This is a genomic window from Heyndrickxia coagulans DSM 1 = ATCC 7050 (genome assembly GCF_000290615.1).
Classification (GTDB): Bacteria; Bacillota; Bacilli; order Bacillales; family Bacillaceae_C; genus Weizmannia; species Weizmannia coagulans.
Window position 1 is genome coordinate 57,672 of record NZ_ALAS01000205.1, and the last position, 57,671, is coordinate 115,342.

Below are 57,671 nucleotides of genomic sequence, written 5' to 3' on the forward strand. Positions count from 1 at the left end.
CGAGCGGGCAAATACGCCCCGGTTTAAATAGAAATAATCAGCGCCTGACCAGATGGTAAAGATGAGCGCCACCCACAAAGCGACCAGATCCATGCGGAATGAGAGTGCCGAAAACGGGAAGTTATGCAACAGCAATAAAAGGATGGCAATGATTTGCGTCCATGTTTTGATTTTTCCAAGCATATTGGCTGCTGCAACTTCCCCGCCCTCTGCCAAAATTAGCCGCAAACCCGTCACGGCAAACTCGCGGGCAATGATCACGACAACAATCCATGCCGGCGCCAGCTTGAGCCCGACGAGCAAAATAAACGCCGTTGAAACAAGCAGTTTGTCCGCAAGCGGATCGAGGAATTTCCCGAAGTTGGTAACGAGATTGTATTTGCGGGCATAATGGCCGTCGATCCAGTCTGTCATGGATGCAACTGCAAAAATCACCGCACCGGCAAAATGGGTGACCGGAATTTCGGCTCCCAGCCATTCAAAGGTGCCCCAATCGAACGGCACCGCCATGATGAGTAAAAAAACAGGGATTAAACATACGCGTGATACAGTAATTTTATTCGGCAAATTCACTGGATTTTCCTCCAACTGTCCATATATTTTCCAAAGAAAAAGCCTTAAACAAGGCTTATTCCGTTTGTGGGCCGTTAAACTGGATGATCATATCCTGGCGTACTTCTTTGGATGCCGGAATATGGTATTTTAGTTCTTTGCCATTGATATACACTTCCGTATTGACGGTGTTTCCGATCGTAATCGTGACTTGTTTTTGATTTGACAGATCCGCTGTCCGGCTGTCCCCATCATTCAGCAATTGTTGAAAGTTGGTTGAACCGTCGCTGTTTTTCACCTGTACCCATGATCGGCCGCCGTTTGCTTTCAGTTCAAGTTTGAACTGGCTGGTGCCGGCCAGTTTATAGGTGGTCGTGTACCCGCTTGAAGACACGGTTTCCAGTTTTTGGGCTGTTTTCTTCGTTTCCGATGCCGGTTTTTTTGGCGTTTTCGCCGCATTTTTTTCGGAAGAGCTACCGGTATTTCTGCCGGATGACACCTTTTCAGCCGATTTTATGCTTTCTTTTTGCACGCTTACATTGCCGGAAGCCCCGCTGTTTAATTTTTCCTTCGTGTTGTGGCCGGCAAGCTTATATACAACAAACCAAAGCAAAAATAAAATCGCGATGATGGCGGCGACGACAAGAATCCTCGGCAGCACGTTCATCATCTTGACGGTATCCGGTGCAGCCCTTTTGTTGGACGTCTGCACCCGCGAAAGTTGCTCGGGAAATTCTTCCTGTTCCGTACGGGGGATGTCGCTTTCATACTCTTCAAATAAAGTTTCCGGGTCAAGCCCGACTGCCTCGGCATACTGCTTAATAAATGCCCGGACGTAAAATTTTCCAGGCATTGAATCATAATTTCCTTCTTCAATGTTTTTCAAATATCTTTTTTGGATCTTGGTCATCTCCTGCAAATCATCCAGGCTGATGCCCTTTTCTTTCCTCGCTTCTTTTAAACGATTCCCTAATTCCGTCATGGTAACACCTGCCAATCTAGTAATCAAATCCTCCAAATCCGCCTTGAAACATCCGGTTTTGCTGGAGCAAGTCGTATGTAATTTCCTGTGACGGGTCTTCTCTCAACTCAATAATGTAATCAAAATCATCGAGCGTGTATTCCGAACGCTGCACGAAAATATCCGGGTGTTCCACCACTTTTACAGCCGGGAGCCGCATGATTTCACGGATCATCTGCCAGTGCCGTTCGTTTCCCCTCTCAGCGGATACGATGCCATCCAGGATAAAAATATTGTTTGGATTATATTCATCCTCAATCAGGCTGCTTCTCACCGTCTGTTTGATCATCGTGGAGGAAAGAAAAATCCACTTTTTATTGGCACACACGCTTGCCGCCACAATTGACTCTGTTTTTCCGACGCGCGGCATCCCGCGAATGCCAATCAGCTTATGGCCTTCCTGTTTAAAATGCTCGGCCATAAAATCGACCAGAATCCCGAGATCATCGCGCACAAAGCGGAATGTTTTCCGGTCGTCATGATCGCGCTGGATATACCTTCCGTGCCGGACCGCAAGTCTGTCCCTGAGCTTGGATTCCCTGATTTTCGTTACTTTTATCGTTTCCACTGTTTGCAATATCGATTCGAGCCGGCCGATCTGTTCTTCATTTTTGACAAGCAGCAGCAAGCCCCGTTTTTTATGGTCAACGCCGTTAATGCTTCTGATATTGATCGCTAACATACCCAAGAGGGAGGAAACATCACCCAAAAGCCCCGGCCGGTTGATCGTGATTTCATATTCCAAGTACCACTCTTTCCTGTCATCCACTCAAACCCCCTCCCGAAATCCGGATTCCAACGAACATATCTAGGTTATATGATATATGATTTTTCAGCAATAAGGAAGTGAAAGCTCTAAAAATCGTGAATTTTGTCGGGACATGAAAAAAACCGGCGGCATCACCAAACAGCCGGCTTTTAAAAAGCCGCCAATTGTTATTGTGATGCGCCGGTATTTCTTTATGACTGGGTACCGTTATTTTGAACGAGTTTTACCATTACATTGGCAATGGCTTGCTGCTCTTCCTGCGATGCCACTGACCATAAATCGGCAAGAACGCGTTCCTGTTCATTTTTCGGATCTACTTGTGCGGCCAAATAATCGCCGACCTGCTCAGCAAGTTTGTTAATCGTTTCCTGGGGCATCCCCTGTTGCTTTGCCTGGTTGAGGCGGTCCCCCAAAAAGTTTTTCCATTGGTCCCAGTTTTCAAATACGTTCATGTCACAGCCTCCTTTCAAGTTGTTCAACCTTAGCTTGTGACCCGGCTTGGAAGGCTATGCATGGAAAATGGAACCCGTGCTTCTTTCAAGGCACCGGCCGGGCGGAACGGTGCTGCGGTTGGCAAATTTGCCCGTTTTTTGGTTAACCCGCGTGAAAAAACAATGCGGATTCCTTTGCATCTTTTGCCGGGCGGGGCTACATATACCAGCCCCCGTTGACGCCAATCGTCTGGCCGGTGATGTAAATGCTTTTTCCCGAGAGCAGGAAAGAAACTGCGCCGGCAATTTCTTCCGGTTTGGCAAGCCGGCCAAGCGGGATGTCCGCTTCGAGATCTGAAATTTCTTCCGGCGCAAACCTGGCAAGCATGTTGGTGCCAACCGCCCCGGGTGCGACTGCATTCACGCGTACGCCGCTTCTTGCCGTTTCTTTAGCGAGCGCTTTTACAAATGCGATCTGTGCGCCTTTCATCGCCGAATATACGGCCTCGCACGCCGCGCCTGCCTGCCCCCAGATTGAACTGACAAGCACAATGTGCGAAACCTCATTTTGCCGCAATTTGGGCAACAACTGCCTGATAATCAGAAGCGGCGCCTTTACATGAATCCGGTAAAGCTTGTCAATGGCTTCGTCATCGATATCTGAAAGTAGCCCGTAATGGGAAATGCCGGCCGCATGGATGATCGCATCGAGATGAAAAACATTTTCTGCTATCGTTTTCACGGTGCCGTCTGTTGTGAGGTCGGCGCGGATCGGGATCGCTTCCGCCCCGAATTGCCGGCAGATGGAAAGCAGTTCTTTGATCGCCGCTTCATTTTGGTGGTAATGCAAATACAGATTCCACCCTTCTTTTGCCAGCATTTCAGCTGTGGCCTTTCCGATTCCGCCGCTCGCACCCGTAATCAACGCAAACTTTTTCAATTTTCTCCCCCATTTAAAAACCCGGGGCTACCCCGGGTTATTTCGGTAAAACCTGGCAAACGGTAAACCGTTCTTCATCAAAAAAAGCTTCCGCCGTTTCCAGCACATCGCTGAACCGGATTTGTTCAAGCACAGGGACAACGTCAAATAAATTCATATCATTAAACGCGTATCTTGTAAACTGGTTGGCGATAAATTCAGGTGAATTCAGCTGGCGCAGAAATCCCCCGATCTTTTTCTTTTTCGTCCGTTCAAGCGCTTCTTCTGCCAACCCTTTTCCTTCTTTTGCCCCAACCATCACCTCTTTCAGCCGCTTTGCCAAAAGATCCGGATCTTTCGTATCCCCTCCGGCCATCGCAAATCCGAATCCCTGCTCCTGGGAATAGTCAAAAGAAAAACTGGTGTCGATCAGGCCGTCATTGTACAACGCATTGTACGCATCTGAACTGCGGCCGAACAGCATGTCAAGGAGAAGATTGACCACCAGTTCGTTCTTTTGCATTTCAGCGCCGCGCTGGCTCGTATGAAGCGCCTTTACGCCAACAAGGCATTTTGGTATCTGCACATTCATATGCAATTTTTGCTCTTTTTCGGCCGCCTGTGCCGGTTCTTCCGGAAAACGCCTTTTAATCTCCGGTGCTTTTTCGTACTTTTTCTTCGCCTGGTTTTCTCTCATAAAAGAAAGCACCTCATCCGGCGATACATTTCCGACGGCAAACAGCAGCATATTGCTCGGATGATAAAATGTATGGTAACACTCGTATAATTGCGCTGCGGTGATTTTTGCGATCGAGTCAACCGTGCCGGCAATGTCAATTTTTACCGGGTGGTGTGCATATAAATTTTCAATCAGGCCGTAATACAGCCGCCAGTCCGGGTTGTCATTGTACATCATGATTTCCTGGCCGATAATCCCCTTTTCTTTTTCAACCGTCTGTGCGGTAAAATACGGCGTTTGCACCATATCCACCAGCGTTTCCAGGTTTTTCATCACCTGATCGGTGCTTGAAAACAGGTAGGCCGTCCGGTTAAAACTCGTGAAAGCATTGGCCGATGCGCCCTGCCGGCTGAATTGCTGAAACACATCCCCGTCTTCTTTTTCAAACATTTTATGTTCAAGAAAATGGGCAATGCCATCCGGGACCCGCACAAAATCGCTTTTCCCAAGCGGGACAAACGTGTTGTCAACTGAACCGTATTTTGTCGTAAACGTAACAAATGTTTTGTTAAACCCGCGCTTCGGGAGCACATATACTTTTAATCCGTTATCAAGTGTTTCACCGTAAAGCGTTTCGCCAAGCTGACTGAATTGTTGGGTTTCCATTTATTTCCCCTCCATTCCGGACAAGAAGTAGATCGTATCGGGTTCAATTTTTGCGGCCACTTTCACAATTTCCCCTTTTTCGACTGCCTTGATTTCCCTTATCCAATCTTCCACGCCGGTTTCGGTGCCGGCAATGACGTTATGGTACAAAATTTCAACGAGGCCGCGGGATGTATCCGTTGACTCAAGCAGCTGGTTGCGGATAACGGCTTTCGTTTGCCCGATTTCCTGTTCGCTGAAATCCCCGTTTTTCATTGCTTCCAGCTGTTTTTCAATAATGGAGACGGCCTTGTCAAAATTCGCGGATTCGATGCCGCTCATCACCATCATCAGCCCTTTATGGCTCTCGATCTGGCTCGCGACATAATAGCAAAGGCTTTCTTTCTCCCGTACATTCAGGAAAAGCTTGGAGTGGGAAAAACCGCCGAAAATGCCGTTAAACATCTGAAGCGGAAAATAATCGCTGTCCCCGAACGTAATATTGGTGCGGTAGCCGATATTGAGCTTGCCCTGGCGGATATCCTGGGATTCCTTGATTTTTTTGACGCCGGAGACCTTTTGGAGCGTTCTTGAGGCAGCCCGTTTCGGCTCGCGGTCCGGAAAACGCAGGCATTCGCAAATGGCCGCAAGACGGTCTTCATCGACATCGCCCGTCACAAACAAGTCCAGTTCATCTTCCCGGATCGCTTTTTGATAATATTGATAAAGCGAAGCGGGCGTGATGGCGTCCACATCATCAAGAACGCCGTTTGCCTGCAGTGCGTACGGCTCTTCTTTGCACATTTCTTCAATCAGCCGCATGCTTGCATACCGCATTTTATCATCGTATACAGACTGGATCCGCTGTTTCAGCACCCGTTTTTCCTTCTCCACCGTTTGGCTGTCAAACTGCCCGCCGTCTGCATGCGGGTTCAGCAAAACTTCCGCCAAAAATTCAACTCCCCGTTGGAGCAGCGGTTCTGCATCCTGCAAAAATTTTTCGTTCGCAATTTCAATCGTAAAGGTCAGAATATGGTATTCCCCTTTTTTGGCCGTATCGACATAAAAATGAGCGCCGTACAAATCATCGAGATACGCCCTTAATTTTGCGGTCGTCTTCAATCGCCCCGTGCTGCTTTGAAGAACATTCGGGAGCAGAGCCCGCAGCGTAACCGTGTCTTTTTCAAGTGGCGCTTTCATTTTCCATACAAGCGTATTCGTTTTGTATTTGTCCGTTTTGATGGTATGTAGTGTGTACCCTTTCATTTTGCGAACCGTCTCTTTTGAAATGGCCATATGGATCCTCCTTTTTCAACGAGCTTCGTGCCAATAGTAAAAGTATGCCTGACTGCGGGGTTGTTTAACCTGTAAATGCATTAATTTTACTATACAGGGGAGACAGGTGTCCCGGCAAGTTTTACGGCACATAAAAAGAACCGGCACCAGACGGGGAAAGCAGCCTGATGCCGGATGGAATAAATTAGCGTTCACCCTTGATATAAGGGACACCGTCCGCTTTCGGGGCTTCCGCACGCCCGATGAACCCGGCAAGTGCCAGAATGGTCAGGACATACGGCGCAATGAGCAAATAAACGTTCGGAATTTCTTTCAAATACGGAATGCTGTTGCCGACGATGCTGAGGCTCTGCGCAAATCCGAAAAATAAAGCGGCCCCCATCGCGCCAAGCGGATTCCATTTGCCGAAAATCATCGCAGCGAGCGCCATATACCCTTGCCCTGAAATCGTCGAGGAACTGAAATTCAGGGTAATCGACTGCGCGTACACGGCCCCGCCGATCCCGCCGAATACACCGGATAAAAAGACGGCAAAGTAACGCATTTTTACAACATTGATGCCCATCGTATCGGCCGCCATCGGATGTTCTCCGACCGAGCGGAGGCGCAGGCCGAACGGCGTTTTATAAAGGATAAACCAGACGAGAATCGCAATCAGAATGGCGATGTACGAAGGGTATGTGATCCCCTGGAAAAACAGTTTGCCGATCCCGGGAATATGGCTGAGGCCGGGAACATCCACCTGTTGGAAATATTCGCTGATCGTATTGGTCTGGCCTTTTCCGTAAATGTTTTTGATGAGAAACATGGCGACGCCGAGCGCAAGAAAGTTGATCGCGACGCCGCTGACTGTCTGGTCGGCGCGGAAAGAAATGGATGCAGCCGCATGGATCAGGGCAAATAATCCGCCGACAAGCATCGCCACCAGCACCGCGATCCACGGCGTCCAGGCGCCCAGGGCATGCGAAAACGTTAAGTTAAAGACAATCGATATAAAAGCCCCCATGATCATTAGCCCTTCAAGGCCGATGTTCACCACGCCGGAACGTTCGGAGAAAACGCCTCCCAAAGCAGTAAAAATAAGTGGCGCTGCAGATAGTAAAGATGCCGAAATCATGATTTCCAAAGCGGTCATGAAATGCATTTTATTTCGCCTCCCTTTTCAAACGGGCCAGAGACCATTTGATGATATAGCCGGATGCGACAAAAAGAATAATCAAAGCAATGACAATGTTGACCAGCTCATTCGGCACATTGGCATCGACCGGCATGTTCAGCGAGCCGACTTTTAAAGCACCGAATAAAACAGCTGCGATCAAAACGCCGGGCGCCGTATTCCCGCCGAGCAGTGCCACCGCAATGCCGTCAAACCCGATGCCGGAGAAAGAAGATTGCAAAAAGGCAAAGCCGTAATTCCCGAGCCCCTCCATTGCGCCGCCGAGCCCGGCAAAAGCGCCGGAGATGACCATGGAAAGGATAATGCTGCGATTCACACTCATGCCGGCGTATTCGGATGCGCTCTGGTTAAACCCGACCGATTTCAGTTCAAAGCCGAGCGTGGTCTTTTCAATGATAAACCACATCACCACAACAGCAACCAAAGCAAGGTAAATGCCATTGTGCAAGGTGGAAAAGTCGGTAATCTTCTGAAAAAAAGGAGACGAAAGGGATGCCGAATGATGAATATGCGGTGTCGTATCCTGCTGCTTTGAAAGCACATTCCGGATTAAATAGTTGGATGTGTGCAGCGCAATATAATTCATCATAATGGTCACAATGACTTCGTGCACCCTGAGCCGCGCTTTCAAAAGGCCGGGAATGAATCCCCAAAATGCCCCGGCGCAGCAGGCGGCAAGTATTGCGAGCGGCAAGTGGATTACTTTTGGCAGATCAAAAGCAACGCCGACCCAGACAGCCGCAATCCATCCGACGATCAGCTGGCCTTCAGCCCCGATATTAAACAACCCGGTCCGGAATGCAAATGCAATCGCAAGCCCCGTAAAAATATAGGGCGTTGCAAGCCGCAGCGTTTCGCCGACGTAAAAAACCTGGCCGAAAGCGCCGTTCCAGAGTGCAATATATCCATTCACCGGGTTATAGCCGCTGACAAGCATAATCAATGCGCCTGCCAAAAGGCCGAGAATGACAGACACGACAGGGATCAGAAGGTTCAATGTTCGGTTAGACATTGGTTTGTTCACCTTCCCTTTCTTTTTTGGAACCGGCCATCAAGAGCCCAAGCTCCTGTTCTGTCGTCTGCTTCGGATCGACAATATCAATGATGGCCCCTTCGTAGATGACGGCAATCCGGTCACTTAAGTTCATAATTTCATCCAGTTCAAACGATACAAGCAGGACAGCCTTTCCGTGGTCCCGCTGTTCAATCAGCCGCCTGTGGATAAACTCAATTGCCCCGACATCAAGCCCGCGGGTCGGCTGTGCCGCAATCAAAAGATCCGGATCGCGGTCCACTTCACGCCCGATGATCGCTTTCTGCTGGTTTCCCCCTGAGAGCGCCCGCGCTTTTGTAAATTCGCTCGGGGTGCGCACATCGAATTCTGCAATGATCGATTTTGCCTTTTTATAAATTTCTTTGTAATTTAAGATGCCGTTACGGGACATCGGCTTTTTGTAATACGTTTGCAGCACCATGTTTTCCCCGATCGTATAATCGAGTACAAGCCCGTATTTATGCCTGTCCTCGGGAATATGGGCGACGCCCGCTTCCGTTACTTTGCGCGGCCTTAAGTTCGTAATGTTTTTGCCGTTCAGGCGGACTGTGCCGCTGTCCGCTTTTCTGAGCCCTGTAATCGCTTCAATCAGCTCTGACTGCCCATTACCGTCCACACCGGCAATGCCGACAATTTCACCGGCTCTGACGGTTAAATCCAGCCCTCTGACCGCTTCCACCCCGCGTGAATCTTTCACATGCAGTTGCTCGATTTCAAGCACATTTTGCCCCGGGTGGCCCTCCGTTTTTTCCGTCTTGAAAAGAACATCCCGCCCGACCATTAAATGGGCGAGTTCCTGCGGGTTTGTATCTTGGACATTAAGCGTCCCGATGCCCTTCCCTTTGCGGATGACGGTGACCCGGTCGCATACTTCCATAATTTCTTTCAATTTGTGGGTAATTAAAATGATGGATTTTCCTTCTCGGATTAGCGTCTTCATAATGCCGATCAGTTCATGGATCTCCTGCGGCGTAAGCACGGCCGTCGGTTCGTCAAAAATAAGGATTTCTGCGCCCCGGTACAGCGTTTTTAAAATTTCCACCCGCTGCTGCATGCCGACGGAAATATCTGAAATTTTCGCTTGCGGATCCACATCCAGCCCGTAACGGTCGGAAATTTCACGGACTTGCTGTTCCGCTTTTTTGACATCGATGGTAACGGATTTTTTCGGTTCCTTGCCGAGTATAATATTTTCAGTCACCGTAAACTTATCAATGAGCATAAAATGCTGATGAACCATGCCGATGCCGAGATCATTTGCCACATTCGGATCTGTAATGTTCACTTTCTGGCCGTTTACACGGATTTCTCCCTTTTCCGGCTGATACAGCCCGAAAAGTACATTCATTAACGTCGACTTTCCGGCGCCGTTTTCTCCAAGCAGCGCGTGGATTTCTCCTTTTTTTACCTGCAGGGTGATGTCATCGTTCGCAACAATTCCCGGAAATTCTTTGCGAATATGGAGCATTTCAATTACGTAATCCACCCTTTATCACTCCTTACCATTGGGGTCTAAAGAAAGCAATCGTCATGGCGTCTTCAGACGGCAGCTTCGGGGAATCCGCCCTGCCTTTGTGGATGGCTAAAATTGTTTCATTTCTTAAACATTTTTAACACGGGACCGGCAAAAACCAGTCCCGTGAGATGGATCGATTATTTTAATTTTGACGGAATGTTTACTTTCCCGTTTATGATCTTTTGTTTCCAGTCTTTCACGGCCGATTTCATTTCAGGCGTTAAATTGTCCTGTGTCGGCGCAATCCCGATGGCATCTTCTTTCAAGCCGTAAACAATGTTTTTCCCGCCCGGAAATTTGCCGTCTTTCGCTTTGGTCGATAAATCGATGACTGCCTTATCAACCCGTTTGACCATTGAAGTCAGTGTTACATTGTATTCCTTTCCTTTAACCGTTACCTTTCCTTCATCTGCCTGGTCGCGGTCCACACCGATGACCCAGACGTTTTTGTTTGGATCATTCTGTTTAATATTTTTCGCTTCTGTAAAGACGCCTTTCCCGCTGCCGCCGGCTGCATGGTAAATCACGTCGATGCCGGATTTATACATTGCTGAAGCCATCGACTGCCCTTTGCTTGCATCATCAAACGAGCCGACATACTGGATTTGCACATTTGCTTTCGGATTAGCAGCTTTGACGCCCGCACGGAACCCGGCTGCGAATTTATTGATCAAATCGCTGTCTGTCCCGCCGATAAATCCGATTTTATTGGTTTTTGTCGCCATACCTGCCACGACCCCGACAAGGAAGGAACCTTCTTGTTCTTTAAACGTAATGCTCGCCACATTTTTCTTTCCGGTAATGACATCGTCAATGATTGCGAAATTGGTATTTTTACGCTGATCCGCAATTTTTTCAATGGCCGGCTTCAGCTTGTAGCCGACACCGTAAACGAGGTCAAACTGTTTCCGGACGGCCGTGTTCAGATTCGTTGTGTAATCTGCATCCGATTTGGATTGCAGATAGTCAAAGCCGTCTTTGCCTTTTGACAAGTGATTGTCCTTCCCGAACTGCTGCAGGCCTTCCCATGCCGACTGGTTAAAAGAACGATCGTCAATTCCGCCCGTATCGGTTACGAGTGCAACGGTAAACTTGTCCTTACCTTTGCTGCCGGAATTGTCGCTCTTTGTGCCGCATGCGCCGAGAAGCGTCCCTGCTGCCAGGACAGCGGCAAGAGCCAAACCAAATTTACGCTTTTTCACTTTTGTTCCCCCCGGGAAAGTTATTTTTGGATAACGGCTTTTCAAAAGAAACCGAATCCAGCTTACCGACATAAATATATCATTTTTTAATTGCGAAAGAAACATAAATTTATATTTTTGTCGAAAATAGTAAAAACTGCGCGCACCGCGGCGTTTTGCGGCCGCTGCGGTGCGCGCAGGCTTTTTCTTTGGCGTACTACGAGCTCTGTTCTTCCGACGGTTTCGGGATCAAAACCGCACGCGGCTTGCTGCCTTCATACGGCCCGACAACCCCTCTTGCTTCCATTGCATCAATTAGCCGCGCCGCCCTTGTATAGCCAATCCGGAAACGGCGCTGCAACATGGAGACGGAAGCAGTCTGCATTTCCGAGATTAAGAGAACTGCTTCATCATATAATTCGTCGTCGAAATCCGGCTGGTCCTGGGGCTCTTCCGGAATCATCTCTTCCTGGTACTGGGCTTTTTGCTGGGAAATGACGAAATCAACGACTTCTTCCACTTCTTCATCGGAAAGATAAGCGCCCTGGACGCGGACCGGTTTGGAAGCCCCGACCGGCAAAAACAGCATGTCCCCCCGGCCAAGCAGTTTTTCCGCGCCGCCCGTATCCAAAATCGTTCTCGAGTCAGTCGCCGAAGATACGGCAAAAGCGATTCTTGACGGGATGTTGGCTTTAATGACACCGGTAATGACATCAACGGACGGCCGCTGCGTGGCAATGATCAGATGAATGCCTGCCGCCCGCGCCATTTGCGACAGCCGCGTAATGGAATCTTCCACATCGCCGCTTGCCACCATCATTAAATCGGCAAGCTCATCAATAATGACAACGATATAAGGCAAAAGCGGCTGCTTGTCCCCTGTTTCGATATTGCTTTTTTTAATATGGTCGTTGTATCCTTCGATATTGCGCGTGCCGGTATGGGAAAAAAGCTCATACCTCCGTTCCATCTCATTCACGACTTTTTTCAGCGCCTGGGAAGCTTTTTTCGGATTGGTCACAACCGGCGCAAGCAAATGCGGGACACCGTTATAAACATTCAATTCGACCATTTTCGGGTCAATCATCATCATTTTCACTTCATGCGGTTTGGCGCGCATTAAGATGCTCGTAATGATGCCGTTAATGCACACGCTTTTCCCGCTCCCCGTTGCGCCGGCCACAAGCAGGTGGGGCATTTTATTCAGCTCCGCGAGCACTGCCTGCCCTGTAATATCCCGGCCAAGCCCGATCTGCAGTTTTGCCTGCGGGTTATTTTCCTTTCCTTCGAGCACTTCCCTGAGCGATACGACCGCGATTTCCTTATTCGGGACTTCGATGCCGATCGCTGATTTCCCCGGGATCGGCGCTTCCATCCGGATATCTTTCGCCGCCAGCGCAAGGGCAATGTCGTCACTTAAACTGACAATCTTGCTGACTTTCACGCCGACATCGGGGTGCACTTCGTATTTTGTAACGGCAGGCCCTAAATGCACCTGTGTCACACGTGCCTTGACCCCGAAGCTTTGGAAAGTCCGTTCGAGTTTTGCCGCATTGGCATGGATCGCTTTATATTCGCTGCTCTGGTCCGCTGCCCGCGGCCTTTTTAACAGCGTCAGGGGCGGCAATTGATAATCTTCATTTTCATATTCCGTAAACTGGATCGGAGGCGTATGGTCCTCTTCCGCTTCTGTATCCGGCGTTTCCGGCTGCGCCTCTTCCGCTTGCGGAGCCGCGCCGGCATATTGCTCCGTAAAGCTGGAAATAATCGGGGGAGGCGTTTCCCCGCTTGCCGGCCCGGCATCCCCGTCATGGCCTTCCCCATCTGCGGAGGCGGATTGCGGCTGCAACGGCGCTTTCTGCCGTTTCTTTTCCTGTTTTTCTTTTTTGGCTTCCCGCCATGCCCCAAACTCTGTTTTCATCTGGTTCCATTGCTTTTTTAAAAACAGCCAGAGCCCTTCCAGTGCCTTATCCACATACGGGCTTACGGGCTTGCCCGTTAAAAGCATCAGGGCGATGAGCGCGAGTAAAACGCAAATGATTTTCGTACCCGCCGAGTCAAATAAAAAATGGGAAGCCGCATATAAAACCGCACCTGCCATGCCGCCGCCGATCTGCGTGTTGAAAATATTGCCGTGCACATCCCCGCCGAGCACAAGCTTCCACCAGATCTGCTCCTCCTGATGCCAGATCCTGATCGTATTGACGACCGCACTGTTGCCGGACAGTTCATGCGCTTTTGCCAATGACCCGATAAGCCGCTCATGGCAGTAAAGGAGGGCGCTCGCAAATAAAAGATAAAATCCGGTCATGCGGACAGTGAAAAATGCAGGCCATGCCCGTTTGATCATGAGAAACACGCTGAGCACGACCAGAGAGGCAACCGCAACCCAGTACAGCCGGCCGAAGAAAAACCGGAAGAACAGAATCAGGGTTGTGCCCGTTTTGCCGATATGGTAAAGGGTAAAAATGCTGAGCGTAAGCAGGATAATACCGAGCAACTCAAACTTTAAATCTATCTTAATTTGTTCAGCAGCTTTTTTTCTTCTGCGCCGCTTTTTTTTCGCCATATAACCACCTTCGATAGTGAAAACGTATTTTTCAGCTTTGCCTGCCGGAACAGGATGCAAGAAAGCAGCCTGTGTGGCTGCTTGTTTTAACATATTATAGCATATTTGCGGCCCGGGTGGTTTACGGCCCGAAATGGCGGATCACATTTCCGGGTGCAAGCTCCGGGTTCAGATAGTCAAAAGGATTGGAGCTGAGAATACGGGTAATCCGGTATCCTTCATCAAGCTGCTCCGCCAGTACCGGCACGCCTTTTACGTTTAACATTTCAATTTTATTCCAGGCGTTTGCATCTTCAGGAAAAATCAGCTCCTGCGGCATCATCGTGTAGAGAATCATTGGATCAGCCCCTCTTTCCCTTTTTCATCCCGGTATTTTTCAATGAGGCTGTTTAATTTGCCAAGCGCTTTGCCAATCCCGCCCACTTCATCAATCAGACCGTACTCAACGGCTTCTTGGCCAACAATATTGGTGCCGATATCCCTTGTCAAATTCCCTTTCGCAAACATTAAGTCTTTAAAAACCTCTTCTTCTACATGCGAATGCCGTGTCACAAACTTGATCACCCGTTCCTGCATTTTATCCAGATATTCAAATGTTTGCGGGACGCCAATGACAAGGCCTGTGAGCCGGATCGGGTGAATCGTCATCGTCGCGGTTTCAGCAATAAAGGAATACGAACAGGATACAGCGATCGGCACGCCGATAGAATGCCCCCCGCCGAGCACAATCGAAACAGTGGGTTTGGAAAGGGATGCAAGCATTTCGGAAATGGCAAGCCCGGCTTCCACATCCCCTCCGACCGTGTTCAGAATGACGAGCACCCCTTCAATTTTCGGATTTTGTTCAATCGCGACAAGCTGGGGGATCATATGCTCATACTTTGTCGTTTTATTTTGGGGCGGCAGCTGCAGATGCCCTTCAATCTGGCCGACGATGGCCAGGCAGTGGATATTGGAGTCCTGCGCGAGCTGCGGCACATTTGTTTGGCCGAGCTGCTGGATTTTCTCTACAAGCGCGGATGCCGCATTTCCTTCTTTCGGTTCTTCTTTATTCGGTTGCTGTTCGCTCATTTTTCTAAAACCCCTTTTGCCTGTAATGTAAGGGCTTAATGCCTTTACGCCTTATTATTTGCACGGAAGGGGTTTTCATACGGAAGCCCCGCGGTTTCCGGAACCGGAAGCGGGGCTTTGCCTTGCATTTTTAATGGTGCACCAGGCGGGCCTTGTGCCACAAAGAGGGCGGGCACGCGGGAACCCCCGCCCCGCCCTCTGTCCGGCATGGGCATCAAACTTCCATAATAATTGGCAGGATCATCGGGTGCCTTTTCGTCTGCTCATATAAAAAGGAGCTGAGATGGTCGCGGATCCCCTGTTTAATACTCGTCCAGTCAAAAGCATCTTGTGACGTGTTCTGTTCCACCACTTCTTTTACGATGTTGGATGAATGGCTGATCAACTTTTCGGATTCGCGGACATAGACAAACCCGCGCGAGATAATTTCAGGACCGGCAGCCAGTTTTTTATGCTTTTTATCAAGCGTGACGACGACAACCAATATTCCGTCCTGGCTTAAAAGTTTGCGGTCCCGCAACACAATATTGCCGACATCGCCAACGCCGATTCCGTCAATGAGAATATTGCCGGAAGCAACCCGGCCGCTCGCCTGGAATTTGCCGTGCTTGTATTCCAATACTTCCCCGTTGCTTGAGATGATGACCGATTCTTTCGGCATCCCCGTTTTGTACGCCAGTTTTGCATGGGCATACAGGCTCCTGTATTCCCCCTGGATCGGGACAAAGTATTTTGGCCTCATTAAATCAAGCATCAGCTTTAAATCTTCCTGGCAGCCGTGGCCGGTCACGTGGATTTTCCGGTTGCCCGCGTAAACATCGGCTCCTGCACGGTAAAGCATGTCAATCGTTTTCGCCATGAACAGTTCCAGCCCCGGAGACGGCGTTGTGGCAAGGATGACCGTATCCCCTTTTTGAATATTGACCTGCTTATGGTTCTTTTTCGCCATTTTTTGAAGGACGAGAAACGGTTCCCCCTGACTCCCTGTTGTCAAAATCGCCAGTTCTTCGTCCCGGTATTTTGAAATTTGCTGCAGTGGGATAATGAGGTCATCTGTCCGGGCCTGCAAGTATCCCAATTTTAATGCGATTTTAAATACTTTTTCAAGATAATTTCCGACAAACGCAACTTTGCGGCCGGTAGTAGAAGCCGCATCGAGCACTTGCTGCACTCTGATTAAGTTCGAGGCAAAGCTCGCGATAATAATCCGGCCCTTTGCATCGTAGAAAGCATCCGTAATTTCTTCCGCCACAACAGACTCATGGGTCGTATATCCCGGATGTTCCGCTTCCGTGCTGTCGGATAGTAACAGGAGCACGCCTTCTTCGCCGATTTTTGACATTTTTCCGATTTCCGAACGATAATGCCCGCCCATTTCCTGGTCAAATTTAAAATCGCCGGTATACACAATATTGCCTTCCGATGTGGAAATGCAAATGCCGATCGAGTCGGGAATGCTGTGTGTTGTTTTGAAAAAGTAAATATCTGCAGCATCAAAATGGAGAACCGTATCGGCATCAATTTCCTTAAAGCGGATATGCTTTTTCACTTTTAGTTCCTTCAATTTTTCTTTCGCCAGCGCGATGGTAAACTTTGTGGCAAACACCGGCACGTTGAGTTTCATCAGGATATATGGCAGGGCGCCGATCGCGTCCTCATGCCCGTGTGTCAGGAAAATTCCCTTTATCCGCTGCCTGTTTTCCATTAAATAAGTAAAATCCGGGATGACAATATCGATCCCGAGCATTTCGTCTTCCGGCAGCATCAGCCCGGCATCAAGCACAAACAGGTCTTCTCCGGTTTCCACAACGTACATATTCTTTCCGATTTCACCAATTCCTCCTAAAGGAATGACCTTAATGGTTTCGTTTTTTTCCTTACGCAAAATTCTTTTCCTCCTGTGTTGTTTGAAATTCTAGAGCAGGAATCACGTTTCTTTTTGATAGATCGCAAGGGGTTGCCGGATTCCATCCGATACGGCCTTACGCATATCCAAGTTCCCGGCATAAAAAATAAGCGGCCGGCTCTTCCGCCGCATCCCTTTTAAAACGCCATGCCTGGCACCAGGCGCCCGCACGTCCACTTGCACCGTCCCGGTTCTATCGAAAAAGACTTTCCGAGCCTGTAAAAATAAATTGCTGTCCGTTCCTTTCTCTTATGTATAGCTTAACCGAAAAGGGTATATCCGGTCAATGAAGAGAGCGTGATATTTCCATCGACAAATGCTGCCTATTTCCGCCAATCTGCTGTTTGCCAGCAGATTGGCGGGAGAGGGCCTGCTTTTTTTCCCTGGAGCCGGCATGGGGGCTTTCTTCAAAACCCGCTTAAGCAAAAAAACGACCCTGTCCGTTTTTCCGGAAGGGCCGTTTTTTTGCTTAAAGATCGCCAAGCAGGTGGTGAATGGTTTCCCGTTCTTCTTTTGTTAACGGAACGAGTGGGAGGCGGACGCCGCCGGCATCCATCCCTTTTAATTGCAAAGCGGTTTTGACCGGTGCCGGATTAGGCGCCATAAACAAACCGCGCATTAATGGAAGCAGCTTTTGGTGCAGCCTTGCCGCTTTTGTTACATCCCCGGCAAAAAAGGCTTGCACCATTTCCTGTATGGCCGGGCCGGCAACATGGGAAGCAACCGAAATCACACCCGCCCCGCCGATTGAAAGCACGGGAATCGTCAGGCCGTCATCCCCGCAGTATAATTCAAAATCATCCGGCGTACGGGCAATGATTTGCGCCATCGCATCCAAATTCCCGCTTGCTTCTTTTACCGCAACAATATTCGGGATTTTGGAAAGTTCGATGATCGTTTCCGGTTCAATATTGACAGCCGACCGGCCCGGGATATTATAAATGACAACCGGGAGGCTGGTGGATTCCGCAATCGCTTTGAAATGGGCGTACATGCCGGCCTGGTTCGGTTTGTTGTAATACGGGCCGACAGCCATGACGGCATCAACGCCGCATGATTCCGCACGCTTCGTCAATTCGATCGAAGCATACGTGTTATTGCTCCCTGTTCCAGCAATGACCGGCACCCGCCCGTTTGACGTTTTCACAACCTGCTTGAACAGCGCGGTTTTTTCTTCAGGCGAAAGTGTCGGGGATTCCCCCGTTGTTCCCGCAACGACCAAAGATTCTGTCCCGTTTTCAATTAAATAATCAACCAGCTTTGCCACCTTTTGCAAATCTAGATTCCCTTTATGGTCAAAAGGCGTCACCATTGCCGTTGAAACTTTTCCGAAACGACTCATACTTACACTCCTCATCCTGCCGGGTTTTGCAAGATGAAAAATAAAAACACCCGGCAGAAAATCTTTCATTTTTTACGCATGAATATCATACGTTTCCGTTTCGCTTTCTAAACTAAAGGCATCATGAAGGGCATTGACCGCTGTAACGAGATCTTCCTGCTTCACCAGCACCCAGATGGTCGTGTGGCTGTCAGCAGACTGTAAAATCCGGATCCCTTTTTCGGAAAGCGCCGACACGATTTTATACGTAATGCCCGGCACGCCCGCAATCCCGGCACCGACAATTGATACTTTGGCGCAGTTCCGTTCAATTGCCGGTTCATGCCCCAGTTTTTTCAGCACTGCTTCAGCCCGGTTTGCCACTTCTCCGGAAACCGTGTAGACAACGCTTGTCGGGGAAATATTGATAAAATCGACACTGATATTTTCAGCTGCCATCGCTTTAAACACAACCGTCTGCAAATCATACTGCCCGTCTTTTGCATATACTTTGATCTGCGAAACATTCGGTACATGCGCAATCCCGGTAACGGTGCGTTCTTTTATATCGGTCCCGAGTTTCTGGCGGTGGCTTAAAGATGTGACAAGCGTACCGATATCGTCGGAATAAGTGGACCGGATGCGGATTGGCACTTTTGACTGCATCGCGATTTCAACGGCGCGCGGGTGGATCACTTTTGCGCCCTGGTAAGCCATATTGCAGACCTCGTTATACGTGACCACCTGAAGCTTCCGCGCATTTTCGGCAATCCGCGGGTCAGCTGTCATGATGCCTTCCACATCGGTAAAAATATCAATCCACTCCGCTTGAAGCGCAGCACCGAGCGCTGCAGCGGATGTGTCGCTGCCCCCGCGCCCGAGCGTGGTTACGTCCCCGTTTTTTGCGGCCCCCTGAAATCCTGCAACCACGACAACATCGTGCAGTTTCAGTTCACGCAGGACGCGGTCGCACTTCATGTCCGTAATTTTCGCATTGGTATGCTCCGCGTTCGTGCGGAAACCGGCTTGCGCGCCGGTCAGGGCGCAAGCGCTGATGCCGTGCGCGTTTAACATATTGGCAAACACAAGGCTGGAGATAATTTCGCCGGTTGACAACAGCAAATCCTGCTCTCGTCTGTTTAAACAGGTTTCGGACCCGCCAACGAGCGACAGGAGCGTATCGGTTGCATACGGTTCCCCTTTGCGGCCCATCGCCGAAACGACGGCAACCACCTTATAGCCTTCTTCCAGTGCTTTTTCTACATGATGTTTGGCATGCATTCTTGCATCATGATCCCGTACGGATGTGCCGCCAAATTTTTGGACAACGATTTTCAATGAAGAACACCTCTGTTATAAACTGATAAATAAGAACAGTGATTCCGGTAACGAGCGGGCTTTGCCGGCCGGTTTTTTGCCAAAGCCATGTTTAAAGGGCCGGCCGTTTTTAAACCGTTCCCTTCCCGGCCGGAAAAAGCCGCGGCATATTTTTTGGCATACGTGTCCATAAAATATATCGGGAAATGGAACCCTCTCCGATTACCGGATTCCGGCATAAACTTCGCTTTCCCTATATCTTATCACCAATATTGCAAAAAGGTCAGCCTAAATTGCCCCCCAATCAGATGAGCCCCATCCTAATCAGGCTTTCCGCAATCTGGATGGAATTTGAGGCAGCGCCTTTCAGCAAATTATCGGAAACAACCCACATATGGAATCCGTTGTCTTCATCCGGGTCTTTGCGGATCCGCCCGACAAAAGTGTCATACTTGCCGACCGCATTGACAGCCATCGGGTAAATCTGTTCTTCGGGGCGATCTTCCAGCACAACACCGGGCGCAGACGCGAGCACTTCCCGGATCTGACCGGCACTTGTGCCGCCCTTTTCGGTTTCAAAATAAACAGATTCCGAGTGGCCGGTTGCAACAGGAATCCGGACGCATGTGGCGGAAACTTTTAATTCCGGCATATGCATGATTTTTTTCGTTTCATTGATCATTTTCATTTCTTCAAATGTAAAGCCGTTGTCCGTAAACACATCGATTTGCGGGATGGCATTAAACGCAATCTGGTAATGCTTCTTGTCGCCCTTTACCGGCAGTACCTGCGGCTCGTAAGCCCGCCCTTCAATGAGCGCCTTCGTCTCGTCGTTCAGCTCCCGGATGGCAGCCGCGCCCGAACCGGAGACAGCCTGGTATGTGGAAACGAGCACCCGCTTCAGGCCGAAATTTTTGCGGACGGGTTCCAACGCAACAACCATCTGGATCGTCGAACAGTTCGGATTGGCGATAATGCCGTTATGTTTTTGAATGTCTTCTTCGTTTACTTCCGGGACCACAAGCGGCACTTCCGGGTCCATGCGGAAGGCGCTCGTATTATCGATTACAATTGCCCCGCGTTTCACCGCTTCCGGCGCAAACTTTTTCGACACGCCCCCGCCTGCGCTGAAAAGGGCGATATCCACGCCTTCAAAGCTTTCCGGCACCGCTTCCCGGACCGTGATTTCTTCCCCGTTTACCGTTATTTTTTTGCCGGCGGAACGCGAAGATGACAGCAGCGTCAATTTGTTATACGGAAATTTGCGGTTTACCAAAGTTTTAATCATTTGCTGGCCGACAGCGCCGGTTGCCCCGACAACGGCTACGTGATAACCTGATGTGTTTGCCATTGGCGTATTCCCCTTCCAATTCCAAAACCAAATTCATTTTTATAGCTATTATTGTATCACAAGTCTTCCGGCACCGTGTGTATTTTTTAAATTTTAAATCGTTTTCAAGGCGATTTTCCGTCGCGGAAACGTTCGACAATGACAGGCTGGATTTGTTTCCCCTCGAGTGCAAGCGAAACCGTATCGGCAAGGGCAGTCATTCTCGCCACCATTGAATTTGGTTTGTTGTCCGGGTCGTCCTGCCCGTACGGAATAAAATAAATATTTTTTGTTGCCATCAGCCGCATCAAATTCACGCCGTTTAATCCGAGCGCATCATTGGTCGAAATGCCGAGCACAACCGGTTTCAAATTGCGGAGCGTCGCTTTGGCGGCCATCAGCACCGGGGAATCCGTGAGCGCGTTCGCCAGTTTGCTCATCGTAAATCCGGTCAGGGGCGCAATCACCATGCAGTCGAGCGGGAGGGTTGGCCCGAGCGGCTCGGCCTCGACAATCGAATCAATCGCTTTTTGCCCGGTGCATTTTTCAATTTTTTCCACCCATTCTGAGCCTTTTCCGAATCTTGTATCCGTCGTTTTCACCGTGTGCGTGACCACCGGGATAACTTCCGCCCCCAATGCCACAAGCTTTTCGATTTCAGGAAAAACGGCCGCATAAGTGCAATGGGAGCCGGTTAAGCCGAAGCCGATTCTTTTTCCCTTTACATCCATGGCGATGACCCCTTTCTTTTTAAAACGTCTTCTTCAATCAGCCGGCCGAGCACATTCCCGAGTATCCGCCCGGCTGTTTTCGGCGCGACAATGCCAGGCAGGCTCGGCGCCAGCATTGCTTTAATGCCGCGCTTTTCGGCATACCGGAAATCCGTTCCGCCCGGTTTGGAAGCAATATCCAGAATGAGCGTATGCGAAGGCATCTTTTGGATAACGGATGCGTTCACAATCAGGTGCGGAACCGTATTAATGCAGATGTCAATGTCTTTTACTTCCTGTTCAAGATCGTTTAAATGAAAAGGCACAAGTCCCATCTCCGTTATCCTCGCAAGATGTTCGCTTTTTCTCGCGCCGACTTTCACCTTCGCGCCGAGATGGCGGAAAGCCCGGGCAACGCTCATTCCCACCCTGCCAAGGCCGAGGACGGCAACATTTGAGCCGTGAATCGTAAATTCCGTGTTCTGAATGACCATCATGATCGTTCCTTCGACGGTCGGAATCGAATTATAGATTGCCACATCGTCCCGCTCGAATAGTTTCACAAGGCGGCGGCCCGCTTTTTTAGCAATTTGTTCCAAATACGGATTGCTGATGCCGGTATAGATCGTAAAATAAGGCGGCGTTTCAGCCAGCATATCACCGGTCAGCACAACTTCTTCGTTCGAAAAAATCAAATCGATTTTCCCGTCGTCCGCTGTCCCGGTAATCGGCAAAATGACGCAATCCATTTCCGAAAACCGGATATCTTTAAATTTTTCTTTCGTGACGCCGGAATACACAAAATCGAGCTGTTCAAATCCGATCAATGAAATTTTCGCATCGAGATCCGCAAGTTTCCGGATCACTTCCAGCTGGCGTGCATCTCCGCCTATGATGGCAATTTGGACGCCGGTCAACAAATGCCTCACCTTCTTTTCCATGTGCATGGGGGATTCCCCATATCTTATGGCGGCAGCATGTTTTTTGTGAAAAAAGGCAAAGAAAAATGCCGGGGCACCCGGCATGCTTCTTTGCCTTTTTAATAGCTGTACTGGTTTTCAGGCACTTCCAAAATCATCATATCGGCACCAATCGTTCTGATCCGGTTCCACGGGACACGGATCTCGTTCGCCTGTTTTTTAAACCGCCTTCCGACCGGGATGATCAGGGCCTCCACTTTTCCGCTCGCTTCATCAATTTCAAGGTCCGTGGAGCCCAATACCCCGAGCCGTTCCGCTTTTTTAAAATCAACCATTTCTTTTCCGCTGAGTTCGCTGAGCCGCATATTCCCCCTTCTTTCTCTCATGGACTGATTCCATTTTATGCGGGGGATGGAAAAGATATGCCGTTTTTAAGACAACCGCTCCGGCAATTTTCCGTCCGGGCTGATTAAAGAGGCCGAATACGGTTTGGAGAAAATCTCCCGCGCACAGGCATTGACTTTTTCCACGGTGACGCGGTCGATTTCCTCGAGCATTTCATCAAGCGAACGGTGCTTCTTTAACAGCAGTTCGTTCTTTCCGTTCCGGCTCATGCGGCTGTTTGTGCTCTCCAGGCTGAGCATGAGGCTCCCTTTTAACTGTTCTTTGCAGATTCGCACTTCTTTTTCTGTTACCCCTTTTGCTTTCAACGTCTGCAGCGTCTCCTGTACCGTCTCAAACAGCTCGTCCAATTGGGAGGCGCCCGTTCCGCCGTAAATCGTTAAAATGCCGCTGTCCTTATAGGCGGTATGGTAGGAATACACCGAATATGCAAGCCCCCGCTGTTCCCGCACATTTTGGAAAAGGCGGGAGGACATGCTGCCGCCTAATATATTATTCAGGACAATCAGCTCATAAATATCGTCACTGCCGATTTTCTTCCCCTCAAATCCGAGGCAGAGATGGGCCTGTTCTGTTTCTTTTTTGCGTGCAAGGTCATTCGTATGAAAAACGGCCGTTTCGCCGCCCGTCTCTGCCTTCCCGCCTTCATAGGAGCCGAACAAGGCTTCAATCTCCCTTACGAAAGACGGCGGCACATTGCCGGCAACGGAGACGACAACGCGGTCAGGGGTATACATATCATATACATACTGATGGAGATCGTCGCTCGTAAACGATGCAAGCGTTTCTTCCGTCCCTAAAATCGGATAGCCGAGCGGATGGTTTTCATAAATGGCCTTGCCAAGCAAATCGTGGACAATATCGTCCGGCGTATCTTCATACATTTTGATTTCTTCATTGACAACGCTTTTTTCCCGTTCCATTTCTTCTTCTGAAAAAGTGGAGTGGAAAAACATGTCCGACAGAATGTCAAGCGCGAGCGGCGCGTGCGTGTCGAGCACTTTCGCATAAAAGCATGTATATTCTTTCGACGTAAAAGCATTCACCCGGCCGCCAATGGCATCAAAGGCCTCGGCAATGTCTTTTGCGCTCCTTTTTTCTGTCCCTTTGAAAAACATATGCTCAAGAAAATGGGAAATGCCGTTGTTTTTTTCATTTTCATTTCTCGAACCGGTGCCGATCCAAATGCCGATCGCAACCGAACGGACAGTTGGAATTTCTTCCAGTACAATCCTTAAGCCGTTATTGCAAGTATATTTTTGTATCATGTTGTGCCTCCTCGAAAGTCTCATTTCACTCTGTGCCGTCTTTTGTATCAGCGGGATCCTTTTCGCTGTCTAAAAACGTTCCGTCCTCATTTTTAATGATTCTTTCCTCATCGAGCAATTTTGTAACGGTCCCGATTTGTAAATTTTTCTTTTCCAGCTTGACAATCAACGGTTCCAATGCTTTTGCTGTGGAAGCGGTCGGATGCATTAAAATAAGCGAACCGCCCTGTGCTTTTGCGATTACGCGCTCTACAATCGCCCCTGGGGAGGGGTTTTGCCAGTCGACCGTATCGACCGTCCACATGATCGTTTCCATTCCCATTGATTTTGCGATGCTTACCGCTTCATCCCGGTAACTGCCGCTCGGCGGGGCAAACCACTTCACTTTTTCTTCCGTAATCGCTTCAAGCACCCGGTTTGTCTTCACCAGCTGGCTTTTGATCTTTGATTCCGGCAAAGTGCTAAAATCGGGGTGGGTATAGGAATGGTTCCCGGTTTCATGCCCGCCGCTTATAATCATGCGGGCAAGCTCAGGGTTTTCTTTTGCCCATCGCCCCTCTAAGAAAAAGGTAGCATGAAGATGATGTTTTTTTAAAGTTTTTAGCATATCCGGCAAATATTCATTTCCCCATGCGACATTGATTAAAAAAGCAACCATTGGTTTATCGGGATTTCCCGTATAGACAGGGGCCGGATCCAGATCTCCAAGGTGGACGGCAGGGGGAATTTGTTTAAACACCAGTTTGCGTTCGTCGTAACGGCCGTCCTGTTTCATTTTCAAGTAAGAAGCTTTTTGATCCACTTCCACCCCATTGTAGCCGGGGACCGCCTTCCAAACCCTGTCAATCCGGGCATTTTCCGGCGGGCGGTAAAATCGTTTTGCAGCCTGTTCAATTTTTTCCTGAAGCTCGTTCTCTTGTGTGCTAAAAGCGGCCCGCTCCCTTAAATACCGGGCGGAAAGCGGATTTCCCGCAAGCAACAATGCTAGAATAGCAATCAAGCCAAGCGCAATCAAGCGTTTTGCTTTATTCACGTTATTTTCCCCCTTCTTTAAAAAAAGTATGAAATGGGGAAGGGGCATAGAACGGGCACGCGGGACAAATAAAAAAAGCCAGGGCTCCCTGACTTTCATCACGATTTATTTTCTTTTTTTTGCTGCTCCTTTAAAACGGCTTTGCGGGAAAGGTTGATGCGCCCGTGGCTGTCAATATCCGTCACCTTGACCAGAATTTCATCGCCGATCTTGACAACATCTTCGACTTTCCGGACGCGTTCTTCGGCGAGCTCGGAAATGTGGACGAGGCCGTCTTTGCCGTTAAAGATTTCCACAAAAGCGCCGAATTTTTCGATCCGTTTGACTTTGCCGAGGTAAACCTTGCCGACTTCGACTTCCCGGACGATATCTTCAATCAATTGCTTCGCTTTGTTGTTTGCGTCTTCGTCCGTCGAAGAAATAAAGATGGTGCCGTCCTGTTCAATGTCAATTTTCACGCCGGTTTCGTCAATGATTTTATTGATTTGTTTGCCGCTTGGCCCGATGACGTCGCGGATTTTATCCGGATGGATTGTCATGGTTAAAATCTTCGGCGCATAAACGGACAAATGGTCGCGTGTTTTCGAAATCGTCGACATCATATGGTCGAGAATCTGCATTCTGCCCTTTCTCGCCTGCTGCAGCGCCTCTTCCAGTATCTCCCTCGACAGCCCTGCAATTTTAATATCCATTTGCAGCGCGGTGACGCCTTTGGATGTGCCGGCCACTTTAAAGTCCATATCGCCGAGATGGTCTTCCATGCCCTGGATATCGGTTAAAATCGTATAATGTTCACCGGATTTCACAAGTCCCATCGCAATCCCGGCAACCGGCGCTTTAATCGGAATGCCGGCATCCATCATCGCAAGGGTGGAAGCGCAAATGCTTGCCTGTGAAGTGGATCCGTTCGATTCCAGCACCTCGGATACAAGTCGGATCGTGTACGGAAATTCTTTTTCATCCGGAATGACCGGTTCCAGCGCACGCTCGCCCAGTGCCCCGTGCCCGATTTCGCGGCGGCCCGGCCCTCTCATCGGCCCGGTTTCCCCGACGCTGAACGAAGGGAAATTGTAATGGTGCATAAACCGTTTCGACTCTTCAATGCCGAGCCCGTCCAAAATTTGCACATCGCCTAAAGCGCCTAACGTACAAATGCTTAAAGCCTGTGTTTGCCCGCGAGTAAACAACCCGGAACCGTGCGTGCGTGGCAAAACCCCGACTTCGGAGGAGAGCGGCCGGATTTCATCGATTTTGCGGCCGTCCGGGCGGATTTTATCGACTGTAATCAGCTTGCGGACTTCTTCTTTTTCAATATCGTGCAAAATTTGTTTAACCTGCTTGACCGTTTCTTCATCGGCTTCTTCCGCTTCAAACCGGGTGAGCACTTCATCGCCCACTTCTCTGATCGCTTCTTCGCGCGCTTTCTTTTCATGGACCTGGATGGCTTCGATCATCTCATCCCGGCACATGCCGCTGACTTTTTCCACCAGTTCTTCGTCGAGTTCAAACAATTCGACAGCCATTTTCTCTTTCCCGATTTCAGCCACAATTTTTTCCTGGAAAGCAATCAGGCGCTTGATTTCCTCATGCCCGAACATAATCGCTTCAAGCATCACTTCTTCCGGCACTTCTTTCGCGCCCGCTTCGACCATATTAATGGCGTCTTTTGTGCCTGCGACGGTTAAATGGATATCGCTTTTTTCCATCTGTTCCACAGTCGGGTTAATGAGGAACTTGCCGTCCACCCTTCCGACGATGACGCCGGCAATCGGGCCTTCAAACGGAATATCGGAGACGGAAAGCGCAAGCGAAGACCCGAGCATTGCTGCCATTTCCGGCGTGCAGTCCTGGTCGACGCTCATGACCATGCTGACGACCTGCACTTCATTGCGGAAGCCGTCGGCAAAGAGCGGGCGGATCGGCCTGTCAATCAGCCGGCTTGACAAAATGGCTTTTTCGCTCGGGCGCCCTTCTCTTTTGATAAAACCGCCCGGAATTTTCCCGACAGCGTAAAGCCGTTCCTCATAATTTACGGTCAGTGGAAAAAAGTCCACATTTTTCGGTTCTTTAGAAGCGGTTGCTGTACTGAGGACAGCCGTTTCGCCGTAACGGACGAGCGCAGCACCGTTTGCCTGTTTTGCGAGCTGACCGATTTCCACGGTGAGCGGGCGGCCGGCCCAATCTATCGTATAGGTATGTTTATCCTGTACCATACAGATCAAAATCTCCTTTCTTTTTGCATATATTGTTTCACATTCATGAAAAGATAAGCGCGGGTAATGATTCAAAAACGAACCAACCGTTTGCTATGTATGTACAAGCCGCGCCGGGGCAGTACGGGAAACCCGGCGGCAATTTGAAATACATCTGTCCCAAAATTTGAGGGAGGAAAAACACATTGCAAAAAAGCGGGAATACTCCCGCTTTTTGCATTCTGCATTTTTTTATCGGCGCAAGCCCAGCCGGTTAATCAATTCACGGTAACGATGCACATCTTTATTGCGCAGATAGGTCAACAAATTACGCCGTTTCCCTACCATTTTCATCAAGCCGCGGCGTGAATGGTGGTCTTTTTTATGGACACGCAAATGATCGTTCAATTTGTTGATTTCTTCTGTCAATACAGCAATTTGCACTTCCGGAGAACCGGTATCGTTCTCGTGGATTTTAAATTGGTTGATGATTTCATTTTTACGTTCTTTTGAAATCGCCATCCTGTTCACCTCCTCTGTTTCCTATCCCCTGTTGCCGAGCAGGCGTCGGTGAGTCGCGCTGCCAAGCACAGGTTCCGGTACTGTAATAGAATACTACTTTTTCGCATAAAACTCAAGTGGCAGTTCCCTGTTTTTCAAAGTAACGCCTTGCCGCCGTTTCATCCCGTTTCATTTCTTCAATCAAGTCCTCAACGCGGGCGAACTTTTTCTCTTCGCGGATGCGCGCAAGCCATTTGACAACTACTTCTTCCCCGTAAATGGTGTCGGAAAAATCAAGCAGATACACTTCTGTCGTTTTTTCATATTCTTCCGGATTTTTAAACGTAGGATTGTAGCCGACGCTGCATAAGCCGTTATGCCATGTATCTGCGACTTTCATTTGCACAATGTATACCCCGTTCGGCGGCAGCATATACGGCGCGGTGAGCTGTAGATTTGCCGTCGGGAATCCGAGCTGCCGGCCCCGTTTTTCGCCATGGACGACGATGCCTTTGATCTCGTAATCGCGCCCGAGCAGCGGCTTCACTTCCCCGACTTTTCCTTCCCTGATTTTTGACCGGATCAGGGTGGAGCTGACTTTTTCCCCGGTATTTTCAAGGGCCAGTTTTTCGATCACCGTAATCCCGAACCTGCCGTTTGCATATTCAGGGAGATTCTCCATATTGCCTTTCCCAAATTTGCCGTATGTATAATCGAAACCGGCAACAACATGTTTCACGCCGAGTGCGGCCAGATACTGGTCGACAAATTGCTGCGGCAAAAGAGATGCAAAACGGGAGGTAAAACGGACGACAAACAGGTAATCGACGCCCAGTTTTTCGATTAGCTTGATCTTGTCTTCAAGCGGTGTAATCAGTTCAATGCCATCCTTTTTCTTTCCCAGTACAACGGAAGGATGGGGTTCAAATGTCATGACGGCACTCTTCCATCCGTTTTTTTCAGCGATCCCGCGGGCTGTTTTGATCACTTTCTGATGCCCGAGATGGATGCCGTCAAAATAACCCAATGCGATGGCAAGCGGCGGAAAATCGCCGGGCTTAAAGGAATGGGGATGATGGACCGTTATAGTTTTCAAAATTTCTCACCTTTTCCCTTTTACAAATTGAAGCAGCCGCCTTCCCGTTTTATACCCGGAAGGCTTTTTACAACACTTTCGCCGGTTTGATAAAGCCGGGCCGGCCGGGATACGCCACGTATACCGCGAGCATTTTTCCGCGGAAAAAGACAGCAAGCCTGTCTCCCGTTTCCGGCCAAGTCTCCGGTTTTTTCAACACGGCACCGTTCTTTACTTTCTCTGCTAATGTATCACTAATTTCCCATTTCGGCAAATGGCGGATCCCGGCCTCCAGCGGGAAGAGCAGGCTTTCCTTGATGCCTGTTTCCACGGCTTTTTCGATCTCCTGAAATGTGGCGCATTGTTCCTTTGAAAAACCGCCGGCTTCCGTTCTTGTAAGATTGGACATATGTGCGGGATAGCCGAGCTTTTCCCCGATCATAACAGCAAGCGTGCGGATATACGTCCCTTTGCTGCATGAAGCGCGGAAACGGAACGATACAACCGGCCCTTCAAAACACTCCCGCCCGTCCAATAGTTCAAGGCTGTAGATTTCCACATCCCTTTTAGGGCGTTCCACTTCGATGCCCGCCCGCGCATATTCATACAGCCTTCTCCCGTTCACTTTGACGGCGGAAAACATCGGCGGGATTTGGGTAATATGCCCGGTAAGCGAAGCGAGTGCGGCTAAAATTTCTTCCCGGCTGATCGGACGGCCAATTTCTTTTTTTTCAATGATGTCGCCGGAAGCATCCTCTGTCGTCGTTGAAACCCCGATCGTTGCTTCGCCTTCGTAAGTTTTGCCGGCATCCTGAAGATATTCGGCAATCTTTGTCGCACGCCCGATGCAAACCGGGAGCACCCCTTCCACATCCGGATCAAGCGTGCCGGTATGGCCTGCTTTTTTTGTGCCGAAAAGCTTCCGGATTTTAAAAACACAGTCATGGGAGGTCATCCCCGCCGGTTTCCAGAGCGGTAAAATACCATCCATGGCGCCACTTCCTTTCGCAAATCCAATAAAATCACCCTAAAAAAGGAAACTGACCGGACCGTGTCCCGGCCCCGATCAGTTTCCTGAAACATTCATTCATCCGTGTCATGGATTTTTTTTATCAGCGTCTCAATGCGGTTGCCGTATTCGATGGATTCATCGATTTCAAAAATCAGTTCAGGTGTTTTGCGGAGCCGGATTCTTTTGCCAACTTCCGAGCGGATAAAGCCTTTCGCTTTTTCCAGGCCGTCAAGAGTGTCTTTCTTTTGTTCCTCATCGCCAAGGACGGTCAGATACACTTTTGCCTGCTGAAGATCGCCTGTTACTTCCACATCGGTTACAGTGACAAAGCCGACACGCGGATCTTTCAGTTTTCGTCCGATAATGTCGCTCAGCTCTTTTTTCATTTGCTCGCCAACCCTGTTTGCACGAAGATTCATCACTCACACCTCATTTATAGCCATTCAATATTTGTTTCAAGCCGTTCCCATTCAGGAAAGGAATCCAGAAACTGAATTGCCCGCTGCAATTCTCTTTCAGCCGCCGCCCGGCTCGAAGCAACGGTCACGACTTCAACGAGGGTCCGCTGCCAGATATCCTGGAAATCCATTTCACCGGCTGCAACGTTATATTTTTGCTTCAGCCGCGTCAATATTCTTTGCAGCACTGCCCTTTTTTCTTTCAATGAACGGGCATCGTAAATGCGGAATTCGCAACGGGCGCTCCCAATCATGCTCTTTCAATTTCCTCCATGATAAAGGACTCAATGACATCTCCTTCTTTGATGTCATTAAAGTTTTTAATCGTAATCCCGCATTCATATCCCTGGTTGACTTCTTTCACGTCATCTTTATAGCGTTTCAGCGTATCAATTACACCTTCATAAATGACCACGCCGTCACGGATGACGCGCACACCGCTGTCACGGGTGATTTTTCCGTCTGTGACATAGCCGCCCGCAATCGTGCCGATCCGTGATACTTTAAATGTCTGCCGCACTTCAACCTGGCCGATGATTTTTTCTTTGTATTCCGGATCAAGCATGCCTTTCATCGCAGATTCAATTTCTTCGATCGCTTTATAGATGATGCGGTGCAGGCGGATATCCACTTTTTCCGTTTCGGCTGCGCGTTTGGCGTTGTTATCCGGGCGGACGTTAAAGCCGATAATAATCGCATTGGAAGCGGAAGCAAGCGTCACATCGGATTCATTAATGGCGCCGACGCCTGTATGGATGACGTTAATGTTGACGCCCTCCACATCAATCTTTTGCAAAGCGTCGGTCAATGCTTCCACGGAACCTTGCACATCCGCTTTGACAATCACATTTAATTCTTTCATTTCCCCGTGCTTCATTTGCTCAAACAGCGTGTCGAGGCTGACACGCGCGGTTTCGTTGCGGTGCGCCTGGACAGCCTGTTGTTTCCGTGCTTCCCCGACCTGGCGGGCTGTTTTCTCATCTTCAAAGACAACAAAACGGTCGCCGGCTTCCGGCACATCATTTAAACCGGTAATTTCAACAGGCGTGGACGGCCCTGCTTCTTTTACGCGGCGGCCAAGATCATTGACCATCGCACGGACGCGCCCGTAAGTGTGGCCGACGACAATCGGGTCGCCGATGCGCAAGGTGCCGTTTTGCACGAGCAAAGTGGCAACCGGGCCCCTGCCCTTATCGAGGCGCGCTTCAATGACCGAGCCGAGTGCGCGGCGGTTCGGGTTTGCTTTCAGTTCTTCCACTTCGCTGACAAGCAAAATCATTTCAAGCAGATTGTCAATCCCTTCGCCGGTTAGCGCGGAAATCGGGACAAAAATCGTATCCCCGCCCCAGTCTTCCGGAACCAGATTGTATTCCGTCAGTTCCTGCATGACCCGTTCGGGGTTCGCTGTCGGTTTATCAATTTTATTGACCGCAACAATGATCGGCACGCCGGCTGCTTTTGCGTGGTTAATGGCTTCCACTGTTTGCGGCTTCACGCCGTCATCCGCCGCGACAACAAGCACGGTAATGTCCGTCACCTGCGCCCCCCGCGCACGCATCGTTGTAAATGCTTCATGCCCCGGGGTGTCTAAAAATGTAATCTTTTTGCCGCCTACTTTCACCTGGTATGCACCGATATGCTGGGTAATCCCGCCTGCTTCTCCGGCGGTGACTTTTGTATGGCGGATGAAATCGAGCGTTGTCGTTTTCCCATGGTCAACATGGCCCATAATGGTGACAACCGGCGGGCGGACTTCGAGGTCTTCTTCACGGTCTTCCGTAAAATACGTTTCCAGATCCGTCTGGTCAACGATCACTTCTTCTTCCACTTCAACACCGTATTCCGAAGCAATCAGTTCAATGGCATCTTTGTCAAGCTGCTGGTTGATCGTTGCCACAACGCCGAGCAGGAACAGTTTTTTAATGATTTCGGAAGGTTCCCTGTAGAGCTTCTTCGCAAGTTCCGCAACGGTCAGCGATTCTGTGAACGTAATTTTTTCAGGCAGTTCTTTTACCTTTTGGACCGGTTGCGGCTGCGGTTTGAAGTTTTTATTTTTCCGGTTATTTTTCTTTTGTTTGTTGAACGGCCGTCCATTGTTGCCGCGGTTTCCGTTATTGCCGCGGTTTCCGTTGCCGCCGTTTCGGTTATTCCCGTTGCTCCGGCTGTTTCCGCTGTTCCCGCTATTCCGGTTGTTGCCCGCGGCCTGGCTGTTTCCGTTATTCCGGTTGTTGCCCGCGGCCTGGCCGTTTCCGTTATTCCGGTTGTTGCTTGCGGCCTGGCCGTTCCCGTTACTCCGGTTGTTGCTTGCGGTTTGGCCGTTCCCGTTATTCCGGTTGTTGCTTGCGGTTTGGCCGTTTCCGTTATTCCGGTTGTTGCCGCCCGTGCGGTTATTGCCGCCCGTTCCGCTCCTCCCATCGCTGCGGTTGCTGCCGCCAGCACGGTTATTGCTATTATTTCTGCTGTTTCCACTGTTCCCTTGGTTTTTGCTGTTTTGGCCGTTTCCGTTTGCCCGGTTCTCGCCGGTTCCGCGATTTTGCTTCTGGTTTTCGTGCCGGGTGCGGTTTTCAGGTTTGTTTCCTTGCCGGTCCCCATTTTCGGTCCTGGTACTTCTTTCTTTTCCGTACGGACCGTTTTGCCCGTTTTTCTTGCCATCTTGCTGTTTGTTGCCGCTGTAAACCGAATCCAGCTTCCTTACTGTTTCCCCATCGATCATTGACATATGATTGGATACCTCTATATTCATTTGTTTTAGTTTCGTGATAATTTCCTTGCTTGATGTATGATGAGCTTTCGCATATTCGTAAACACGTATTTTGCTCATGTCGTCACCCCCACCTATGATTCATCGAGCAGTTCAGCAAGTTTTTCCGCAAATCCGCGGTCACTTACTGCAACTGCGACTCTCGCCTCTTTCCCAATGGCTTTTCCTAGCATTTCCCTCGTCTCTATCCACCGTACAGGCACATGATAGAAACGGCATTTGTCTAACATCTTTTTTGACGTATTGGATGAGGCATCTTTTGAAAGCAATACAAGTTTTGCCTGGCCTGCCCGGATTTCTTTCAGGACAGGCTCCTCTCCCGAAACAATCTTTCCTGCCTTGAACGCAAGGCCTAAAAGGGACATCGCCTGCTTCCCGTTCATGATTTTTGTTTATTCTCCTTTTTTTCCTTTTGAATAAACGCCATGATTTCATCGTAAAAAGCATCGTCTATAGCGGCACCAAGATGGGATGAGAGAATATCTTTTTTCTTTGCCAAAAGCACCGCTTCCTCGTCTTTTGAAAGATAGGCGCCTCTTCCTGACTTTTTCCCGGTCGGGTCAATCGAAACATCGCCTTCCTTGGAACGGACGATACGGACCATTTCTTTTTTTGGTTTCATTTCTCCCGTTGCCACGCATTTTCTCATCGGAATTTTCTTACGTGTCGCCATCAGCCCCACTCCTTATTCGATCTCTTCATCTTTCCCGCCGTTTTCAGGCAGATCCGCTTCTTTCGCATCCGGTACGGCCAGTGCTTCGGGAGTACGGCCTGGATCGCCATCTTCAAAAAGCTCCGGTCCTTCTCCGTCGATATCACCGGCAGTTTCAGAACGAGGATAAATGCCTAAACCCCTTGCATCCGTTTCGCTCTTAATATCAATTTTCCAGCCTGTGAGTTTCGCGGCAAGCCGGGCGTTTTGGCCGCGTTTCCCGATTGCAAGCGACAACTGGTAATCCGGAACGATGACCGTTGTAGCCTTATTATTTTCATCAACAAGCACATCAAGCACTTTTGCAGGGCTTAACGCGTTTGCTACAAATTTAGACGGATCATCCGACCATTTTACAATATCAATCTTTTCCCCGTGTAGTTCATTTACAATCGCCTGGACGCGTTGCCCTTTAGGCCCGACGCATGCGCCGACAGGATCAACTTCCGGGCGGTCAGTGTAAACCGAAATTTTCGAACGGTCCCCTGCTTCGCGGGCGATCGAACGGATTTCCACGATGCCATCGTATATTTCCGGCACTTCAAGTTCAAACAGCCGTTTTAAAAGGCCGGGATGGGTGCGCGAGACAAAAATTTGCGGCCCCTTTGTTGTCCGTTCCACTTTTGTAATGTAGACCTTAATCCGGTCATGCGGGTTATACGTTTCATTCGGGGATTGTTCCCCCGGCGGCAGCAGCGCTTCTGTTTTTCCGAGGCTGACATACGTAAAACGCGGATCTTTCCGCTGCACAATCCCGGTCATGACCTCGTCTTCACGGTCGATAAATTCATTGTAAATGATTCCCCGTTCCGCTTCCCGGACGCGCTGCGTGACAACCTGTTTCGCTGTCTGTGCGGCGATCCGGCCAAAATCTTTCGGCGTGACTTCCAATTCGACAACATCGCCGATTTCATAAGACGGATTGATTTTCTGGGCATCTTCAAGCGAGATTTCAAGGCGCGGGTCAAATACTTCTTCAACCACGTCTTTGCGTGCGAATACACGGATCGTCCCGTTCGCCAGATTTAAATCCGTCCTTACATTCTGTGCCTGGTTAAAATTGCGGCGGTATGCCGATACAAGCGCGGCTTCGATGGCTTCAACGAGCACATCCCGCGAAATTCCTTTTTCTTTTTCGAGTATCGTAAGCGCATCTACCAGTTCTGAGCTCATGGAAATTGGATCCCCCTTCATTTTTTGAAAAATGATGCATTTTTAAAATTCAACGGCAAGCCGTGCGTTGGCAACTTTGTCATACGGAATTTCCTTCTCGATTTTCTTCGTTTTCACTTTACATTCTAATGTTAAGTACCCGTTGTGAAAAGCAATCAATTTTCCCTGGAACGTTTTCTCCCCGTCAAGCGGTTCATACGTTTTCACGAGGACGGTCCGGCCGACAGCACGTTCAAAATCACGCGCTTTTTTTAACGGGCGTTCCGCACCCGGAGAGGAAACCTCAAGGAAATAATTATGGGGAATCGGGTCCGCTTCATCGAGCTTTTCCCCGAGCCGTTCGCTGACGAGCCCGCATTCTTCGATATCGACCCCGTTTTCCTTGTCAATATACACGCGAAGAAACCAGTTTTTTCCTTCTTTGACGTATTCGATATCAACAAGTTCAAGGCCGAGCCCTTCCACAACCGGGGATGCCAGTTGTTCCACCACTTCAACGACTTTACTCATGCTGACCTCCTCAAAAATCCGATTTAAAACACGAAAGAGCGGGGTGATGGCCCCACTCTTTCGCACGAGCGTTTATCCGTAGTATTTCCATAAAAAACTATACCATAACAGGCAAAAAAAAGCAAACAGCGGGCTTTAACCCGTATTTAGAAAAGCGACAGCTGGTTCTGCTCCGGCAGCGACTCGAGGCAGCCGTGCCCGTCAAGGTATTCCATAATCGTTTTGGAGACTTTTCCGCGGCGCTGCAAGTCTTCTTTTGAAAGGAATTCGCCTTCTTCGCGCGCTTTGACGATATTGACCGCAGCGTTTGTGCCAAGCCCCGGAATCGCATTAAACGGCGGGATGAGCGAATCGCCGTCAATGACAAACTTGTCTGCTTCCGACCGGTACAAATCAATCGGCTGGAAGCGGAAGCCGCGCGCCGTCATTTCAAGCGCCAGTTCCAGCACGGTCAGCAAACTTTTCTCTTTCGCCGATGCGTCCATCCCTTTTGCATTAATTTCACTGATTTTTGCCTTGATGGAATTCGAGCCGTGGATCATTACATCCAGATCGAAATCCTCCGCGCGCACCGTAAAATACGTCGCATAGTAGATCAGCGGATGGTACACCTTGAAGTAAGCGATCCTTACCGCCATCAGCACATAGGCGGTGGCGTGGGCTTTCGGGAACATGTATTTAATCTTTTTGCACGATTCAATATACCATTTCGGCACGTTTTGCTTGATCATTTCCTCTTCCATTTCAGGCGTGAGCCCTTTCCCCTTCCGTACCGATTCCATAATTTTAAAAGCAAGGGACGGCTCTAAGCCCTGATAGATTAAATAAACCATAATATCGTCGCGGCAGCCGATCACTTCAGGCAGGGTGCAGGTGCCGTTTTGGATCAGTTCCTGGGCGTTGCCGAGCCATACGTCCGTCCCGTGCGAAAGCCCTGAAATCTGAACCAGTTCCGCAAAAGTCGTCGGTTTTGTATCTTCCAGCATCTGGCGCACAAACTTTGTGCCAAATTCCGGGATGCCAAGCGTACCGGTTTTGCACATAATTTGCTCTTCCGTAACCCCGAGCGGTTCCGGCCCGCTGAAAATTTTCATCACTTCCGGGTCATCGGTCGGGATCGTTTTCGGGTCAATCCCGCTTAAGTCCTGGAGCATGCGGATGACGGTCGGATCATCGTGCCCGAGTATATCAAGCTTCAAAATATTATCGTGGATCGAGTGGAAATCAAAATGCGTTGTCCGCCATTCCGAATTGTGATCGTCCGCCGGATACTGGATCGGCGTAAAATCGTATATATCCATATAATCCGGCACGACAATAATGCCGCCCGGATGCTGGCCGGTCGTCCGTTTTACCCCGGTGCAGCCCTGGACAAGCCGGTCAATTTCCGCGCTCCGGAATGTCAAATTGTGGTCCTGGGCATACCCTTTTACATAGCCGTAAGCCGTTTTTTCCGCAACTGTGCCAATCGTGCCGGCGCGGTATACATACTCTTCGCCGAACAGCACTTTTGTATAGGCGTGGGCGCGCGGCTGGTAATCGCCGGAGAAGTTCAGGTCAATATCCGGCACCTTGTCCCCTTTAAATCCAAGGAACGTTTCAAACGGAATATCATGGCCGTCCTTTTTGTATTTTGCCCCGCATTCCGGGCAGTTTTTATCCGGCAGGTCAAAACCGGAACCGACCGAACCGTCATTGAAAAACTCGGAATGCTTGCAGTTCGGGCACACATAATGCGGCGGGAGCGGGTTGACTTCGGTGATTTCCGTCATCGTTGCGACAAGCGAAGAACCGACAGACCCCCGCGAACCGACAAGGTAACCGTCATTCAATGATTTCTTGACAAGTTTATGGGCAATCAGATAAATGACCGCAAATCCGTGGCCGATAATGCTTTTCAGCTCTTTTTCAAGCCGTGCTTCGACAATTTCGGGAAGCGGGTCCCCGTAAATCATCTTCGCGCGCTTATAGCTTTGCTCGCGGATTTCTTCTTCCGCCCCTTCAATTTTCGGCGTGTACAGCTCGTCTTTTACCGGCTTGACGTCCTCGATTAAGCCGGCAATTTTATTTGTGTTTTCAACCACAATTTCTTTTGCCTTTTCGTCGCCTAAAAACGAGAAGCATGCAAGCATTTCATCCGTTGTGCGGAAATGCACGTCAGGCAGCCGGTGCCGATTCAGCGAATTGGCGCCGCCCTGGGAGCTGATCAGGATTTTCCGGTAAATTTTGTCTTCGGGGTTTAAATAATGGACATTGCCTGTTGCGACAACCGGCAGATTCAATTTTTCCCCGAGCCGGACGATTTTCGTAATGATTTCTTCAAGCGCCCTTTCGTCCCTTATCAATTCCTGGTCGATCAGCGGGGCGTACACTTCTTTCGGATGAACTTCAAGGTAATCATAAAAGCGGGCCATCTCCTCTACTTCCGCCGGATCTTTCTGCATCATGCCTTCAAATACTTCGCCTTTGTCACAGCCGGACCCGACGAGAATGCCTTCCCGGTACTTTTGCAGCTCGGAACGCGGAATGCGCGGCACACGGTAAAAGTAATCGATATGGGACAGGGAAATCAGTTTAAATAAATTTTTCAGGCCTTCCTGCGTCCGGACAAGCAACGTACAGTGCGACGGGCGTGCCCGCTTGTACGCGCCGCCTTCGCCCATATACTGGTTCAGTTCGTCATGGTATGTGATCCCCCGGTTGCGGGCGTCATTCAGCATTTTTAAAAAGATATGTCCTGTTGCTTCCGTGTCATAGATCGCGCGGTGGTGCTGGGTCAGTTCCACATTGAACTTTTTCGCGAGCGTGTTCAGCCGGTAGTTTTTGAAATCCGGATATAAAAACCGCCCGAGTTCAAGCGTATCAATGACGGGATTATTGGATTTCGGCAGCCCGGCTTTTTTCAGGCCGACATTTAAAAACCCGGTGTCGAACGAAGCATTGTGGGCAACAAGCACCGCGTCGCCAATCCATTCAATGTATTCTTTCAACACTTCGGAAATGTCCGGCGCATCTTTCAACATATCGTCGGTAATATGGGTCAGCTCAATAATCGTATTGGACAGCGGGTGCCCGGGATTGGCAAACCGTTCAAACGTATCGACCACTTCGCCGTCCCGGATTTTAACCGCGGCGATTTCGATGATCGTATCATAAACAGCAGATAATCCCGTTGTTTCGACGTCAAAGACGACATAAGTCGCTTCATCAAGATGGACGTGCGCATCATTATAGGCAATCGGCACCCCGTCGTCGACAAGATTGGCTTCAACACCGAAGATAACTTTTATGCCATTCTTTTTGCCGGCGCTGTATGCTTCCGGAAAACTTTGCGCAACGGCGTGGTCTGTAATCGCAATCGCCGGATGGCCCCATTTTTTCGCCTGGGCGACAAGGGCAGACGCAGAAGTGACCGCATCCATCTGGCTCATCGGCGTATGGAGATGGAGTTCGACCCGCTTCTCATTTTCCGGCGCATGGTCTTTCCGGACGCGCGGGGCCACTTCAGAAAGATCGTTAGCGATCATGACCAGATCACGGACAAACGTATCATTCTGGATGCTGCCGCGCGCACGGAGCCACATCCCTTTTTTCACGCGGGCAAATTGTGCGGCATCTTCCTTATCCCGCGAAAACATCTTCACGAGAATGGAGCTTGTATAATCGGTGATTTTTAACGTCAAAAGCGTCCGCCCGCTGCGCAGTTCTTTCGTTTCGACATCAAACACATAGCCTTCCACCGTAATCCGCCGTTCTTCATCGACAATCTCGGAAAGGCGGCGGATATCATCATCGGGCGGAATTCTCAGCCCGATCATAAGCGGTCCTGCATCGTGCGTTTCTTCCCCGCCCTGTTGCTCATTCACGTGCTTCTGCATTTCGAGAACGGCCTGTTTTGCCCGTTCTTCATCTTCTTTTTTCTTTTCTTCCATAAATTTGGCGTATGCTTCGCTTGCTTCAGGCGCCGTCGAAATTTCCGTGTCAAACATCAATTTCGGAAAACCGGCCCGTTCGTAAAAACGGATAATCCATTCCCCGTATTTTTGTTTTAGTGCTGCTGCTTCCGGTTCATTGCGGCCGGTTACCACCAGCTTATTGCCGGAAAGTGACGGAACCTGATCCGCAAGCAGGGACAAAAGCATCGGCGACATGCCTTCCAGTTCTCCAAGGCAAGTTTTCCAGTAATCGGCAATCAGTGCCGGCCCAAAAGAAGGGTCTTTCGCCCGGATTGAAAAACGGACGTCGGCAATATGCTGAAAAGCCTGGCGCAAACGGGTTGTAAATGTCAGATATACCTCAAAAGGAAGAATTTTTTCGAGCAAAAAATAAAAATGCCATCGCCTTGACTGGCGTTCCACAACAAGTTTTTCAATTTCCCCATATTTAAAATGCTCGTAAAACCTGTCATCCAGCAGTTCCAGCTGCCGGAGCAAAATCTGGAACCTTTCTTTCTTTCCGGCGGGATTTTCAATCATCTTGTCCTCTCCCATCCTTTTTCATTCAATCTATCTTTATCTTAAAAAACAAGCGTCCTGAATGCAATCTTTCCGGGATTTTTCCCGGTAGTGTTGAAAGGTTCGAGTGCCGGGATTTTCCAAATAAAACATTTTCTGCCTCTTTTTTGCAGGAAAAGAAGAGAAGCACCGGCCGGTCAGCCGATGCCCCTGTCATGAAGCAAGTTCTGCTAAAATATTGGAAAGTGTTTCAGCCAAATCCTCTTTTTTCACTTCGAGCACTTCCCCGGTTTTTCTGATTTTCACTTCGACGATTGCCTCAGCCGCTTTTTTCCCGACGGTTACCCGGACAGGCAGGCCAATCAGGTCGGAATCTGCAAATTTCACACCCGGGCGCTCGTTTCTGTCATCCATCAAGACGGTAAACTGTTTTTCAAGTTCCGCATGGAGCGTTTCTGCAAGGGCGGCTTGTTGGGCATCCTTCATATTTACCGGCACGAGATGCACGTCAAACGGCGCCAGATTGACAGGCCAAACGAGCCCTTTATCATCGTTATGCTGTTCGCACACTGCTGTTAAAGTGCGGGAGACGCCGATCCCGTAACAGCCCATCAGCATGACCTGTTCCCTGCCGTTTTCGTCTAAAAAGGCGGCGTGCATTGCCTCGCTGTATTTTGTGCCGAGTTTGAAAATATGCCCGACTTCTATGCCGCGCGCAAACCGGATCGTTCCCTTTCCGTCCGGGGACGGGTCGCCTTCCTGAATATTGCGGAGATCCCCGTATAAATCGACGCGGTAATCCCTCCCCGGATTCGCATTCACATAGTGGAAGTCATTCTCATTGGCGCCGCAAATGCCGTTTACCACATAACGGACGGCGTTATCGGCCAAAATCCGGATCTTCTCCGGCGCGCCGACAGGGCCGAGCGAACCGGGATCCGCCCCCATGATCGACTTGATGGCTTCCGGATCTGCCATTTCAATCGTTTCAGAACCGAGAAGGTGTTTGACCTTGACTTCATTTACGTCATGATCGCCCCTGACCAGCACGATTACATATTCGTCGTCCGCTTTCAGCACGAGGGTTTTCAGGCATTTTTCAGGATCTGCCTGCAGGAAGTCCGCAATTTGCGCGATCGTTCTTTGCCCAGGGGTCGGAATTTTTTCGAGCGGTTTTTCCGCTTCATCCGGCTTTGTGTAAACGGTCTTCACTTCCGCCATTTCAATATTCGCCGCATAATCGGATGAATCGGAATACGCAATGGTGTCTTCCCCGATTTCAGACAGCACCATGAACTCCTGCGTATCTTTCCCGCCGATCGCGCCCGAGTCCGCCAATACGGCACGAAAATCCAGTTTGCACCGCGAGAAAATATTGGTATAGGCCCGGTACATATCCTTATACGTCTCATCGAGGCTCTCTTGATTGGCGTGGAAAGAATACGCGTCTTTCATGATGAATTCCCGCCCGCGCAGCAAGCCGAAACGCGGGCGCTTTTCATCCCGGAATTTCGTTTGGATTTGGTATAAAGAAAGCGGCAGGCGTTTATACGATTTTACTTCGTTCCGAATTAAACTTGTGATCACTTCTTCATGCGTCGGCCCGAGCGCAAAGTCTCGTTCATGCCGGTCCCTAAGGCGCATCAGATCCGGGCCGTAAGAATACCAGCGCCCCGATTCCTGCCACAATTCCGCCGGCTGGAGGGACGGCATCAGCAATTCCATGGAACCGATGGCTTCCAATTCTTCACGGATAATCGCTTCAATTTTATGTAAGACTTTTTTCGCGAGCGGCAAATACGTATAAACGCCGCTTGCAATTTGCCGTATGTACCCGGCACGGAGCAGCAGCTGATGGCTTTTCACCTCGGCTTCGGCCGGTACGTCCCGCAATGTCGGAATAAACAATTTGCTCTGTTTCATACATCGCACTCCCGTATTCTTTTATTATAGATCAGTTGAGTTTGTAACGTTTATTTGTTTCTATTCCCCGATTCAGCAAACCAGGCCCGGGGTTGGATGATGAGAGATTGTAAATGAAAAGCCAGGCCAGGGTGCGTAAAAATGCAGATTTTAAAAGTAATCCAGCCGCTACAAATTGAACGAAGATTTGGCGCTGCTTGTGAAAACGGGCGGGCCAAACCGGGCTGATGGTGGACCAGCAATTCAAGTCCATTTTATAACCACATCCGTAAAGCAAACAAATTTACGGAGGAAGCAGGCCCTTTTGCAACAGGGCCCGCCGGAACCCCCTGCAAACCGGAAGCTTTACAAGAAAAATCTTTGGATATCATTCCAGGTGACAATGATCATCAACAGCATCAGGAGCGCAAAACCGATAAAATGGACGATGCCTTCTTTTTGCCGGTCAATCGGTTTGCCCCGCAATGCTTCGATTCCGAAAAACAGCAGCCTGCCTCCGTCTAAAGCCGGCAGCGGGAGCAGGTTCATAATCCCGATGTTGATGCTCAACAATCCTGCCCATTTAAACAAATAGATGATGCCCGACTTGGCGACGGTCTCTGTTGATTTATAAATGCCGACAGGGCCTGACAGCATATCAATGGAAAAGCCGCCGCTGATCAGGTGGCCAAGCAGTTTAAAAATTTCCACCGTCCAGACGTATGTCTGTGTAATGCCGTACGTGGCAACTTTCAGCGGGGAATGGTCAACCGGGCTGTTCACGCCGATTCTCCCGAATGTTTTCCCGTCCTCTGAAATGCTTTTTGGCGTCACCGGAATGTCCATTGTTTTGCCGTTCCGTTCCACTGTAAACGTGATTTTTTCATCAGGGTGTTTTTGGATGACGTCGACAATGTCATTCCACGTCGAGATTTCCGCACCGTCAATACTGATCACCGTATCCCCTTTATGGAGCCCGGCCTTTGCCGCAGCACTGTCCTTTACAACGGTTCCGAGCACTGGATCGGTCATCGGCACCCCCTGCACCACCGCCATAAGGGTAAAGACAAGGGCTGCCAGGACGAAATTCATGAGTGGCCCGGCAAAAATCGTGAGCGCCCGCTTCCCAAGCGATTTGGAGGCAAACTGGCGGTCCCACGGCGCGATTTGCATTTCCATCCGGTCTTCGACAAGCACGGCATCCCTTTTCACTTTAAACGTCCGGAGGTGTTCATCATCGCCTTCTTCATAGCCTTTGATTACAAGCGCACGTTCCAGATCTGCAGATTCCGTTTCAATCATGCGCAATCCAGTATACCGGTCTTTTCCGTTCACCACGATTTTTTCAACGGCTTCGTTTTCATCGAAAAGCAGCCCAACCCGCTGGCCTGGCTTCAACTCCGGCATATCCGGGTCTTCCCCCGCCATCCGCACGTATCCGCCGATCGGAAGCAGGCGGATGGTATACTGCGTTTCGTTTTTCTTAAACGAAAGAATCTTCGGGCCGAATCCGATCGCAAATTCGCGGCATAAAATCCCGGCTTTTTTTGCAACAAAGAAATGCCCGGCTTCATGGAAAATGACAAGCGAACCAAAAATCAAAATAAAGGCTATAACTGTCGTCAAATGAATACCACCTTACTTTAAAATAGTCTCCGCCTTTTTCAGGAACTCCGGGGGAAACCCCCCGCTTACATGAGCGAAGCCACATAGTCCCGCGTCTCACGGTCAACGGCCCGGATCGTTTCCAAATCAGGGTGTATAATTACATTATGCCTTGCAAGCGCCTTTTCAATCAACTGATCAATTTGCAAAAACGCGATTTTTTCCTGCAAAAAGGCATGGACCGCCGCTTCATTGGCCGCATTCAGCACGGCCGGCATCGATCCGCCGGCTTTTCCGGCTTCATAGGCAAGTTTCAGGCAGTAAAATCGTTCTTCATCCATTTTTTCAAAATGAAGCCGGCCGATTTCCGCCAAATGGAGCCGCTTTGCATCCGGAAGCGGCAGCCTTTTTGGAAACCCGAGCGCATATTGGATCGGGATGCGCATATCGGGCATTCCAAGCTGCGCCTTCACACTGCTGTCACGGAATTCCACAAGAGAGTGGATGATGCTTTCGCGGTGCAGGATCGTATCAATTTTTTCAAAGGGAAGGCCGAACAGCCAGTGTGCTTCAATGACCTCGAGCCCTTTATTCATCATCGTTGCCGAATCAACCGTGATCTTGGCACCCATCGACCAGTTCGGATGGTTCAGCGCATCTTTTACAGTGACAGTTTCAAGCTGCTCCCTTGTATAATCACGGAAGCTGCCGCCGGATGCGGTAATGATGAGCCGTTCGATTTCATTCCGGTTTTCTCCTTGCAAACATTGAAAAATGGCGGAATGTTCACTGTCAATTGGAAGAATGGCAGTGCCGGCGCGCTTTGCTGCATCCATAACGAGATGTCCAGCTGTGACGAGCGTTTCTTTATTGGCGATTGCCACGGTTTTCCCCGCCCGGATCGCCTCCAAAGTCGGCAACAGCCCGACACTGCCAAGCACCGCATTGACCAAAATATCCGATTCGGCATATACTGCCGTTTCGACCATCCCTTTTTCCCCGCAGAGTACAACCGGGCTGTCCCCGAATTCAGTTTTCAGCCGGGCACAGTCCTCTTTGTCAGCGACAGAGACAAGCGCCGGATGAAACTCCGAAATGATTTTCCTCGTTAAGTTAAGATTTCTCCCTGCTGAAAAAGCAGCGAGCCGGAATACTTCCGGATGGTTCCGGATCACATCCAGCGTTTGCGTGCCGATGGAGCCCGTCGCCCCTAACAGGCTGATTCGCTTCAATGTTTTCCACCTCTTTTTCTATCCCGCCATCATTTTTAAAAAATGGATAAGCGGGAGGACAAACAATAAACTGTCGAAGCGGTCCAAGATGCCGCCGTGACCGGGCAGGATCTTTCCTGCATCTTTTACCCCGTAATGCCGTTTATAGGCGGATTCCACCAAATCCCCGATCTGGCCGAAAACGGAGAGGACGACCGTGGACATCATGAGCCGCCAGAGCCCGAGGCCGATATTGGAGAAGAAAAAAAACAGCACAGCAACAACGGCAGCACACAGCACGCCGCCAAGCGCGCCTTCAACCGTTTTATTCGGGCTGATCTCCGGCCACAGCTTATGCTTTCCAAAAGCCCGCCCGATGAAATAAGCGCCGGAATCCGTAGCCCAAATGAGAAACAGGGCGTAAAGAATATAGGTAATGCCCACATCCGGCGCATTTCTCGTTTCAATAAAATAATAAAAACCGATGCCAACATAGATGGCGGACAAAATGTGGAAACTCGCCTGTTCAAATGTAAACCGGTTTTTCGTCACCACCATATAGGCGAGAAAAAGCAGCACGATCATATACACCAATTCAAGCTTGGAAAAGCCTGTTTGTGCGATGACATGCATATACTTTGATGGAAATAAAATCAGCCAGAGCAGCAGGACGGAAAGGATGCCGCCAAAGGAAAACAATGGCTGTTTTCCCATCCGCAACAGCTCGTACAGCGCGACGGTCGCCATGGCATACACGAGCAGGACAAACGGCCATTTCCCGTATATCACAAAAGGAATAAAAAAAGCTGCTGCCACGATGGCTGTGATGATTCTTTGTTTCATTCAGACTTCTCCTCACTTTTTAAACCGCCGTATCTTCGGGAACGTTTTTGATACTCTTCAATTGCACTTAAAAAATGTTCCTCATCAAAATCCGGCCATAACACATCTGTAAATACAAACTCCGTATATGCCAGCTGCCATAACATAAAATTGCTGAGCCGGATTTCCCCGCTCGTCCGGATTAAAAGGTCGGGGTCCTGCAGGCCGTGCGTCATTAAGTACTGGTGGAACACTTCCTCTGTCAGCTCGTTTTCATTCATTATACCATTTTTTACATCCATTAAAATATTTTTCACGGCGCGCATAATTTCATCCCTGCTCCCGTAATTCAACGCAAAATTGAGAATCAGCCCGTCGTTTTGCGCCGTTTCACTGATCGCTTTATTGATGGCCCTTTGGGTATGGGGCGGAATTTTTTCTTTGCACCCCATCATCTGCACTTTCACATTTTCCGCTTTCAGCTCGGGAAGATAAGTGGATAAAAATTCTTCCGGCAGCTTCATTAAGTATTCCACTTCCAATTTTGGCCTTTTCCAGTTTTCTGTTGAAAAAGCATAAAGCGTCAATACTTTGATCCCGAGCCGGTTGGCGGTACGGGTAATTTTCCGGACGGTTTTCATGCCTTCGTGATGGCCGGCCACCCGCGGCAAATGGCGTTTTTTCGCCCATCTTCCGTTGCCGTCCATGATGATGGCGACGTGTTCCGGGATGGCGGCAGCTTTCACTTTTTCGCCGCGGGCGATCGTGCCGCGGCCTTCTTTATCGAAAGATTTCCATCTTTTTAAATTCATATGCACATTTGCCCTCCAAATGGTATCCGCCTGCATCTCCATGCACGGTACCGCGGCCATACGGTGTTCAGTCGTTTCCGGCAAAAGTGGTATGGCCTTTATATTCCATTTGCCAACCTCTATTATAGAGAAAATGGATGCGTTTGTGTAGTTCTGTTTTTAAATGGTCCGGCCATTTGGTTTTGTGGCGTATGGAAAACCGGCTTTGTATCCCATTTTAAAGCGCGTGTGAAGCCCGTTTTCCCGGCAGTATGGCAAAGGTCTTTTGGAGCCGGAACTTTCCATGCTCCCGTGAAAACGCGCATTCCTGTTAACATAAAAAAACTTCCATTGGCCGCTTGCCAACGGAAGTTTTTTGTCCGGCAGTCAGACTTCCATGATTTCCTGCTCTTTTGTTTTTGTCATTTTATCGATTTTTTGGATGTGCTGGTCGGTGATTTTCTGGACGTCTTCCGCAAAGCCGCGGTGCTCGTCTTCAGTAATCTCGCCGTTTTTTTCCTGCTTTTTCAGCTCATCATTGGCATCGCGGCGCACATTGCGGATCGCAACTTTTGCTTCTTCTGCTTCTTTTTTGATGAGCTTCACCAGTTCTTTTCTCCGTTCTTCCGTTAAAGGCGGGATGGAAAGGCGGATCACGGATCCGTCATTATTCGGCGTAAGGCCGAGATCCGATTTTAAAATGGCCTTTTCAATTTCACCCAGCACCGTTTTATCATACGGCTGGATCACCATAAGGCGCGCTTCCGGCACGGAAATGGACGCAAGCTGGTTTACAGGTGTCCTGGCGCCGTAGTAATCTATCGTGATTTTATCGAGCAGGGCCGCGTTTGCACGCCCCGCCCGGATGGAGCCGAGTTCGCGCTGAAAAGCTTGGATTGCTTTTGCCATTTTATCTTTTGCAGTGTCAATGACCTGATTTGCCATCATATTTTCCCCCTAACGATTGTCCCAATGGTTTCGCCCAAGACGGCGCGTTTGATGTTTCCTTCCTCCATAATTGAGAATACTATAAGCGGGATGTCATTGTCCATACATAAAGAGGACGCAGTGGAGTCCATGACAGCGAGGCCATCTTTGATGACATCCAGATATGAAAGCTCTTCATATTTAACAGCGTCTTTGTCCAGTTTCGGATCAGCAGAATAAACACCATCCACATTATTTTTTGCCATCAAAATGACATCGGCTTCAATTTCTGCTGCACGCAGCGCGGCGGTCGTATCGGTGGAGAAAAACGGATTGCCGGTGCCGGCGGCAAAAATAACGACACGCCCTTTTTCCAGATGGCGGATGGCCCGCCTTCTGATATAAGGCTCTGCCACCTGGCGCATATCAATGGAAGTCTGCACGCGTGTTTCCACGCCGCTCTGTTCCAGGCTGTCCTGAAGGGCCATTGCATTCATGACAGTGGCGAGCATGCCCATATAATCGGCTGTTGCCCTGTCCATTCCCATCTGGCTGCCGATCTTGCCACGCCAAATATTGCCGCCGCCGACGACAATCGCCACTTCAACGCCAAGCTCGACAATTTCTTTTACTTGCCGTGCGACGGACTGGATGACCGTCGGATGGATCCCAAAGCCCTGCTCTCCGGCCAATGCCTCGCCACTTAGTTTCAATACGACACGTTTATATTTAGGGGTGTCCATTTTGAACCTCCAATATGGTTATGTAAAATTTCCCCGGTCCATCTTTGCCAGTAAACGGGGCATTTTTTTGCAAGGTTAAAATCCTGCTCCTGCCTTCTTTTAAAAAGAGGAACACACTGTGTTCCCCTTTTTAAAACTAGTTTTTCTTCACTTGATTCATGACTTCTTCAGCAAAGTTTTCCTGGCGTTTTTCAATGCCTTCGCCGACTTCATAACGGACAAAATCTGCCACTTTTGCGTTATGGGAAGCGACAAACTGCCCAACCGTTTGATCCGGGTTTTTGACAAACGCCTGGTCTGCCACACAAATTTCCTCGAAGTATTTCTTCAAGCGCCCTTCCACCATTTTTTCCACAATCTTTTCCGGTTTGCCTTCGTTCAGCGCCTGTTGTTTTAATACTTCGCGTTCATGGGACACTTCTGCTTCCGAAACCTGGTCGCGGGAGATGTATTTCGGATTCATCGCTGCCACGTGAAGGGCTACGTCTTTTGCAACAGAAGCATCGGTTGTGCCTTCAAGAACGGTGAGCACGCCGATGCGGCCGCCCATGTGAAGGTATTCGCCGAATGCGCCGTTATCTGTTTTCGTTTTCAGGGCAAAACGGCGGAGCGAAATTTTTTCACCGATTTTGGAAATCGCCTGTGTAATAAAATCATTGACAGTCGATCCGTTTGCCATTGTTGATTGTAAAGCGGTATCCAGATCGGCCGGTTTGCTTTTGAGCAAATGTTCAGCGATTTCTTTTACAAGGTTTTGGAATTCTGCATTTTTTGCAACAAAGTCTGTTTCAGCATTGACTTCGAGAATAACGGCGTGGTTGCCTTCGCTTAATACGTAAGTGGTTCCTTCTGCAGCAACGCGGTCTGCCTTTTTCGCCGCTTTTGCAATCCCTTTTTCACGAAGATAGTCCACTGCTTTTTCCATATCGCCGTTCGTTTCTGTCAGTGCTTTTTTGCAGTCCATCATACCTGCGCCGGTTTTTTCACGCAGTTCTTTCACCATTTGAGCTGTAATTGCCATCGGATTTCCTCCTTCAGGTTATGTACGTCTCCCTAAAAAAGGTGATAAGCACAAACCTTCTTATCACCTTTTTTCATTGGGATATTTTTGGTAAGGTGCGGTGCTGTCAAACCCCGGCCGGAAAACGGATCAGGCTTCGACAGTCGTTTCTTCCGTGCCCGCTGCTTCGCCGGATTCAGTCGAAACTTCAGCAGCGCCTTCTTCACCCTGTTTTGCTTCCACAATGGCATCCGCCATTTTGCTGGTCAAAAGTTTGACTGCACGGATCGCATCATCGTTTGCCGGAATGACATAGTCAATTTCATCCGGATCGCAGTTTGTATCCACAATCCCGATAATCGGAATGTTTAATTTTCTTGCTTCCGCCACCGCGATGCGTTCTTTGCGCGGGTCGATCACAAACAAAGCATCCGGCAGGTTCCGCATATCTTTAATGCCGCCAAGGAATTTCACCAAACGGTCGTGTTCTTTTTTCAACTGGACGACTTCTTTTTTCGGAAGGACATCGAACGTGCCGTCTTCTTCCATTTTTTCGATTTGTTTCAAACGGTCAATCCGTTTTTGGATCGTTTCAAAGTTGGTTAAAGTTCCGCCAAGCCAGCGGTGGTTCACGTAAAACATGCCGGAACGTTCTGCTTCATCTTTAACGGATTCCTGGGCCTGTTTTTTCGTGCCGACGAACAGAATATTTCCACCGTTTCCTGCAAGTTCTTTTACAAAGTTGTAAGCTTCTTCCACTTTTTTGACCGTTTTTTGCAGGTCAATAATATAGATGCCGTTCCGCTCCGTGAAAATGTATTTTTTCATTTTCGGATTCCAGCGGCGCGTCTGGTGGCCGAAATGGACACCGGCTTCGAGCAGCTGTTTCATTGAGATCACTGACATTTTATTTCCTCCTATGGTTTTTTTCCTCCGCCCCAATCCTTTTCAAAAGGAGACCGCTTAAAAGCAGCACCGTCCTTTAAATCATGAAGCGTGTGTGATAACACCAACGATTACTATAACATAAAAAAAAATGCGAATCAAGCATTATCCGCGTCCTGTCTGAAATTTTAGAAGCAGCTCGATTTCCGTGCGGCCTTTATTTAATTTTTGGGCAATTTCATCAACAGTATACCCGTTTTGTTGCAAATCATTCACTTTTTGCAAAAGGCTTTTTTCTTCCTGAAGCTGCCCTTCGCTTTGTTCCCCTGAAATTTGCCGGGCCGCATTCCGGTACGCCCGGTTTGCGGACGTCCGGATGAGCGCGTCCGGCTTCGGTCCCGCTGTTTCTCCTGTTTCAGGCGGCTTTTTTGTTTCTGGAGCCGGCTGTTCCGTTTCCGGCCCTGCTTTTTCCGCCGGCCCGGTCTCCTTCATCCTGCCTGCTTTCATTTTTTTGATAAAAGCATCGTTTTCTTCTTTTAGCTCCATCAGGTATACGGAAAAGATGTCTTCGATTTCCTTTACCATTTTATTGACGTTCTGTTCTGCCCGAGCAAAGCGGTTTTGCCGTAAATAGAGCAGGATGATGGCAAAAATGGAGAGCGCATTAAATAGGAAAGAAAGAATGAGGAAAAAAATAACCGTTTGATTCACCCCCTCTGATTACAGCAACCGTTTTTCCAAAATATTCCGCAGTTTATAAATGGCCTTCGAATGGATCTGGGAAATGCGGGAAGTGGAAAGCCCCATCACTTCGCCGATTTCTGTCAGCGTGCATTCTTCCTGATAAAAGAGGCCCAGCACAAGCTGCTCTTTTTCCGACAGGGCACGGATGGCCTCTGCCAGTTCCTTTACGGTTTCCTTCTTTTCCAGTTCGGATTCTGGCTGGCCATTATTCCGTTCCCCGGACACGAGCCGGGATGCCGCTTCCGGTTCATCATTGTCGGTGCCCGTTTCTTCTATTGACAGGACATTGGCAAAAAACTGTTCATTCATCGTTGTGCAGACTTCCGTTTCTTCCATGCCAAGCTCCAAAGCGACTTCTTTCGGAGAAACGGCGCGCAAGTATTTCTGCTCCAGCTTTTCAATGGCACTTTCAATTTTTTTCGCTTTTTCTCTCGTGCCCCTTGACAGCCAGTCTTCTTTCCGCAGGCCGTCCAAAATCGCGCCGCGGATCCGAAAAGAAGCATATGTATCAAATCTCAGTTCGCGGGACGGATCAAATTTGTTTAATGAATCCAAAAGCCCGAACATGCCGAGGCTTTTTAAATCCTCTTTCGATACGTTGCGGGGAAGCCCGGCGGCAATTCTTTGGACATGGAAAGAAACAAGCGGCATATATCTTTTCACAAGGGCATTCCCGGCTTCCGGATCACGGGATTTAAGCCACAAATCCCAGTCTTTCTGCTCTTCACCCTGTATTGGCTCCTCCGCCATATCGCATCCCTCCTTGTTGCCATTGCCTTTTCCCGAAAACAAAGGGGCGGCCCCTATTATATTTCGACAGATCCCTGGTTGACCGTTCTCACGGTCAGCACGGCATTTTCCGGGTTAAATTCAATCGTGCGGCCGCTTTTCCCCCCGGTATCTTCGGCCACCAATTGAATGCGGTACTTTTTCAGTTCGTGTTTTACAGCCTCGACATTGCGCGGCCCAATCCGCATTGCTTCATTCATGGAAGAAAAAGAAAACATTTCGGCTCCGCCGGCGATTTTTGCCAACAGCCTGCTCTGGTGGCAGCCTACGCTTTTCAGGATGCCGATCAGCTCAAAAATGGCGGTATCCGCAAATTTTGCTTTATTCATATGCTCCCCGTTCTTCGCAATGAAGGATGAAGGCAGCATCACATGGGCAAGCCCGGCTGTTTTGGCCGGCAAATCGTACAGGACGACGCCAACGCATGATCCAAGCCCGGTGGTCCTGATCAGGCCGGGAGAAGTGACAATCTTCATTTCCGCAATGCCCACTTTGACGATGTTCATTTCGCTATCCATTTAATTCAACCCTTAGCGCACGGAACAGGATTTCATAAGAATCCGGATCCGGAAAGAGGAAAAAATGCCCCTTCATATCGGAATTTTCCGCCTGCTCATCGCTCAGCACCGTATCAATCACGATGGCATAATCGCTGACCTGGGACAGTTCAATCAAACCGTAGCTGATAATGGATCCGAACATATCAATGCTGAGCGCCGGGACGGAAGGCAGCATATCCAGCTTCGTAAAATTGGAAAGCGCCGTTAAATAAGACCCCGACAAAATATTGCCCAGCTCCAGCATCGCCGACAGCCCGAGCTCCGGATAAGGCGGTTTTTCAAAAGAAAACGACGGATCTCCGATCATTTCTTTAATGAATCGTTCGCCCTGGGCAACCGGCACGATGAAAAAAATATTGCCGGGTGCATCGCCTTGAATCCGTAAAAACACGCTCACCACAACGAGCTCAGCACCGCCGATCAGATCCATGATTTCTTCAAAAGAAGCAATATGGACATCCGGAACCGTCATTTTGATTTTTTTATGCAGCAATTTGGAAAGTGCCGTTGCGGCATGCCCCGCTCCGATATTCCCGATTTCTTTTAAGACATCAAGGTGAAGATTTGTGATTTTATTTTTAATATCCATTTAAAATACCCCTATTGTAATGGCGTTAAAGTTTTTTCTAAATCAAGCAGCAGCAAAAGCCTCTGGTTTATATTCGCCACACCGGAAATAAAGTCCTCTTTGCCCGCGTTTACCACTTCCGGCTCGGGTTCCACTTTTTTTTCGTCGATATCCAGGACATCCGTCGCCTCGTCCACAAGCAGGCCCGTTTCAATCTCTCCAAACCGGACGATGATCAGCTTGCGTTCCTCCGTATCAGCGCCCGTGTCATCCTCCATGCCAAACCGTTTTTTCAGATCAATGACCGGGATAATGACACCGCGCAAATTCATCACGCCAAGTATAAAAGGAGCGGTAAGCGGCACTCTTGTAATATGCTGCAGCTTTTCAATGGCCAAAACCTGCGTAACCGGCAGGGCATACTCTTTATCATTTAACTGAAATACGATCACTTTCTCCAACGATCTCAACCTCTTTCCTGGGCAATGAAGTGGGCGGCAAGCACCCTGTTTTCTATTTAATCAGCGCATTGCTGTCGATGATAAGGGCAACCTGGCCGTTTCCAAGAATGGTGGCCCCGGAAATGGCAAATACATTCGTTAAATAATTCCCTAAAGATTTTAATACGATTTCCTGCTGGCCGATAAAGGCGTCCACCACAAACGCAGCCAGTTTTTCCCCTTTCCGCACAATCAGTACGGAGACATATTCATCATTTTGCTTTGCGTCCGGAACTTCAAATATTTCATTTAAAAAGACAAGCGGCACCACTTTGCCCCGGAAATCGATCACTTTTTGGTGATGCGCTTTTAATATTTCGCCCTTCTTAATAATGGCCGTCTCTACAATAGAGGATAACGGGACAGCATATTTTTCCGTCCCGATTTCCACGAGCATGACGGAAATGATCGACAGGGTAAGCGGCAGCTGAATCGTAAAGACGGATCCGCGCCCTTCTGCGGAATGGACAGAAATCGAGCCGCCCAATGATTGAATAGTTGATTTCACCACATCCAGCCCGACACCACGGCCGGAAATATCAGATACATGGTCAGCGGTTGAAAAACCGGATTCAAAAATCAGGTTATAAATCTGGCTGTCTGTTAAACTGCCGGCTTCCTCCTTTTTGACAATGCCTTTTTCAATGGCTTTTTCCAGCACTTTTTCACGGTTAATGCCGGCGCCGTCGTCTTCGATTTCAATAAACACATGGTTGCCGCTGTGGTAAGCTTTTAACGTAATGGTCCCTGTTTCCGGCTTTCCTGCCCGCTTTCTTTCTTCCGGTTGTTCAATGCCGTGGTCGCACGAATTCCGGATCAGATGGACAAGCGGGTCGCCGATTTCATCAATGACGGTGCGGTCTAGTTCTGTTTCGGCACCGATAATGTCGAGATCCATTTTTTTGTGCAATTCTCTTGCCAGCTGGCGGACAAGCCGCGGAAAACGGTTAAACACCGTTTCGACCGGCACCATCCGCATGTTCAAAATGATCGTTTGCAAGTCGCCGGAAATTCTGGACATCCTTTCAACGGTTTCATTGAGCTCCGGATGGTTCACTTCTTTTGCAATTTGTTCGAGGCGCCCGCGGTCAATGACCAGCTCTTCAAATAGATTCAGCAGATTATCCAGCCGCTCGATGTTCACACGGATCGTCTTCGTTGTATGTTTCTGTTTTTGCGGATGCTTTTTCGCCGGTTTTTGCGGCTGCTTTTCCGCTATGTCCGGTGCAGCCTGTTTTTTCTCTTCTGCTGCCGGTTTCTCCGGTTCTGCCGTTTCCAGGTGTTGTCCGCTCTCCGGTTTTGAGAGGGTCACGGTGCTTGCTTTGACATCTTCAATCTCTGATACTTTACAGATTTTTTGGCGGATCTCTTCCCTGTCCTCTTTTGAGATCAGCGTCACCTTAAATTCATTGTCGAACTGCTCTTCTTCCAGCTGGTCGGCCGGCGGATCAGAATGGATAATCTCGCCGCATTTTTCAAGGATATCAAATACCATGAATACCCGCGCCGCTTTTAAAAGGCAATCGCTGCGCAATATTACCGTGAACTGGTAACAGCTGTACCCTTGTTCTTCTGATTGAACAATCACGGCCTGTTCGTACTGGTCAAATTCGTCTTCCTCTGTTTCCGCCTTTTCCGCTGTGGCGGCCGAAGCTTCTTTCTCCGCCTTCTTCTCTCCGGCCGAACCCTGTTCTGCCGCTTCCAGGCGGGCGATTGTCCCGCTCACATCCATTTTGCCGTCCCCGCCGTTTGCAACCGATTCCACCATCGCTTCCAGATGGTCCACCGCAGTAAAAATCACATCGATAATGTCCGGTGTTACAGACAGCTTCCCGTTCCGAATGGCATCAAGCACATTTTCCATCTTATGAGTCAGGTTGGCGAGGTCTTCATACCCCATTGTTGCCGACATCCCTTTCAATGTGTGGGCGGAACGGAAAATTTCATTGACAATTTGCAAGTCATCCGGGCTTTTTTCAAGCAGCAGCACATTTTCGTTTAACGACTGGATATGTTCCCTGCTTTCTTCAATAAACACTTCCAAGTACTGGCTCATTTCCATCTATACCACACCCTAATCACTAATAAATTTCATGATTGCCTCCGCAATTTTTTCCAGCGGCAAAACTTCATCCACCACTTTCGCGGCAATGGCACTTCTCGGCATGCCGTAAACGATGCAGCTTTCTTCCGCTTCGACAATCGCTCTTACATGCCCGCGATTCTTTAACGCGATCAAACCTTTTGTTCCGTCTGAACCCATCCCGGTCATGATGACGGCAAGTGTTTCATAGTTTTTCAGCATGCTCACCGATCCAAATGTTTTATCCACAGCCGGCCTGTGCCCGTTAACCGGCGCGGATTGCTCAAGCCGGATAAAGAGATGTGCGCCGCGCGCCTCCACGCCCATATGGAAGTCCCCGGGCGCAATATAAACCGCCCCCGGCTTGAGCATTTCGCCATCCTCGGCTTCTTTCACCCTGATGTTTGAAATGGCATTCAGCCGGCTGGCAAGCGACTTTGTAAATCCGCTTGGCATATGCTGGACAACCAGAACAGGCGCTTCCAAATTCCCGGGCAGGGAAGAAAGGACGGTTTGCAGAGCGCGCGGGCCTCCGGTCGATGTTCCGATGCAAACCAATTTTTTCCGTGCTATCCGTCCGCTTTGAACAGGATCGGACAAAGGTTGCTTGTTTTTTTCCGGTTCGCTTCCTTTACGTTTTTCCCATTTCACAAATCTGCCCCCTGTTTTTCAAAACTGTCATTCATTGCCCTGTTATTGCCATGCATGTTTAATGTTTCAGCAAAAGCCCCTTCAGTTTCCGCATAAATACCGGGGCGCGCGGGCCGGGCCCGTCCGGATTGCCAGATACATAACGGTTAAGCAATTCATCGATTCTTCTTGCAGCCGCTGAATGCGGAAATGCACTGTAAAACGGCAGCTGCCTTGATACGGCTTTTTTTACATGCGGATCTTCCGGCACAACGCCGAGAATGTTTACTTCTTTTCCTAAAAATTTCCTGACTGTAAATTGAAGCCTGTTTAACGTCAACATTCCGTCTTTTTCTTTTTCCGCCCGGTTGCAAATTAAATATAGGGAGGTGCTGAATTGCTGCATGTAAATATATTTCATCATCGAATAAGCATCGGTAATCGCAGTCGGCTCAGGAGTTGTGACAATAAAAATATCATCAGCCGAAAGCAATACTTTAAGGCTTGAAGGCGCAGCGCCGGCACCCATATCGAAAATGATGTAATCAAAATCATACTGGAGCAGTTCGAGCTCTGTGACAAGCCTGCTTACAGCAGCTTCTTCCATCTCGACAATTTGAGCAAACCCGTTGCCGGCAGAAATATAGGAAATGCCGGCCGGCCCGCCGCATATAATTTGGGCAAGCGGGATATTCCGGTTGATAAAGTCCGAGATCGTATACGACGCATCAAGCCCGAGCAAGACATGGATATTGCCCATGCCGACATCCAGGTCAAATAAAAGGACTTTTTTTCCCTTTCCCGCAAGTGCCATTGCCAAATTAACCGAAATATTGGACTTCCCGACCCCGCCCTTTCCGCTTGCGACTGCGAGCGTTTTTGCCGGGACCCCGTGTTGCATTTTTAACTTTGCGCGCAGCTGTTCTGCCTGGTCTCTCATTTGCCGTTCTCCCCAAATACGTATTCGGCAAAAATACCGGGGGTTGCCTCGAGCATATCATCCGGGACATCCTGGCCGTTTGTCACATACGCACAGCCTTTTCCATACTGCTCCATTAAATTGACCGCAGCGCCGTAAGTGGATGTCTCATCCAGCTTGGTGAAAATAAACCGGTCAATCCTGATGCTTTGAAAACTGTCAACAACTTCTTTCATATCTTTCTCTTTCATCGTTAAAGACAGCGTCAGAAAGGTGTCCATTTCCGCTTGAAAATCGATAAGCCCAGAAAGTTCACGGACATATTGCCGCTCCCTGTAATTCCGGCCGGCGGTATCGATAAAAATGCGGTCAAAATCGGAAAATTTATCGATCGCTTTTTTGAAATCGGACAATTTATAGATTACTTCGAGCGGAACATTCAGCAGGTTTGCATACGTTTTTAATTGTTCAATCGCTGCAATCCGGTACGTATCCGTTGTAATGAAAGCAATTTTTTCTTTTCTTTCGAGCACGGCCCGGGCAGCCATTTTGGCGAGTGTCGTCGTTTTTCCGACACCGGTTGGCCCGATCAGGTTCACGTACTTTCTCCGGCCTCTCCCGTAAGTAAAACGGGACAGCTTTTTTTGAAGCAGTGCCTTCGCTTGTTTTAAAATTTCTTCTTCCGCCAGATTGCCGTTTGCTTTCTCCCATTCTTCATACAGGGCATCCCCGATCTCAAGCAGCAACGATTCATCCAGCCCTTGCTGCGAACCTGAGTTTAATCGTTTTTGAACCGGCAGCGGATACTTTTGGTAAGCGGGATTGGCAAATTTCGACACTTCACGGACCACTTTTTTCAGCTCTGCGATTTCTTTTTTCAGGCTTTCTTTTTCGGAACGGACGGAAGCATCCGGCGCGCGCGCGGGTTTTTCACCCCGTTCGGTTTTCAGGCTATAGGCGGGGGCCGTTTGTACCGTGCCATTTTTTCCGGCATCCGGATCAACAGCTGCAATCACTTCGATGTTGCGCTTTTTCATAAATCCGAGAAAGCCTTTGC

The 57,671-nt window shown here is 49.2% G+C and carries 53 protein-coding genes (2 of these 53 cut by a window edge); all 53 read right to left on the reverse strand.

Annotated elements, in window-relative coordinates; genetic code table 11:
- Positions 1-573, reverse strand: the 5' portion of a protein-coding gene (gene pgsA, locus IC21_RS10535; protein ID WP_019721121.1) for a CDP-diacylglycerol--glycerol-3-phosphate 3-phosphatidyltransferase. 6 nt of this gene lie to the left of the window's left edge; the window shows 573 of its 579 coding nt (coding positions 1-573); the start codon lies at positions 571-573; the stop codon falls past the left edge of the window.
- A gap of 55 nt (positions 574-628) precedes the next feature.
- Positions 629-1,534 (reverse strand): helix-turn-helix domain-containing protein, encoded by a 906-nt coding sequence (locus IC21_RS10540; RefSeq protein WP_029141542.1) that lies wholly within the window; start codon positions 1,532-1,534, stop codon positions 629-631.
- A gap of 16 nt (positions 1,535-1,550) precedes the next feature.
- The gene (locus IC21_RS10545; protein WP_017554614.1) at positions 1,551-2,342 is read right to left on the reverse strand and encodes a DUF3388 domain-containing protein; all 792 of its coding nucleotides are present in this window, start codon (positions 2,340-2,342) and stop codon (positions 1,551-1,553) included.
- 191 nt (positions 2,343-2,533) lie between these two features.
- Positions 2,534-2,794, reverse strand: coding sequence for a DUF3243 domain-containing protein (locus tag IC21_RS10550; RefSeq protein WP_013859159.1), 261 nt, complete (start codon positions 2,792-2,794; stop codon positions 2,534-2,536).
- A gap of 196 nt (positions 2,795-2,990) precedes the next feature.
- Entirely contained in the window at positions 2,991-3,713 is a 723-nt protein-coding gene (gene ymfI, locus IC21_RS10555; RefSeq protein ID WP_026104883.1) for an elongation factor P 5-aminopentanone reductase, read from the reverse strand.
- 37 nt (positions 3,714-3,750) lie between these two features.
- Positions 3,751-5,037 (reverse strand): EF-P 5-aminopentanol modification-associated protein YfmH, encoded by a 1,287-nt coding sequence (gene yfmH / locus IC21_RS10560; RefSeq protein WP_029141543.1) that lies wholly within the window; start codon positions 5,035-5,037, stop codon positions 3,751-3,753.
- Positions 5,038-6,312 carry an EF-P 5-aminopentanol modification-associated protein YfmF gene (gene yfmF, locus IC21_RS10565; protein WP_013859156.1) on the reverse strand — a complete coding sequence of 425 codons (1,275 nt, stop codon included), beginning with the start codon at positions 6,310-6,312 and terminating at the stop codon, positions 5,038-5,040.
- A 184-nt stretch (positions 6,313-6,496) separates the two neighbouring features.
- Positions 6,497-7,456 (reverse strand): ABC transporter permease, encoded by a 960-nt coding sequence (locus IC21_RS10570; RefSeq protein ID WP_029141544.1) that lies wholly within the window; start codon positions 7,454-7,456, stop codon positions 6,497-6,499.
- A gap of 1 nt (position 7,457) precedes the next feature.
- The gene (locus IC21_RS10575) at positions 7,458-8,501 is read right to left on the reverse strand and encodes an ABC transporter permease (RefSeq protein ID WP_029141545.1); all 1,044 of its coding nucleotides are present in this window, start codon (positions 8,499-8,501) and stop codon (positions 7,458-7,460) included.
- Positions 8,494-10,029 carry an ABC transporter ATP-binding protein gene (locus tag IC21_RS10580; protein ID WP_029141546.1) on the reverse strand — a complete coding sequence of 512 codons (1,536 nt, stop codon included), beginning with the start codon at positions 10,027-10,029 and terminating at the stop codon, positions 8,494-8,496. The genes IC21_RS10575 and IC21_RS10580 overlap by 8 nt, the downstream gene beginning before the upstream one ends.
- A 167-nt stretch (positions 10,030-10,196) precedes the next feature.
- Positions 10,197-11,261: a BMP family lipoprotein gene (locus IC21_RS10585; protein ID WP_029141547.1), complete on the reverse strand. Its 1,065-nt coding sequence runs from the start codon at positions 11,259-11,261 to the stop codon at positions 10,197-10,199.
- A 196-nt stretch (positions 11,262-11,457) separates the two neighbouring features.
- Positions 11,458-13,809: a DNA translocase FtsK gene (locus tag IC21_RS10590; protein ID WP_029141548.1), complete on the reverse strand. Its 2,352-nt coding sequence runs from the start codon at positions 13,807-13,809 to the stop codon at positions 11,458-11,460.
- A gap of 121 nt (positions 13,810-13,930) precedes the next feature.
- On the reverse strand, positions 13,931-14,146 hold the full coding sequence (locus tag IC21_RS10595; RefSeq protein WP_013859150.1) for a YlzJ-like family protein: 216 nt from the start codon (positions 14,144-14,146) through the stop codon (positions 13,931-13,933).
- The gene (locus IC21_RS10600; protein WP_029141549.1) at positions 14,143-14,880 is read right to left on the reverse strand and encodes a ClpP family protease; all 738 of its coding nucleotides are present in this window, start codon (positions 14,878-14,880) and stop codon (positions 14,143-14,145) included. Before IC21_RS10600 ends, IC21_RS10595 begins: the two co-directional genes overlap by 4 nt.
- A 214-nt stretch (positions 14,881-15,094) precedes the next feature.
- On the reverse strand, positions 15,095-16,765 hold the full coding sequence (locus IC21_RS10605) for a ribonuclease J (protein WP_029141550.1): 1,671 nt from the start codon (positions 16,763-16,765) through the stop codon (positions 15,095-15,097).
- A gap of 490 nt (positions 16,766-17,255) precedes the next feature.
- A complete protein-coding gene (dapA, locus tag IC21_RS10610; RefSeq protein ID WP_019721112.1) occupies positions 17,256-18,128 on the reverse strand; it encodes a 4-hydroxy-tetrahydrodipicolinate synthase in 873 nt (290 codons plus the stop codon).
- A gap of 72 nt (positions 18,129-18,200) precedes the next feature.
- A complete protein-coding gene (dapG, locus tag IC21_RS10615; RefSeq protein ID WP_013859146.1) occupies positions 18,201-19,445 on the reverse strand; it encodes an aspartate kinase in 1,245 nt (414 codons plus the stop codon).
- Between the two features lie 283 nt (positions 19,446-19,728).
- Positions 19,729-20,775: an aspartate-semialdehyde dehydrogenase gene (locus IC21_RS10625; RefSeq protein ID WP_013859145.1), complete on the reverse strand. Its 1,047-nt coding sequence runs from the start codon at positions 20,773-20,775 to the stop codon at positions 19,729-19,731.
- 104 nt (positions 20,776-20,879) lie between these two features.
- On the reverse strand, positions 20,880-21,485 hold the full coding sequence (locus tag IC21_RS10630; protein WP_013859144.1) for a dipicolinate synthase subunit B: 606 nt from the start codon (positions 21,483-21,485) through the stop codon (positions 20,880-20,882).
- The gene (gene dpaA, locus IC21_RS10635; RefSeq protein ID WP_257677537.1) at positions 21,476-22,411 is read right to left on the reverse strand and encodes a dipicolinic acid synthetase subunit A; all 936 of its coding nucleotides are present in this window, start codon (positions 22,409-22,411) and stop codon (positions 21,476-21,478) included. The genes IC21_RS10630 and dpaA overlap by 10 nt, the downstream gene beginning before the upstream one ends.
- 92 nt (positions 22,412-22,503) lie before the next feature.
- Positions 22,504-22,749, reverse strand: coding sequence for a YlmC/YmxH family sporulation protein (locus IC21_RS10640; RefSeq protein WP_017554506.1), 246 nt, complete (start codon positions 22,747-22,749; stop codon positions 22,504-22,506).
- A gap of 66 nt (positions 22,750-22,815) precedes the next feature.
- Positions 22,816-24,054 (reverse strand): M16 family metallopeptidase, encoded by a 1,239-nt coding sequence (locus IC21_RS10645; protein ID WP_029141552.1) that lies wholly within the window; start codon positions 24,052-24,054, stop codon positions 22,816-22,818.
- Positions 24,055-24,079: 25 nt separating this feature from the next.
- Positions 24,080-25,186: a polysaccharide deacetylase family protein gene (locus IC21_RS10650; protein ID WP_029141553.1), complete on the reverse strand. Its 1,107-nt coding sequence runs from the start codon at positions 25,184-25,186 to the stop codon at positions 24,080-24,082.
- Positions 25,186-27,300 carry a polyribonucleotide nucleotidyltransferase gene (gene pnp / locus IC21_RS10655; RefSeq protein WP_029141554.1) on the reverse strand — a complete coding sequence of 705 codons (2,115 nt, stop codon included), beginning with the start codon at positions 27,298-27,300 and terminating at the stop codon, positions 25,186-25,188. Before pnp ends, IC21_RS10650 begins: the two co-directional genes overlap by 1 nt.
- 231 nt (positions 27,301-27,531) lie before the next feature.
- Positions 27,532-27,801, reverse strand: coding sequence for a 30S ribosomal protein S15 (gene rpsO, locus IC21_RS10660; protein ID WP_017554502.1), 270 nt, complete (start codon positions 27,799-27,801; stop codon positions 27,532-27,534).
- Between the two features lie 112 nt (positions 27,802-27,913).
- A complete protein-coding gene (gene ribF / locus IC21_RS10665) occupies positions 27,914-28,876 on the reverse strand; it encodes a bifunctional riboflavin kinase/FAD synthetase (protein ID WP_019721110.1) in 963 nt (320 codons plus the stop codon).
- Positions 28,877-28,943: 67 nt separating this feature from the next.
- The gene (gene truB / locus IC21_RS10670) at positions 28,944-29,846 is read right to left on the reverse strand and encodes a tRNA pseudouridine(55) synthase TruB (protein WP_013859136.1); all 903 of its coding nucleotides are present in this window, start codon (positions 29,844-29,846) and stop codon (positions 28,944-28,946) included.
- A gap of 92 nt (positions 29,847-29,938) precedes the next feature.
- Positions 29,939-30,286: a 30S ribosome-binding factor RbfA gene (rbfA, locus tag IC21_RS10675; protein ID WP_013859135.1), complete on the reverse strand. Its 348-nt coding sequence runs from the start codon at positions 30,284-30,286 to the stop codon at positions 29,939-29,941.
- A 14-nt stretch (positions 30,287-30,300) separates the two neighbouring features.
- Complete coding sequence (locus IC21_RS10680) at positions 30,301-30,579, reverse strand: DUF503 domain-containing protein (protein ID WP_013859134.1); 279 nt, start codon at positions 30,577-30,579, stop codon at positions 30,301-30,303.
- Complete coding sequence (gene infB / locus IC21_RS10685; protein WP_029141555.1) at positions 30,576-33,146, reverse strand: translation initiation factor IF-2; 2,571 nt, start codon at positions 33,144-33,146, stop codon at positions 30,576-30,578. Before infB ends, IC21_RS10680 begins: the two co-directional genes overlap by 4 nt.
- 14 nt (positions 33,147-33,160) lie before the next feature.
- The gene (locus IC21_RS10690; protein WP_013859131.1) at positions 33,161-33,469 is read right to left on the reverse strand and encodes a YlxQ family RNA-binding protein; all 309 of its coding nucleotides are present in this window, start codon (positions 33,467-33,469) and stop codon (positions 33,161-33,163) included.
- Positions 33,466-33,759, reverse strand: coding sequence for an RNase P modulator RnpM (gene rnpM, locus IC21_RS10695; protein WP_019721108.1), 294 nt, complete (start codon positions 33,757-33,759; stop codon positions 33,466-33,468). Before rnpM ends, IC21_RS10690 begins: the two co-directional genes overlap by 4 nt.
- Positions 33,760-33,771: 12 nt before the next feature.
- Positions 33,772-34,971, reverse strand: a complete 1,200-nt coding sequence (gene nusA, locus IC21_RS10700) for a transcription termination factor NusA (protein ID WP_013859129.1) — start codon at positions 34,969-34,971, stop codon at positions 33,772-33,774.
- Positions 34,972-35,013: 42 nt separating this feature from the next.
- A complete protein-coding gene (gene rimP / locus IC21_RS10705; protein ID WP_013859128.1) occupies positions 35,014-35,481 on the reverse strand; it encodes a ribosome maturation factor RimP in 468 nt (155 codons plus the stop codon).
- 146 nt (positions 35,482-35,627) lie between these two features.
- Entirely contained in the window at positions 35,628-39,956 is a 4,329-nt protein-coding gene (locus IC21_RS10710; protein ID WP_029141556.1) for a PolC-type DNA polymerase III, read from the reverse strand.
- A 192-nt stretch (positions 39,957-40,148) separates the two neighbouring features.
- Positions 40,149-41,858: a proline--tRNA ligase gene (locus IC21_RS10715; protein ID WP_029141557.1), complete on the reverse strand. Its 1,710-nt coding sequence runs from the start codon at positions 41,856-41,858 to the stop codon at positions 40,149-40,151.
- Positions 41,859-42,203: 345 nt separating this feature from the next.
- On the reverse strand, positions 42,204-43,463 hold the full coding sequence (gene rseP / locus IC21_RS10720; protein WP_019721104.1) for an RIP metalloprotease RseP: 1,260 nt from the start codon (positions 43,461-43,463) through the stop codon (positions 42,204-42,206).
- A gap of 65 nt (positions 43,464-43,528) precedes the next feature.
- Positions 43,529-44,674 (reverse strand): 1-deoxy-D-xylulose-5-phosphate reductoisomerase, encoded by a 1,146-nt coding sequence (locus IC21_RS10725; protein WP_029141558.1) that lies wholly within the window; start codon positions 44,672-44,674, stop codon positions 43,529-43,531.
- A gap of 18 nt (positions 44,675-44,692) precedes the next feature.
- The gene (locus IC21_RS10730) at positions 44,693-45,496 is read right to left on the reverse strand and encodes a phosphatidate cytidylyltransferase (RefSeq protein WP_029141559.1); all 804 of its coding nucleotides are present in this window, start codon (positions 45,494-45,496) and stop codon (positions 44,693-44,695) included.
- Positions 45,493-46,287 carry an undecaprenyl pyrophosphate synthase gene (gene uppS / locus IC21_RS10735; protein WP_029141560.1) on the reverse strand — a complete coding sequence of 265 codons (795 nt, stop codon included), beginning with the start codon at positions 46,285-46,287 and terminating at the stop codon, positions 45,493-45,495. Before uppS ends, IC21_RS10730 begins: the two co-directional genes overlap by 4 nt.
- Before the next feature lie 366 nt (positions 46,288-46,653).
- A complete protein-coding gene (gene frr, locus IC21_RS10745; RefSeq protein ID WP_026104870.1) occupies positions 46,654-47,211 on the reverse strand; it encodes a ribosome recycling factor in 558 nt (185 codons plus the stop codon).
- Positions 47,211-47,936 (reverse strand): UMP kinase, encoded by a 726-nt coding sequence (gene pyrH, locus IC21_RS10750; protein ID WP_013859120.1) that lies wholly within the window; start codon positions 47,934-47,936, stop codon positions 47,211-47,213. The genes frr and pyrH overlap by 1 nt, the downstream gene beginning before the upstream one ends.
- Before the next feature lie 136 nt (positions 47,937-48,072).
- Positions 48,073-48,957, reverse strand: coding sequence for a translation elongation factor Ts (tsf, locus tag IC21_RS10755; RefSeq protein WP_029141562.1), 885 nt, complete (start codon positions 48,955-48,957; stop codon positions 48,073-48,075).
- 129 nt (positions 48,958-49,086) lie between these two features.
- Positions 49,087-49,842, reverse strand: coding sequence for a 30S ribosomal protein S2 (gene rpsB / locus IC21_RS10760; RefSeq protein WP_029141563.1), 756 nt, complete (start codon positions 49,840-49,842; stop codon positions 49,087-49,089).
- A gap of 144 nt (positions 49,843-49,986) precedes the next feature.
- Positions 49,987-50,532, reverse strand: coding sequence for a hypothetical protein (locus IC21_RS10765; protein WP_029141564.1), 546 nt, complete (start codon positions 50,530-50,532; stop codon positions 49,987-49,989).
- Between the two features lie 9 nt (positions 50,533-50,541).
- Positions 50,542-51,315 carry a FliA/WhiG family RNA polymerase sigma factor gene (locus IC21_RS10770; RefSeq protein ID WP_013859116.1) on the reverse strand — a complete coding sequence of 258 codons (774 nt, stop codon included), beginning with the start codon at positions 51,313-51,315 and terminating at the stop codon, positions 50,542-50,544.
- Between the two features lie 56 nt (positions 51,316-51,371).
- Positions 51,372-51,872: a chemotaxis protein CheD gene (locus tag IC21_RS10775; RefSeq protein WP_029141565.1), complete on the reverse strand. Its 501-nt coding sequence runs from the start codon at positions 51,870-51,872 to the stop codon at positions 51,372-51,374.
- Entirely contained in the window at positions 51,865-52,503 is a 639-nt protein-coding gene (locus IC21_RS10780) for a chemotaxis protein CheC (RefSeq protein WP_029141566.1), read from the reverse strand. The genes IC21_RS10775 and IC21_RS10780 overlap by 8 nt, the downstream gene beginning before the upstream one ends.
- Before the next feature lie 11 nt (positions 52,504-52,514).
- Positions 52,515-52,943: a chemotaxis protein CheW gene (locus IC21_RS10785; RefSeq protein ID WP_019721099.1), complete on the reverse strand. Its 429-nt coding sequence runs from the start codon at positions 52,941-52,943 to the stop codon at positions 52,515-52,517.
- A 52-nt stretch (positions 52,944-52,995) separates the two neighbouring features.
- Positions 52,996-55,044, reverse strand: coding sequence for a chemotaxis protein CheA (locus IC21_RS10790; RefSeq protein ID WP_029141567.1), 2,049 nt, complete (start codon positions 55,042-55,044; stop codon positions 52,996-52,998).
- 12 nt (positions 55,045-55,056) lie between these two features.
- On the reverse strand, positions 55,057-55,716 hold the full coding sequence (locus tag IC21_RS10795; protein WP_029141568.1) for a CheB methylesterase domain-containing protein: 660 nt from the start codon (positions 55,714-55,716) through the stop codon (positions 55,057-55,059).
- Between the two features lie 58 nt (positions 55,717-55,774).
- Positions 55,775-56,635: a MinD/ParA family protein gene (locus tag IC21_RS10800; protein ID WP_017554484.1), complete on the reverse strand. Its 861-nt coding sequence runs from the start codon at positions 56,633-56,635 to the stop codon at positions 55,775-55,777.
- Positions 56,632-57,671 carry the 3' portion of a flagellar biosynthesis GTPase FlhF gene (gene flhF / locus IC21_RS10805; protein WP_029141569.1) on the reverse strand. It continues 106 nt past the right edge of the window, so only the last 1,040 of its 1,146 coding nucleotides appear in the window; its start codon lies beyond the right edge, outside the window; the stop codon is at positions 56,632-56,634. The genes IC21_RS10800 and flhF overlap by 4 nt, the downstream gene beginning before the upstream one ends.

What these genes read in the sequence shown, in the direction of transcription:
- IC21_RS10780 (WP_029141566.1), bottom strand. Translation starts at nt 52,503, where the DNA reads ATGGATATTAAAAATAAAATCACAAATCTTCACCTTGATGTCTTAAAA.
- dpaA (WP_257677537.1), bottom strand. Translation starts at nt 22,411, where the DNA reads ATGCACATGGAAAAGAAGGTGAGGCATTTGTTGACCGGCGTCCAAATT.
- truB (WP_013859136.1), bottom strand. Translation starts at nt 29,846, where the DNA reads ATGGATGGTATTTTACCGCTCTGGAAACCGGCGGGGATGACCTCCCAT.
- IC21_RS10730 (WP_029141559.1), bottom strand. Translation starts at nt 45,496, where the DNA reads ATGAAACAAAGAATCATCACAGCCATCGTGGCAGCAGCTTTTTTTATT.
- IC21_RS10650 (WP_029141553.1), bottom strand. Translation starts at nt 25,186, where the DNA reads ATGAAAGTCAGGGAGCCCTGGCTTTTTTTATTTGTCCCGCGTGCCCGT.
- IC21_RS10570 (WP_029141544.1), bottom strand. Translation starts at nt 7,456, where the DNA reads ATGCATTTCATGACCGCTTTGGAAATCATGATTTCGGCATCTTTACTA.
- yfmF (WP_013859156.1), bottom strand. Translation starts at nt 6,312, where the DNA reads ATGGCCATTTCAAAAGAGACGGTTCGCAAAATGAAAGGGTACACACTA.
- IC21_RS10540 (WP_029141542.1), bottom strand. Translation starts at nt 1,534, where the DNA reads ATGACGGAATTAGGGAATCGTTTAAAAGAAGCGAGGAAAGAAAAGGGC.
- IC21_RS10630 (WP_013859144.1), bottom strand. Translation starts at nt 21,485, where the DNA reads ATGGATGTAAAGGGAAAAAGAATCGGCTTCGGCTTAACCGGCTCCCAT.
- rimP (WP_013859128.1), bottom strand. Translation starts at nt 35,481, where the DNA reads ATGAGTAAAGTCGTTGAAGTGGTGGAACAACTGGCATCCCCGGTTGTG.
- IC21_RS10645 (WP_029141552.1), bottom strand. Translation starts at nt 24,054, where the DNA reads ATGATACAAAAATATACTTGCAATAACGGCTTAAGGATTGTACTGGAA.
- IC21_RS10625 (WP_013859145.1), bottom strand. Translation starts at nt 20,775, where the DNA reads ATGGCAAACACATCAGGTTATCACGTAGCCGTTGTCGGGGCAACCGGC.
- IC21_RS10690 (WP_013859131.1), bottom strand. Translation starts at nt 33,469, where the DNA reads ATGAACGGGAAGCAGGCGATGTCCCTTTTAGGCCTTGCGTTCAAGGCA.
- IC21_RS10680 (WP_013859134.1), bottom strand. Translation starts at nt 30,579, where the DNA reads ATGATTGGGAGCGCCCGTTGCGAATTCCGCATTTACGATGCCCGTTCA.
- frr (WP_026104870.1), bottom strand. Translation starts at nt 47,211, where the DNA reads ATGGCAAATCAGGTCATTGACACTGCAAAAGATAAAATGGCAAAAGCA.
- IC21_RS10770 (WP_013859116.1), bottom strand. Translation starts at nt 51,315, where the DNA reads ATGGCGGAGGAGCCAATACAGGGTGAAGAGCAGAAAGACTGGGATTTG.
- rpsO (WP_017554502.1), bottom strand. Translation starts at nt 27,801, where the DNA reads ATGGCGATTTCAAAAGAACGTAAAAATGAAATCATCAACCAATTTAAA.
- nusA (WP_013859129.1), bottom strand. Translation starts at nt 34,971, where the DNA reads ATGAGCTCAGAACTGGTAGATGCGCTTACGATACTCGAAAAAGAAAAA.
- IC21_RS10775 (WP_029141565.1), bottom strand. Translation starts at nt 51,872, where the DNA reads ATGGATAGCGAAATGAACATCGTCAAAGTGGGCATTGCGGAAATGAAG.
- rbfA (WP_013859135.1), bottom strand. Translation starts at nt 30,286, where the DNA reads ATGAATCTTCGTGCAAACAGGGTTGGCGAGCAAATGAAAAAAGAGCTG.
- dapA (WP_019721112.1), bottom strand. Translation starts at nt 18,128, where the DNA reads ATGAGTCGTTTCGGAAAAGTTTCAACGGCAATGGTGACGCCTTTTGAC.
- tsf (WP_029141562.1), bottom strand. Translation starts at nt 48,957, where the DNA reads ATGGCAATTACAGCTCAAATGGTGAAAGAACTGCGTGAAAAAACCGGC.
- IC21_RS10550 (WP_013859159.1), bottom strand. Translation starts at nt 2,794, where the DNA reads ATGAACGTATTTGAAAACTGGGACCAATGGAAAAACTTTTTGGGGGAC.
- IC21_RS10800 (WP_017554484.1), bottom strand. Translation starts at nt 56,635, where the DNA reads ATGAGAGACCAGGCAGAACAGCTGCGCGCAAAGTTAAAAATGCAACAC.
- IC21_RS10640 (WP_017554506.1), bottom strand. Translation starts at nt 22,749, where the DNA reads ATGCGGCTCAGCGAACTCAGCGGAAAAGAAATGGTTGATTTTAAAAAA.
- yfmH (WP_029141543.1), bottom strand. Translation starts at nt 5,037, where the DNA reads ATGGAAACCCAACAATTCAGTCAGCTTGGCGAAACGCTTTACGGTGAA.
- IC21_RS10710 (WP_029141556.1), bottom strand. Translation starts at nt 39,956, where the DNA reads ATGATTGAAAATCCCGCCGGAAAGAAAGAAAGGTTCCAGATTTTGCTC.
- pnp (WP_029141554.1), bottom strand. Translation starts at nt 27,300, where the DNA reads ATGGTACAGGATAAACATACCTATACGATAGATTGGGCCGGCCGCCCG.
- IC21_RS10575 (WP_029141545.1), bottom strand. Translation starts at nt 8,501, where the DNA reads ATGTCTAACCGAACATTGAACCTTCTGATCCCTGTCGTGTCTGTCATT.
- rpsB (WP_029141563.1), bottom strand. Translation starts at nt 49,842, where the DNA reads ATGTCAGTGATCTCAATGAAACAGCTGCTCGAAGCCGGTGTCCATTTC.
- IC21_RS10590 (WP_029141548.1), bottom strand. Translation starts at nt 13,809, where the DNA reads ATGGCGAAAAAAAAGCGGCGCAGAAGAAAAAAAGCTGCTGAACAAATT.
- rnpM (WP_019721108.1), bottom strand. Translation starts at nt 33,759, where the DNA reads ATGGCGACACGTAAGAAAATTCCGATGAGAAAATGCGTGGCAACGGGA.
- infB (WP_029141555.1), bottom strand. Translation starts at nt 33,146, where the DNA reads ATGAGCAAAATACGTGTTTACGAATATGCGAAAGCTCATCATACATCA.
- pyrH (WP_013859120.1), bottom strand. Translation starts at nt 47,936, where the DNA reads ATGGACACCCCTAAATATAAACGTGTCGTATTGAAACTAAGTGGCGAG.
- IC21_RS10600 (WP_029141549.1), bottom strand. Translation starts at nt 14,880, where the DNA reads ATGAGCGAACAGCAACCGAATAAAGAAGAACCGAAAGAAGGAAATGCG.
- IC21_RS10595 (WP_013859150.1), bottom strand. Translation starts at nt 14,146, where the DNA reads ATGATTCTCTACACGATGATGCCGCAGGAGCTGATTTTTCCTGAAGAT.
- IC21_RS10790 (WP_029141567.1), bottom strand. Translation starts at nt 55,044, where the DNA reads ATGGAAATGAGCCAGTACTTGGAAGTGTTTATTGAAGAAAGCAGGGAA.
- IC21_RS10715 (WP_029141557.1), bottom strand. Translation starts at nt 41,858, where the DNA reads ATGAAACAGAGCAAATTGTTTATTCCGACATTGCGGGACGTACCGGCC.
- uppS (WP_029141560.1), bottom strand. Translation starts at nt 46,287, where the DNA reads ATGAATTTAAAAAGATGGAAATCTTTCGATAAAGAAGGCCGCGGCACG.